This window comes from Micromonospora sp. R311, from assembly GCF_056780015.1.
In genome coordinates this window covers 1-53212 of the sequence record NZ_JBSWCE010000035.1, presented here as the reverse complement: position 1 = coordinate 53212, position 53212 = coordinate 1, and the positions used below count along the sequence as shown (strand labels likewise).

Here is a 53212-nt window from a genome sequence, read left to right as displayed (position 1 = left end):
GCAGCGCGCTCTGCGGCAGGTGCCCGTGCAGCTCCACCTCGCAGAGCTGACCGGCCGCGTCGCGGACCCGCACCGGCGTGACCAGGTATTCCGGGCCCTTGCGCAGCTCCTTGAAGCGCCGCCGGGCGCCGCCGGAGCCGACCGAGAGCAGCGCGCGGACCAGCGCCACCAGCAGACCGGCCACCCCGGCCGCGGCCAGCACGGCGACCAGCACCGGCTGGCCGACCTTCAGCTCCCGGGGGTAACCGTCCAGCAGGCGGACGACCCGCCCGGTGACGATCCGGTCCGTCGGGTGGACGATCCGCCGGATATGCAGGTCGCTGTCCATGCCCACCACCCAGAGTCCGGTTCTGTTCACTCATCGTATCGGCGCGTCGGGTTGAACGGCGTGAATGAAACCTGGTCACGTGCCGCTCCCGCGCCAGGTGACAACCGCAGCGGCGCGGGTAAGCGCAGGGCCGAGCTGGAAAGGGGTCGAGCATGCAGCTGTCCTTCCTGCGCCCGCTCTACGACCAACCCGGGCCGTGGTGCTCGGTCTACCTGGACGCCTCGGCCAACACCGAGGACGCCCACCCGGCGCTCGACCTGCGCTGGCGCGCGCTGCGCGACGCGCTCCAGCAGCAGCGCGCCGACCTGGCGAGCATCGAGGCCGTGGAACGGGTGGTCCGGGGGCACGATCCGATGGCCGGCGACTACGGGCTGGCCGTCTTCGCCACCCGGGGCCGGGTGGTGCTCTCCGAGTACCTGTCCGCCCCGCCGCTGCGGGACCTGGCCGCGTTCTCCGCGCTGCCGCACGTGATGCCGCTGCTCGCCCAGCGCGGCGAGCAGGTCGCCTGGGTGCGGGTGCTGGCCGACCGGACCGGCGCGGACGCCATGGCGATCAGCGCCGGCGGCGTGCCGCGCCGGGCGCACGTCAAGGGGCGGGAGAGCTATCAGCTGCGCCGGGTGAACCCGGGCGGCTGGTCGCAGTCCCGCTACCAGCGGGCGGCGATGGAGGCCTGGCACCACAACGCCGGCGACGTCACCGCGGCGGCCGTCCAGCTGGCGGAGAAGGTCGGCGCCGAGGTGGTGGTGGTGGCCGGCGACGTCCGGGCCACCGGCATGATCGCCGCGCAGATGCCGGACCGGTGGCAGGACGTGGTGGTGCGCACCGACGCCGGTTCCCGGGCCGGCGGGGCCGACCAGACGCTGCTGGACGACATCACCGTGCAGACCATCGCGGAGGTGGCCGACCAGCGGATCAGCGCGACCCTGGACCGGTTCGGCATGCAGGAGGACGTGGGCGCCGGGCTGGACGCCGTGGTCTCCGCCCTGCAGCGCAACCAGGTCGAGAACATGCTCATCGTCGACGACCCGTCGGCGAACGGGAAGCTGTGGATCGGCCCGGAGCCCACCGCGATCGCCAGCGACCCGCGCGAGCTGGCCGCCATGTCGGTCACCGATCCGGAGCAGGTCCGCGCCGACGCGGCGCTGGTGCGCGCGCTGGTCGGCACCGACGCCGAGCTGACCGTGCTGGGCCCGGACGAGGCCCCCGAGCTGGTCGACGGCGTGGGCGCGGTGCTGCGCTACGCCGACGCGAGCACCCCCGGGCGGGGCGATGGCTGAGCGCACCGTCGCCGACCTGGTGGTCGAGCGGCTGCGGGCGTGGCGGGTGCCGCGCGCCTTCGGCTACCCCGGGGAGGCGATCGCGCCGATCATCGAGGCGCTGGACGCCTCCGGCGGGGACCCCGCGTTCGTGCCGGCCCGGCACGAGGAGACCGCCTCCTTCATGGCCACCGGGCACGCCAAGTTCACCGGGGGCATCGGCGTCTGCCTGGCCACCCAGGGCCCGAGCGCGGTGCAACTGCTCAACGGGCTCTACGACGCGAAGCTGGACAACAAGCCGGTGGTGGCGATCGTCGGGGAGGACATCTCCGGCCCGCTCGGCGGCGCGCACCAGGAGATCGGTCTGAGCCGGCTCTTCGGCGACGTGTGCAACCAGTTCGTCCGGTACGCCCGCACGCCCGACCACGTGCCGGCCGTGCTGGACCAGGCGTTCCGCACCGCCGCGGCGACCCGCAGCCCGGTCTGTGTGGTGCTCGCCCGGCAGTTGCAGGAGGCCGTCGTGCCGGACCTGCAGCCGCACGCGGCCGGGGTGATCACCGCCACGCCGGGCGAGCCGCTGGCCCGGGTGCTGCCGCACGAGGTGGATCTGGACGCCGCCGCCCAACTGCTCGCCAGCGGGCAGCGCACCGCCATCCTGGTCGGCCAGGGCGGCCGCGGCGCGGCGGACGAGATCGTGGCACTCGCCGACCGGCTCGGTGCCGGGGTGGCCACCTCGCTGCTCGGCAAGCCGGTGCTCGACGAGCGGCTGCCCTTCCACACCGGTGTGCTCGGTGAGGTCGGCACCCGGGCCAGCGCCGAGCTGATGGGCGGCTGCGACACCCTGTTGCTGGTCGGCACCAACGACCCGTGGACCGGCTACTTCCCGATCGCCGGCCAGGTCCGCACGGTGCAGATCGACATCGACGGCCGCCGCATCGGCACCCGTTACCCGGTGGACGTGCCATTGGTGGGCGACGCCGCGGAGACCCTGCGCGCCGTGCTCGCCCGGGTGCCGAACAACCCCAACGAGGGGTGGCGGGCCACCGTCGAGAGTTCGGTCGACCGCTGGCGGGCCGAGGTGGCCGACCAGGCCGGCGCCCCGGCCGAACCGGTCAACCCCCGGCTGGTCCTGCAGGAACTCTCCACCCGGGTGCCGCGCTCCGGGGCGATCGCCGTCGACGTCGGCTCGGTCATCTACTGGTACGCCCGGCACCTGGAGCTGCCTCCCGGGGTCAACGCGCAGCTCTGCGGCACCCTCGGCTCGATGGGCTGCGCCCTGCCGTACGCGGTGGCCGCCAAGCTCGCCGCCCCCGACCAGCCGGTCGTCGCGCTGCTCGGCGACGGGGCCATGCAGCTCAACGGCCTGGCCGAGCTGATCACCGTGGCGCACCACTGGCCGGTGTGGCGGGATCCCCGGCTGGTGGTCCTCGTGCTCAACAACCGCGACCAGTCCGGCATGGGTGGCGGCCGGCAGGCCGACGTCGATCCGTCCCGGCGCCGGCCCGACGTGCCGTACGCCGGCTGGGCCCGGTTGCTCGGCCTGCACGGCGTCCGGGTCGACCGGCCGGAGCTGGTCGGCGCGGCCTGGGACGAGGCGCTCGCCGCCGACCGGCCGTGCGTGCTGGAGGCGGTGGTCGACCCGACGGTGCCGCTGGCCCCGCCCGAGCCGGCCTTCGCCGACCTGCGCGGCCTCTTCGCCTCCGGCGACGCCGCCCGCCGGGTGCGCGACCGGATGCTGGCGGCGGGGGTGACGGTCGAGGCGGAGGACCTCGTTTAGCGGCAGAGCCCCGGGGCAACTGAGATCGTCAGTCGACGCTGGAGGTCACGTTGTCCGAGTCCACCGATCGCCGGTACGGTCCCGCGCCCCTGCCGCACCCGCGCGGTCCCGTCTCGCGGGCGGTGCTCGACGCGCTGCGGCGACCGCCGCACGACCTGCCGGACTCTCTCACCGCGCTGCTCGACCCGGCCGACCCGCTCACCGACGAGGACCTCCAGCTCACCCTCTTCCTCTGTTACGAGACGCACTACCGGGGCTGGCGCGACGTCGCCGACGACTGGGAGTGGCAGCCGTCGCTGCTGGCCCTGCGGGCGTACGCCGAAGGCGTGTTCGAGGCGGCGGTGCGACGGCTGGTGGGCCCGCTGCCGGCGGTGCTGCCCGCCGGGGTGCCGGCGGCGCTGGCCGACGTGGTCGGTGCGGACGACGGGCCGTCGCTCGCCGCGCAGCTGCAGCGGCGGGCGACGCTCGCGCAGTTCCGCGAGTTCGTCACCCACCGCTCGATCTACCACCTGCGGGAGGCGGACCCGCACAGCTGGGCGCTGCCCCGCCTCGGCGGTCCCGCCAAGGCCGCCCTGGTGGAGATCCAGATGGACGAGTACGGCAACGGGCGGCTGGACCGGATGCACGCGGAGCTGTTCCGCACCACCATGGACCGGCTCGGCCTGGACACCGGGTACGGCGCCCACCTGGACGCGGTGCCGGCCGTCACCCTCGCCACCAACAACCTGATGTCGCTGTTCGGCCTGCACCGCCGGCTGCGCGGGGCGCTGCTCGGGCACCTGGCCGCCTACGAGATGACCTCGTCGCTGCCGAACCGCCGCTACGGCAACGGCCTGCGCCGGCTGGGCCTGGACGAGGTGGCCACCCGGTTCTACGACGAGCACGTCGAGGCGGACGCGGTGCACGAGCAGATCGCCGCGCACGACCTGTGCGGCGGGCTGGTCCGGGTCGAGCCCGCCCTCGCGCCCGACGTGGTCTTCGGCGCGGCCGCGGCGCTGGCGGTGGACCGGCGCTTCGCCGCGCACCTGCTGGACAGCTGGGCGGCGGGCCGCAGTTCGCTGCGGGCCCCGGTCACCGGGGCCGCTCCGACCCGCACGGTGCCGGCGGCGGGGCCTGCCCCGGCCGCGTCGCCCGCGCTGCCCGCCGTCGCCTGACCCCGGGCGGCCGGGCTCACCCCTCCCGGTCGGTGCCCGCCCGGAAGCCGACGGCCTTGTGCGTGCCGTCGCAGAAGGGCTTGAGCGCGGACTTGCCGCACCGGCACAGCGCCACCGTGCCGCGCCGCGCGTCGATGGTCCGCCCGTCCGGGGTGACCAGGGCGAAGTCGCCCCGCACCAGCAGCGGGCCGTCCTGGTACGGGGTGATGGTGGCCGCCGGGGCAGTGTCGTGGTCGTCGCGCATGGGGCGTCATGTGCCCCTCCCGGGCAGCGCGAAACCCGCGGGCCGGCCCACCACCGCGGACACCCCCGGCCGGCCGGGCCGGGACGGCACGCCCAGCGGGGACGGCCGGCCCAGCCGGGACGCGCGGGCAGGGACGGAGCCAACCGTCCGGGACGGCGATGGGCCGGAAGATCACCGGATTGCTCCCGCCCGGTGGGGGATGCCCCGTTTGAACCGCATCGGGACGGGAAGCCGGGCCGCGTGGTGAGCGATCGAGGCAAGGTGGGGCCGGTGCACAAGGTGCACGAGGGGCTCACGGCCGAGGGCGCCGGTCTGGCCGGCGACCGGGTCGTGGCGGCCGGCAGTGCCGCGCGGATCCTGGTCGGCGCCACCGCCCGGGCACTGCGCGGGGTGGACTGCGCCGACCTGGGCCACGTCGGGCCGCTGTCCCGGTTCACCGGCGCTCCCGAGCCGGTCCGCCGGGCGGCGGTGAACCGGGCCGTCGGGCGGGTGGCACTGACCTGCGGGCAGACCGCGGAGGTCGACGCGGCCCGGGTGGCCCGCTGGTTCGTCGAGCAGTACCCCCGGCGCCGCTACCCGGGCGTGCTGATCGGCTCGCCGCACGGCGCGGCGGCACACCTGGCGGTCGCGCTGGGCGTGCCGTGGCTGCCCGCCGGCTTCGAGATGACCGTGCACTGGGCGCAGGGGGCGGTGGACCGGCCGCGGGCCGCGCTGGACCACGGCGCCGCGCTCGCCGCCCGGCTGCTCGCCGGCAACCCCGACCTGCACGTGCGCCAGGTGCACTGCCCGGCCAGCCGGGGTTCGCTGGCCGGTGCCACGGTGGCGCTGGCAGCCCGCTGGCAGGCCCTGCCGGCGGCGTACCGGGGGTTCCTGGCCGACCGGCTGGCGCCGGGCGCGCCGGTGCTGCTGCTACGCGACGCGCGCACCTGGCCGGTGCTCGACTCCGCCGCCGGGCACAGCTTCCAGGTCGGCTGCCCGGCCAGCGGCCTGGACCCGGTGGACTTCCACCCGGACAGCCACGCGCTGCGCCAGGTGCTCCGGTCGGCCGGGGGCGACGGCGCGCACTGGGAGCCGCCGGAGGTCACCTCCCCGACCGGCTACGCCGAACACGGCGTGGAGTCCGGTTTCGAGCTGAGCGCCCGGGAGTGGACCGGCCGGCACGGGCATCCGCTGCACCGGGTGCTCTATCCCCGGCCGGAGGCGCTCAGCGCGGCCACCGCCGACCTGTACCGTCGCTGGCTGCGCGCCGCCGGCAAGACCGGCGACCGGCTGGTGGTCGAGTGCGGCCGGCTGCTCGACCCGTGGCAGGTGCTCCGGGCCGGCCTGGTGCCGTACTGGTGCGAGAACGCCACCCGGCGCAGTGTCGAGGGGGCGGAGTGGTGGCTGGCCGGCAGCGAGCCGTTCAGCTCGGTGGACGTGCTGCCCGAGCCGCCCGGGGTGCGCTCGCCGGCGCTGGCCGGGCTGCCGCAGTGGCTCGCGGTCGCCGGCTTCGGCCTCCGCCGTCGGGCGCTGGACCGCCCGACCGCCCGCGGCTACCCGGTCACCGCGGTACCCACCCGCCGGGCCACCGAGGTGCTCCGGGCCCAGGCGTACGACCTGCCGACGCCGCCGCCGCTGGCCGTGCCGGAGGCGCTCGCCGCGCTCCGCGACAGCGGCACCCACCTGGGCCTACTGGTCTGTTGAGGCCGGCCCGGCGAAACATCCTCGCGAACCCTGGATCCCGTGATTGAGTACCTACGGAGCGGGAACACCGCTGGCTGCGACGGCCTGATCACGCCGCGCAGTGCGGCGCCCGCTGGCACCCCAGTCACGTAACCCACTTCCGGCCCGGTGCGTGGTGCGACCACGCGCACGACCGGTTTCCCAATCCGGGCGGGGGACCTTCCTGAGGGAGGCGCGGATGTTCGGACAGACCGGCACGACCACACCACCACCCACCGATCGGGGTCTGGAGGACCTCGACGCGGCGGCGCTGGCGTACGCGGCGCGGATCGAGGGACTGCCACCGGAGCGGCGGCAGGAGGCCCGCGACGACCTGGTCCGGTTCGCCCTGCCCTTCGCGGGCCGGCTGGCCCGCCGGTACCGGGGGCGGGGGGAGCCGCTGGAGGACCTGGAGCAGGTCGCCCGGCTGGGACTGGTCAACGCGGTCGACCGGTACGACCCGGAACGGGGCTCGTTCACCGCGTACGCGGCGATCACCATCGTCGGCGAGATCAAGCGGCACTTCCGGGACCGCACCTGGGGCGTGCACGTACCCCGGCGGCTGCGCGACCTCATCCTCGAGGTCGGGCAGGCCACCGCGGCGCTGACCAGCGAGCTGTCCCGGGCGCCCACGGTCGCGGAGCTGGCCGAGCGGCTGGAGACTCCGGAGGAGGAGATCCTCGCCGCGCTGGAGTCGGCGGCCGGCTACAGCCCGGCCTCGCTCAACGCGCCGGTCGGCGGGGAGAGCTCCGCCGAGTTCGGCGACCTGGTGGGGGAGTCGGACAACGCGCTGGAATCCGTCGACGACCGGGTGACGGTGAGCGGGTTGCTGCACCGCCTGCCCTGGCGGGAGCGGCGGATCCTGGCCATGCGCTTCTACGGCAACCAGACGCAGGCCGAGATCGCGGCCCGGTTCGGCATCTCGCAGATGCACGTGTCCCGACTGCTGTCCCGGGCGCTGACCTGGCTGCGCCAGGCGATGCTCGCCGACGCGCCGCCGCCGTGGCAGAACGGCGCCGCCGAGTCGGAGGCGGGGCGTACCCGGATCTCGGTGAAGCAGAACGGCGACCGGGTGGTGGTCGAGGTCGGCGGGGAGGTCGACCGCGACGGCGCCGACCAGCTGCGCCGGGCCATGCTGGAGGCGGTCACCGGCCAGCCCGCCGAGGTGGTGGTCGACCTGGTCGGCGCGGGCGGCTTCGACGCCGGCGGGATCGCCGCGCTGATGGCCGGCCGGGAGGCCGCCGCGCGGACCGGGGTGCCGCTGCGGCTGACCCGGGTGCAGCCCGCGGTGCGCCGCTCGCTGACCGCGGCCGGCCTGGCCCCGGGTCGCGACGGCTGACCGGGCGAACACGGCACGCCCGAGGGGCCGGCGCATCCGCGCCGGCCCCTCGGCTCTGCCCGCTCAGTCAGTTCTCCCGGCTGTCGCCGGGCCCGCGCGGGTGCCGCCACTCGTCGTTGGGCTGCGGCGCCCGTTGCGCGCCGAGGTGGGTCTCCTCCGGCTCGTCGGTCTGGTCGAAGCTGGGCCGGCGCACCCCGCCGGGCTCCGGCACGTCCACCGGCCGGGCGCCGGACTGCGGGGCCGGCTGGTAGTCGGCCGCCTCCCGCGCGCCGTGCGCGCCCTCGGCGGCCGGCGACTCGGGCAGGTGCTCCTCCCGGCGCAACTCCTCGCGGAACTCCTGCGGCGGCTTCGTGGCGCGCTGCGGCAGGTCCCGGCCGAGGTCGGCGACGAGCGGCCCGTACTTGGCGTCGAAGGCGGGGCGCTCGGAGCGGATCCGGGGCATCCGGTCGAAGTTGCGCAGCGGGGGCGGGCAGGTGGTGGCCCACTCCAGCGAGTTGCCGAAGCCCCACGGGTCGTCCACCGTCACCATCGCGCCGTACCGCCAGGACTTCCACGCGTTCCAGATGAAGAAGAGGGTGGAGGCGCCGAGCACGAACGCGGAGATGCTGGAGAAGGTGTTCAGCGCGGTGAACCCGTCGGTCGGCAGGTAGTCGGCGTACCGGCGGGGGAAACCCTCGTTGCCCAACCAGTGCTGCACCAGGAAGGTGCCGTGGAAGCCGAGGAACATGGTCCAGAAGTGCGCCTTGCCGAGCCGGTCGTCGAGCAGCCGGCCGGTCATCTTCGGCCACCAGAAGTAGAAGCCGCCGAAGAGCGCGAAGACCACGGTGCCGAAGAGGACATAGTGGAAGTGCCCCACCACGAAGTAGGTGTCGTGGGTGTGGAAGTCCGCCGGCGGGCTGGCCAGCAGCACTCCGGTGAGCCCGCCGAGCAGGAACGTCACCAGGAAGCCGATCGCGAACAGCATCGGCGTCTCGAAGGTGAGCTGCCCCTTCCACATGGTGCCGATCCAGTTGAAGAACTTCACCCCGGTCGGCACCGCGATCAGGTAGCTCAGGATGCTGAAGAACGGCAGCAGCACCTGCCCGGTGGCGAACATGTGGTGCGCCCACACGGTCATCGAGAGCACGGTGATCGCGATGGTGGCGAGCACCAGACCCGTGTAGCCGAAGATCGGCTTACGGGCGAAGACCGGGATGATCTCGGTGATGATGCCGAAGAACGGCAGCGCGATGATGTAGACCTCGGGGTGGCCGAAGAACCAGAACAGGTGCTGCCAGAGCATCGGCCCGCCGGTCGCCGGGTCGTAGACGTGGGCGTTGAGCAGCCGGTCCGCCGTCAGCGCCAGCAGCGCCGCGGCGAGCAGCGGGAACACCAGGATGACCAGCACGCTGGTGAAGAGCATGTTCCAGGTGAAGATCGGCATCCGGAACATCGTCATGCCGGGGGCGCGCAGGGTCAGGATCGTGGTGATCAGGTTGACCGCGCCGAGGATGGTGCCCAGCCCGGAGATCACCAGGCCCATCACCCACATGTTGGCGCCGACCCCGGGGGAGTGTTCGACGCTGCTCAGCGGCGTGTACGCGGTCCAGCCGAAGTCGGCGGAGCCGCCCGGGGTGAGGAAGCCACCGACCACCATCACCCCGCCGAAGAGGTAGAGCCAGTAGGCGAGGGCGTTGAGCCGGGGGAACGACACGTCGGGGGCGCCGATCTGGATCGGCACGATGTAGTTGGCGAACCCGAACGCCGCCGGGGTGGCGAAGAGCAGCAGCATGACCGCGCCGTGCGAGGTGAACAGCTGGTTGTACTGCTCGGAGGAGAGGAGCTGCAGGCCCGGTCGGGCCAGCTCGGCCCGCATCAGCATCGCCTGGAAGCCGGCTACGACGAAGAAGCCGAACGAGGTGAGCAGGTAGAGCAGGCCGATCTGCTTGTGGTCGGTGGTGGCCAGGAACCGGATCAGCTTGCCGCCCGGCAGCGGCGTGCGTAGCGGCCCGGGATAGCCGCCGAAGCGGGCCGGGGCCAGGATGGCCGGGCCCCGGTCGCGTCCGGGTTCCGTGGTGACCCGTCTGGGCATTGACTCTTCACCCCGCCATGACGACAAAAGGACGGGCGCGGCTACCCGCCCCTCCGCCCATGTAACCAGGCGAAGCCGGTAAATACGGTCAATTCGCGGGCAGGGTGGCCCAGACGACCTTGCCCTCGCCGGCCGGCACGCTGCCCCAGCGCTGCGTCAGCTCGCGCACCAGCAGCAGTCCCCGGCCGCCCTCCGCGCGCAGGTCCGGGGCGCCGGGCCGGGCCGCGTCCCGGCTGCCGTCGACCACGGCCAGGTGCAGCCAGGGCCGGCGCAGGGTGAGGGTGACCTGCATGGGGGTGCCGGCGTGCCGGACCACGTTGCCGACCAGTTCGCTGAGCACCACCGAGGCCGGGCTAAGCGCCTCCGGCAGGTTCCACCGCGCGCAGGCGTCGGCGACCAGTTCCCGGGCCCGCCGGCAGGCCTCCGCCGCCGGTTCCAACCGGGCCCGCAGCCGGGGGGCCGCGGCGGCGCCGGCGGCGCGGGCCGCCTCGGCGCGGTCTCGGCGCACCGGCACCACCCGGCAGGTGGTCGACTCCGCCAGCCAGGCGGCGGCCTCGGGCGGCGGTGCGCAGAGCACCAGCGGCACGGCCGGCCAGTCGGCGGCCTGCCGGGCCGCGGCGGCGAAGACGGACAGCGCGAGCCGGTCGTGGACCGTGACGTCGGCGAGGTCGACCACCAGCGCGTCGGGCTGGGTGGCCAGGCAGCGGTCCAGCACCGTGTGCACCGGGCGCATGGTGGCCAGGTCGAGGTCGCCGGCGAGCCGGACGACGGTCGGCGACCCGTCGCGCACCTCGCAGCTGATCCGGCTCGACATCTTCGCCCTCGCTCCAGTCTCGTCCGCAGGACTGCGAACTACCCGGGCAGGGGCGGAGTCAAACGGGACCGGCCGCCGGCGCGACGACCGTCACCGGCGGACCCGGTGGAGGCGCCGTCACCGGGGACGACCACCGCCGGCGGCCGGCCCGCTGACGAGCGTCAGCGGCGGGCGAGGCCAGGGGCGTCAGCGGCGGGCGCGGCCGCGGGTGGTCAGCAGCCCCAGCGCGATCATGCCGACGCCGAGGAAGAGGTGCAGCCAGTCGCCCGCGTCGTTGACCGGGATGAAGTTCGCTCCGCTGTCGTGGTCGACCACCAGGCCGTAGAGCCAGAGCACCAGGTAGATCGCGCCGCCGCCGATCAGGTAGGCCCGGGCGCCGGTGATGGTACGGGCCAGGGCCAGCCCGACCAGCCCGGACAGCAGGTGCACGAGGTTGTGCAGCACCGAGACCTGGAACACGCCGAGCAGCTTCGCCTCCGACTGGTGGCCGGCGAACCCCAGGTCGCCGTAGTTGGCGGTGATGCCCGGGACGAACCCGAGCAGGCCGACGAGGACGAGGACCCATGACACGCTGGTGGCGGCCCGGCGTACCGCGGCCTTGCCGTCGGCCGGGTTGTGGCGGGCGCGCGCGTGCGCCATCGGACCGGTCACCGCGGTCTCTCTCCTGATCGACGATGCTGAGCCCTGCCCGGCTACCCGGCCGCGGTGCCGGCAAACGCACCGGCCGGGCCCCGCGGCGCGGGACCCGGCCGGTCGTACGCCGGTCAGACGGGTTGCAGGCGGCGGGCCGCGGTGAGCTGGCGGACCTGGTCGTAGAGGCGCACGTACGCCTGCGCCATCACCGCCGGGGTGAACCGGGTCGCCGCCTCGCGCCGGCACTCGCCCGGTTCGAGCAGGCTGGCCGCCAGCAGCAGCTCACCCAGCTCCTCCTCGTCGGTGGTGAGCAGCCCGGTGCGGCCGTGCTCGACCAGCTCCGGCAGGCAGCCCCGGGCGGTCGCCACCACCGGGGTGCCGAGCGCGAGCGACTCGACCACCGCCGTGCCGCCGGGCTCCTCCCAGCGCAGCGGGAACAGCGTGGCCCGGGCGCCGGCCAGCAGGTCGTCCCGGGCCTGCCCGGCCACCGTGCCGACCCAGCGGACCAGGTCGCCGTCCACGTGCGGGGCCACCTCGTCCAGGAAGAACCGGACGTCCGGGTTCTGCCGGGCCTCGTCGCCGGCCGCGGCCAGGTCCTCCGGCCGGTGGTACGGGCCGACCGGGCCGGCCAGCACCAGCGGCACGCCGACCCGGCGGGCGAGCCGGGCGCCCAGGTCCTGCCCCTTGCCCGGGTTGATCCGGCCGAGGATGAGCGCGTAGTCGCCCTTCTCCGGCGCGGGCCGGCGGTCGGCGTCGACGGCCAGCGGGGTGGCCAGGTGCACGTGCCCGACCGCGTGCGCCCGCAACGCCTCGGGCGCCCGGGCCAGCTGGGAGGCGGAGACGCCGTTGACCCGGACCCGGTCGCCGCCGTCGAGATTGCCGTAGAGCGCCGGGTGCTTGGCCAGGTCCCAGTGCAGCGTGTGCAGCGCCGGCGGGGCGTCCGGGCCCATCGCGGCGAGCGTGGCGAGCCCGACCGCCTCCACGTGGTCGTGCACCAGGTCGATGTCGTCGCGCGAGCGCAGCGCCTGGACCACCCCGCCCAGGTGCGCCTGGGCGACGCCGCAGACCTGGTTGTACGGCCGTTGCAGCTGCGAGAACTGCCCGTCGGGGAAGACCGAGATCAACTCGTTGACCGGCAGGGTGCTGGTCTCGACCGAGGCGAGCACCACCCGGACGCCCAGCCGGCGCAGCTCCGGGACCAGGGTCGCGATCACGTTCTCGATCCCGCCGTAGCCGGGGGGCGGCACGGACAGCCACGGCCCGGCGTTCATCAGCACGGTGAGACTCATCGGGCCGGCCCCCGTCCCGTGTCCGGGCCGGCGGTCGCCGTCGCCGCCGGGCCGGCCGGTCGGGGCGTCACGCCGCCGCCACCCGTCGACGGGGCACCCGGTGCCGCAGCTGGGCCAGCGGCGGGCGCTCCTCGATGGAGACGTCGCTGACCACGATCTCCCGCTCCAGGTTCGGCAGCGCCTCCGAGCCGCCCCGGCGGAACTGGGTCAGCAGGGCGGCGGGCATCGCGCCGGGAACGGCCCAGCCGCGCCGCTGCAGCCGCGACCACGCGGTCAGCAGGATCTGGGCCGACATCCGCCCCAGCGCCGCGGTGTCCTGGTGGCGGTGCTTGCGCTCGCCGAGGTCGACCTGGGCCAGCGCGTCCAGCCCGACCAGCTCCAGCAGGTCGATGAGCATCGCCGTCTCGACCCCGTAGCCGGAGACGAACGGCACCTGCTCCAGCACCTCCCGCCGGCCGGCGTACTCGCCGGCGAGCGGCTGCACGAAGCCGGCCAGCTCGGGCCAGAACAGGTTCAGCACCGGCCGGGCCAGCAGCTCGGTCACCCGCCCGCCGCCGTCGGCCTCCACGCCGGCCGTGCCGACCAGCGGGCGATGGTAGAACCCCTTGACGAACTCCACCGACGGGTCGGTCAGCAGCGGGCCGATCAGCCCGCTCACGAAGTGCGGACGGAACTCCCGCAGGTCGGCGTCGATGAACGCCACCACGTCCCCCTCGGCGGCGGCGAGCCCGGCCCAGAGCGCGTCGCCCTTGCCGGTCAGCCGGGGCAGTCCCCGGGTCATCTCGTCCTGGCTGACCACCTCGGCGCCGGCGGCCCGGGCCACCTGGGCGGTGCGGTCGGTCGACCGGGAATCGACCACGATCAGCTCGTCGACCAGCGGCACCCGGTGCACCAGGTGCTCCCGGATGGTCGAGACGATCGCGCCGACGGTGGCCTCCTCGTTGTGGGCCGGCAGCACCACGCTGACCCGGGTGTCACCCTTCGCGCGCAGCAGCAGCCGCGCCGGCCAGTCGGCCGCCGACGTAGTCCGGTAGGTGGCCCACGCCTCCACCACCGGCGATACCGCCGATTCCGTTTTCCGCACAGGCACCCCCTGATTGAGGCGGAAAAATCCAACCTTGGTTTTCCCACTTCCCACCACGCGCTAACCGGATCATCCCTGACAGCCTGATCACGAAGGCGACACCGACGGGTTCCCGGGCGGTGAACGTTTGATTGCGCCCACCCGGGGGGAGTGCTGTGGACGGAACGTGAACCGCGGGGCGGGAGGGGCTTGGATGCGCACGTGCCGGGTGGGACTGGTGGGAGCCGGCGGGGTGGCCCAACGCCACGCCCGGGTGCTGAGCGGATTCACCGACGTCGAGCTGCTCGGGGTGACCGACGTGGCGCCGTCGGCCGCGGCGGAACTGGCCGCCGGATACGACGCGGGGAGCTTCGCCGACGTCGAGGAGCTGCTCGCCGCCGGGCCGGACGCGGTCTACGTCTGCGTCCCGCCGTTCGCGCACGGCCCGGCGGAGGAGGCGGTGATCGCCGCCGGGGTGCCGATGTTCGTCGAGAAGCCGGTCGCGGTCGACCTGGCCACCGCCGAGCGGATCGCCGGGCTGGTCGCCCGGCGCGGCCTGCTCACCGCGGTCGGGCACCACTGGCGTTACCTCCCGGTGGTGGAGCAGGCCCGCCAGCTGCTGGCCGACCGGCCGGTGCGGATGGTGGCCGGGGCGTGGCTGGACAAGGTCCCGCCGGTCGCCTGGTGGTCGCAGCGGGACCGCTCCGGCGGACCGGTGGTCGAGCAGGCCGCGCACGTGCTGGACCTGATCCGGGTGCTGGCCGGCGAGGTGAGCGAGGTGACCGCGTACGCCGACGGGACGCCGCCCCCGGTGGACGGGGCGGACATCGACTCGGTCACCACCGCCGCGCTGCGCTTCGCCAGCGGCGCGGTCGGCACGCTCACCGCCGCCTGCGTCCTCGGCTGGAAGCACCGGGCCGGGCTGGAGATCCTCGCCGACGGGCTGGCCCTGGCGCTGACCGAGGACGGCCTGGTCGTCCGGGACGGCGACGGGGAGCGGCGGATCCCGGCCGAACCGGACGCCGCGCGGGTCGCCGTCGACCGGGCCTTCGTCGACGCGGTGCGCGGCGTCGGCGACGACGTCCGGGTCCCGTACGCCGAGGCGCTCGGCACCCAGCGGCTGGCCCTCGCGGTGGCCGACTCCGCCCGCACCGGAGCGCCGGTGCGGCTGGCCACGCCGGCCATCCCGGCGACCCTGACCACGGGGGTGACGGTCGATGCGTGACAGGGTCGTGGTGGTGCCCGGTCCCGGCCGGGTGGAGCTGGTCGAGCAGGACGCCGCCGAACTGCGCCCGGGTACCTTCCGGGTCCGGACGCGCTACAGCGGGGTCTCCGCCGGCACCGAGCTGAGCTACGTCAAGGGCACCAACCCGTACCTCAACGTCACCTGGAACGCCGACCTCGGGCTGTTCCAGCCGGGCGCGGCGAGCACGCCGTACCCGGTCACCCGGCTGGGCTACATGCAGGTGGCCGAGGTGGTGGAGAGCGCCACCCCGGCGGTCCGGGTGGGCGCCGTCGGCGCGATGACCTACGGCCACCGCACCGGGCACGTCGCCGACCCGCTCGCCGAGCGGTTCGTCCCGATCCCCGACGACCTGGACCCGGTGCTCGGCGTCTACGTCGCGCACATGGGACCGATCTGCGCCAACGGGCTGCTGCACGCCGCCGCCGACCTGCACGGCACCGACGTGCGCGGGCTCGGCGACGGGGTCCGCGGGCGCCGGGTGGCGGTGGTCGGCAGCGGGGTGGTCGCCCTGCTCACCGCCCTGTTCGCCCGCCGGCACGGCGCCGCGTCGGTGGTGGTGCTCGACCCGACCCCGCAGCGCCGGGAGGTCGCCGCGGCGCTCGGGCTGGAGACCCTCGACCCGGAGGCCGACGACCCGGCGGTGGTGCTCAAGACCCGCTGGGCGCACACGGCCGGCGACCGGGGCGCCGACGTGGTGTTCCAGTGCCGGGGCCAGGCCTGGGCGCTGCACCTGGCGCTGCGCCTGCTCCGCCCGCAGGGCACCGTGATCGACCTGGCCTTCTACCAGGCCGGCGCGGACGAGGTGCGGCTCGGCGAGGAGTTCCACCACAACGGGCTGTCGCTGCGCTGTGCGCAGATCGGCCGGGTGCCCCGCGGGCTCGCCCCCACCTGGGACCGGGAGCGGCTCTCCGCCGAGACGATCGACCTGCTGCGCGCGTACGGGGATCTGATCCGCAAGCACCTGGTCTCGGCGGTGGTGCCGTTCGAGGAGGCGCCCGCGCTGCTCACCGCCCTCGCCGAGCGCCGCCGCCAGGAACTCCAGGTGGTGCTGGCCGGCTGACCGTCGACCGCTCCCCACCGCGATCTTGCAGTTTTCGGCCCTCGTTGTGCGGCATTTGTGGCATTCGCCGGGGCGTCGAGTGCAAGATCGCGGGAATCGGGCGGCGCGCCCCGCGGCCGGGCGGGCCGCCCAAGGTCGGCCGGGTCGCGTACCGTTGCCGCTCATGGGTGTGTCGCAACGGTTGAAGACCAGGTTCCGCCGGTTCCTCCAGCGCCCGGGGACGACGGTTGACCTGGGGCCGCTGGAGAAGCTGCTGCCGGCCATCGAGGCCCGCGAGGAGGAGCTGTCGGCGCTCGACGACGTCGAGCTGACCGAGGCCGCCGGCAAGGCGGAGGGCTACGAGGAGATCTGCGCGATCGGCCGCGAGGCCGCCCGCCGCGGCCTCGACCAGCGGCCGTACGACGTCCAGCTGCTCGGCGCGATGGCGCTGCTCTCCGGCAAGGTCGCCGAGATGGCCACCGGTGAGGGCAAGACGCTCACCGCGGCGATCGCCGCGTACGGGCACGTCCGGGTGGGCAACGGCCCGGTGCACGTGCTCACCGTCAACGACTACCTGGCCCGCCGCGACGCCCAGTGGATGGAGCCGGTCTACACCCTGCTCGGGCTGAGCGTGGGCTGGGTCAACGAGGCGTCCACCCCGCAGGAGCGCCGCGACGCGTACGCCTGCGACGTCACCTACATCTCGGTCAGCGAGGCCGGCTTCGACTACCTGCGCGACCAGTTGGTCACCGACCTGGCCGACCGGGTGCAGCCGGCGCTGCGCACCGCGATCGTCGACGAGGCCGACTCGATCCTGATCGACGAGGCCCGGGTGCCGATGGTCCTCGCCGGCGCGGTGCCCGGCGAGCAGGATCCGGTGCACACCGCCGCTGCCCTGGTGCGCGGCCTGCGCAAGGGCAAGCACTACACGGTGGCCGAGGACGGCCGCAGCGTCGCCTTCACCTCGGCCGGCCTGGCCGCCGTCGAGGCCAAGCTCGGCATCGACCTGTACGACGAGGAGCACGTCGAGCAGCTCTCCGCGGTCAACGTGGCGCTGCACGCGCACGCCCTGCTGCACCGCGACGTGGACTACATCGTCCGGGACGGCTCGGTCGAGCTGATCGACGAGATGCGCGGCCGGGTGGCCCAGCGTCGCCGCTGGCCGGACGGGCTCCAGGCGGCGGTGGAGGCCAAGGAGGGCCTGGACGCCACCGCCGAGGGCGAGGTGCTGGGCACCATCGCCGTGCAGGCGTACATCGCGCTCTACCCGAAGGTGTGCGGCATGACCGCGACCGCGGTGCTGGTCGGCGACCAGCTGCGCGAGTTCTTCGGCCTGGAGGTCGCGGTGATCCCGCCGAACACCCCCTGCATCCGCGAGGACGAGCCCGACCGGATCTACGCCACCCGCGCCGAGAAGGAGGAGGCGCTGATCGACGAGATCAAGCGCAACCACGAGCGCGGCCGGCCGGTGCTGGTCGGCACCCTCGACGTCAAGGAGTCCGAGGGGCTGGCCGCCGGCCTCAACGCCGCCGGGGTGCCCTGCGTGGTGCTCAACGCCAAGAACGACGACGAGGAGGCGGCGATCATCGCCGAGGCCGGCGCGTACGCCGCGGTGACCGTCTCCACCCAGATGGCCGGCCGGGGCGTGGACATCCGGCTCGGCGGCAGCGACCAGGCCGACCGGGACCGGGTGGCCGAGCTCGACGGCCTCTACGTGATCGGCAGCGGCCGGCACGACAGCCGCCGGGTCGACGACCAGCTGCGCGGCCGGGCCGGCCGGCAGGGCGACCCGGGCGGCTCGGTCTTCTTCGTCAGCCTCGAGGACGACCTGGTGGTCCGGCACGCCGGCGACACCGTCCCGGCGTCGCCGCGGATGAACGCCGACGGCCTGGTCACCGACGAGCAGGTGGACTACGCCGTGGAGCACGCCCAGCGGGTCGCCGAGGGGGTCAACCACGAGATCCACCGCAACACCTGGCGCTACAGCGTGGTGATCGAGCAGCAGCGCAAGGCGCTCGCCGAACGGCGCGAGCGGCTGCTGACCACCGACGTGGCGGCGCTGATGCTGCTGGACAAGGTGCCGGAGAAGGCCGGCGAGATGGACGAGGATCTGCTCGCCCGGGTCGCCCGGTCGATCGCCCTCTACCACCTCGACCGGCTCTGGGCCGAGCACCTGGCCGAGCTCTCCGAGGTCCGCGAGGGCGTGCACCTGCGCGCGCTGGGTCGGCTCGACCCGCTGGACGAGTTCCACCGCGCGGCCGTGCCGGCGTTCAACGCGCTGGTCCCGGAGATCGAGGCGCGGACCATCGCCACCTTCACCGAGACCGAGTTCGACGAGGACTGGGAGCCGGACGCGTCGAAGCTGGTCCGGCCGAGCGCCACCTGGACGTACCTGGTGCACGACAACCCGTTCGGCTCCGAGCTCGACCGGTTGATCGCCTCGGTCGGCCGGCGGCTCAGCGCCGCCTCCCGCTGAGGAGAGGGGGCCTCGTCCGGCGCGTTCAGACGCCTCGCCAGAGGCCCCCATTTACGCCGTTTCGACCCGTGTTCGCCCGGGTAGTAGCCCGGGGCTGACGAGTCGGGAGATCAAGAGGATGACACGGGTGATGGCAGCACCGGCTGGGCACACGCGGACGGGGGCGGCAGGGGCTGTGAACCGGTGAACCTGGACACGCGGGCGCCGGCGGTCGAGACGCTGGGGGTGCTGGAGACCGCCGCGCTGCTGCGGGAACTGACCGCCGGGCTGATCGCCGTGGACGACTTCGACGAGGCCCTCGCGGCCCTGGTCCGGATCGCCCGGGACGCGGTGGCCGGGGTCACCTGGTGTGGCTTCACCACGCTGCGGGCCGGCGAGCCGGCCGGGGTGGCGGCCTCCGACGCCCGGCTGGCCGGCCTGGACGACCTGCGGCACGGCCCGGACACCCCGGCGATGGAAGCCATCCGGCGCCGGGAAATGATCCGCTCCGAGCACCTGGGCCGCGAGCGGCGCTGGCCGACCTGGACGGCCCGGGCGCGTGACCTCGGGGTGCACGGGGTGATCTCCGCCCCGGTCGACGTCGACGAGCAGGTGATCGGCGCGATCAACCTCTACGCCGGGGCCTCGGACGCGCTCACCACCGGCCATCAGCTCACCGCGATGCTGCTGGCCGAGCACGCCGGCCTGCTGCTGGCCGCGGTCCGGGACCGGGCCCGGCAGGCGGCGCTGGCCGGCGAGCGGGACGCCTCGCTGCTGGGCGACGGGGTGGTCGGGCAGGCGATCGGGGTGATCATGACGCAGCGCGGCTGCCCGGCGCCGGAGGCGCTGCAGGTGCTGCGCACCGCCGCCTCGTCGCTCTCCATCCCGCTGCGCGAGGTGGCCGAGCGGCTGGTCAGCACGGTCTCCCGGCAACGGAGCGGCTGAGCGCGTCGTTTCACCCGGTTGGTGCCCGGGTAGCACCCTTGGTTCATGGATTGAGCCGACCAGGGGAGGACCGATGCAGAGCCGGCTGCGGGTGCAGGGACACCCGATCCAACCGATGCTGGTGACGTTCCCCTACGGGCTCTTCGTCAGCGCGACCGTCTTCGACCTCACCGACGTCGTCGGCGGCCCGGCCTTCCTCGGTGAGGTGGGCTACTGGTCGGCGGTCGCCGCACTGGTGGCCGCCGGTCTGACCGCGGTCGCCGGCATGATCGACCTGTGGGACGTGCCGGGTGACCGGACCCGCCGGACCGCGATCACCTTCCACCTGGTCAACACGGCGATGGCCGGGCTGTTCCTGATCGGCTGCCTGATCCGCGCGGACGCCCCGCAGCGGGGCGCCTCGGTGGTGCTGCTGGTGACCGAGGTGGTCGCGCTCGCCGTGGGCGGGATGGGGGTACGCCTCGGCGCCCGGCTGATGCGCCGGTTCGACGCCGGCCGGCGGGCCGAGGCGACCACGTTCGACGCGCTCGGTGGCGGGGTGCCCGGCTCCACCGCGGAGATCGTCCGCCCGCGCCCCTGACCCGGGCGCCGGCGGCGGCAATTGCGTTGCCGGCGGGCGGACCGGCCGGACAGGCTGGCCGGATGAGCACCGACCCGAGCTTCGACGAACTGCTCGCCGAGGGGACCGCCGCCCCGGTCGAGGGCTGGGCCTTCGACTGGCTGGCCGGCCGGGCCACCGAGGAACGCCCGCCGTGGGGGTACGCCCGCCTGGTGGCCGCCCGGATGGCGGCCGTGGACGCGGCCCTGGACGTGGACACCGGTGGCGGCGAGGTGCTGGCCGAGCTGCCTCAGCCACCCCGGCTGCTGGTGGCCACCGAAGGCTGGCCGCCGAACGTGCCGGTGGCCCGGCGCACGCTGCGCACGGTCGGCGCGACCGTCGTCGCGGTCACACCGGACGCCCCGCTGCCGTTCCGGGACGGCGCCTTCGACCTGGTGGTCAGCCGGCATCCGGTGCGCACCGACTGGGCCGAGACGGCCCGGGTGCTGCGCCCCGGCGGCACGTACCTGTCCCAGCAGATCGGGCCCGGCACGGTCCGCGAGCTCAGCGAGGCGGTCCTCGGGCCGCTGCCGCCGCCCGCCGCCCGCCACCCGGAGCGGGCGGTGGCCGCGGCCCGGGCGGCCGGCCTGACGGTGGTGGACCTGCGCCAGGCCACCCTGCGTACGGTCTTCCACGACGTCGCCGCGGTGGTCTGGTTCCTGCGCAAGGTGGTCTGGACCGTCCCGGGCTTCACCGTCGAGCGCTACCGACCCCAGCTGGCCCGCCTCCACCACCGCATCCGCGCCGAGGGCCCGTTCGTCGCGCACGCCCGCCGCTTCCTCATCGAAGCCCACAAACCCACCTCCTGACCCCGCGCCATGACCCAGTTGATCATGAGGTTGGCGGCACCGGCGGAGATCGACATCGCCGTCAACCTCATGATCAACCCGTTCGGGGGCGGGGCTGGGCGGGTGGGTCAGGGGGTGGGGTGGGAGTGGGTGTGGTGGGCGGCCAGGGCGTCGGTGCCGAAGTCGCTGGCCGGGCGGCGCAGCACGGTGTGCGCGTGGTTGCCGTCGTCGGTGGTGTTGTCGTACTCGATCAGCAGGTCGTCGCCCTGCACCCGGTAGTAGTGGCGCTGACCCGGTCGGGTGGGGCCGGCCCAGGCGAAGTGCAGCTGCCCGCCGGCGAGCCGGCGGGCCTCGCGGACGGCCAGCTCGGGCGGGAGCCGGTCCAGGTAGAGCGCGACCAGCTGGTCCAGCAGCGCCCGGGCGGTCGGCCCGAGCCGGTCGGCCGGTACGCCCAGCGGCACCAGCGGCGCGTCCACCCGGGGGCGGGTGGCGCTGATGATGTCCCCGGGCGCCTCGTCGGCGATGATCGCGGCGGCCCGCCCGGCCGGGTCGAGGGCGTCCAGCAGGGCCCGGGCGAGATCCTCCTCGACGCCGAGCGGCCGGGTCACCGGGCGGCCCGCGTACCGCACGGCCGCCGGATTGGCGCCGAGGAAGATCGGCGCGGGGGAGACCTGGTCGTCCACCACCGTCATGCTCACCGAGAGGTGGTGCCCCTCCACCCGCCACGCCCAGCGGTCGTCCCGGGCCGGGTCGCCGAAGACGGCCACCCAGTAGTCGTCGCGGTGCCGGCCGCGGCGCCAGCCCTCGGCCCGGTCCAGCACCTCCTCCAGCGCGACGATCGTCATCGCCTGCGCGTACGCGGTCGGGCTCAGCGCGGTGGCGAGCAGCCGGTGCGTGGCCTTGCGTCCGGCCGGGTCGAGGTCGGCGAGGCTGACCCCGGGCCGGGGGCGGGGCCGGTACTCCACCCAGCGCCGGGCGGCGTCGTCGTCGAACCGGTGGGTCGCGCGGGCGCAGGCCGGCTCGTCGAGCGCGGCGAGCAGCGCCGTGCCGGCGGCGCGCATCTGTTCGGGCAGGGGATCCTCCACCGCCTCTGTATACCGGCCCCGCGCCGGTCCCGCCGGGGCTCGGCCGCACCCGGCCGCCGGGGACGACCCCGGCTCCTGGCCCGGCCCTCGGGCGGGGCGTCAGGCCCCGGTCGGGCCGCCACCCGGGCGGAGCAGCGCGAGCATCGGGTGCAGGTCGAAGAAGCGGGCGGTGTCCACCGCGGACGGGTTGCCGTGGTCCGGGTCGGCGCCGGCGGCGAGCAGCGCGCGCACCGTCTCCGTACTGCTGCGGAAGACCGCCGCGGCGAGCGCGGTCTGGCCCCGGTCGTTGGTCCGGGAGTGGTCGGCGCCCCGGTTCAGCAGCGCGGCGACGGTCGCCGGGTGGGCGTGGTAGGCCGCGAGGATCAGCAGCGTGTCGCCCTTGTCGTTGGTCAGGTTGACCGGCAGGCCCGCGTCGACGTAGCCGGCCAGCTCCTCGGTGGCGCCGTCCCGGGCCAGGTCGAACATCCGGTGCGCGAACGCCAGCGTCTCGGCGTCGAGTTCCTCGCTCACCGGTCCAGGTTAGTCGGACCCCGCCTGGTAGGTTGCTCGCCCGGCGAGCGGGGAGGGGCATGGACGAGCAGGTGTACGTGGGCAACGCGGGCGTCGACGGCGCCACCAACGCCGGCTGGCTGCTCGGCCACTTCATGCCGCCGGGCGACGTGCGGCACAGCACCGACGTCGAGGTGAAGTGGGGCGTGCACCCGGCCGGTGAGGCCCGCTCCCGGTGGGCTACCGGGGAGCGGCGGACGGCGCTGCTGGTGCTGGTCAGTGGACGGTTCCGGGTGGAGCTGCCGGATCGGACGGTGGTGCTCGGCGAGCCCGGCGACTACGTGCTGTGGGGGCGCGGGGTGGACCATTCCTGGTACGCCGAGCGGGAGTCGGTCGTGCTGACCGTGCGCTGGCCCTCGGTCCCCGGCTACCGGGTGGCGCCACCGGTCCGCCGCTGAGCCCGGTCGGGTGCGGTTCCCGGTCCCGGCACGTGGGGCAACCTACTAGACCTGTAGCGGTCAGCATCCACGTGTACCGTCCCGCGCTACGCCGGATGACCCGCCACCGGCTCGCCGCCGGCCGCCTCGTGATCGCGGAGCTGGCCGAGGCGGGCGTCGCGGGGCGAGCCGCCCGCGGCCCGCGACCGCGATCCGCGCTCCGCACCGTCAGCAACCACCGGAGGGAACGACAATGCCGCAGACCGACCCGGCCGGGTGTGCCACGCCGCCACCCGGCTCCCGGGGCATCGACGAGATCCTGGCCGCCGCCCGGGCCCGGCTCGACCGGCTCGACCCCGAGCAGGCACACCTGGCCCACCGCGCCGGTGCGCTGCTGGTCGACATCCGCCCGGCCGCCCAGCGGGCCGCGTACGGCACCGTGCCGGGCGCGCTGGCCGTCGAGCGGAACGTGCTGGAGTGGCGGTTCGACCCGCGCTGCCCGGCCCGGTTGCCGGAGGCGACCGGCTACCACCTGCGGGTGCTGGTCCTCTGCCAGGAGGGCTACACCTCCTCGCTGGCCGCCGCCGCCCTGCAGGAGCTCGGGCTGCACCGCGCCACCGACGTGGTCGGGGGTTTCGCCGCCTGGCGGATCGCCGGTCTGCCGGTCCTCGGTCCCACGGCGCCGCCCCGCCCGTCCCCGCTCGCGCCCCCGGTGACCGCCGGGCCGGCGCCGTCCTGACCGGCACGCCGCGGCCGCCACCGGGTGTGCACCCTCCTGCGGTTGCCCGGCGCCGTGTGGGGCTACCGGCACGCGGTGGCCCGCACGGTCGACGCGCACGTGCGCCGGCGGCGCGCCAAGCCCGGCGCGCGTACGCCCGTGACCACGGTCTACGGCGGCGGCTACCGGCTCGCCGACGAGGCCCGCATGGAGGATCGACCACTCCCGCTGACCGGCATGTCCCACCGTCGGGACCGCCGCCGTCCATCTGGGAGCGCGCCCGACGACGTGAAGCCCGCTCGCTTGCCACGGTACGTGGCGACTCGCGGCGAATGTGAACCGGGCGGGCACCCCCCGTATCGGGTCAACTTGGCGACTCTGCTGTAATCATCAGGCTTCGTACGCAGAGCGAGCATCCGGCTCCGATGTGTTCGTCAATTGTCACATTCATGCAACGCAGCCGCCCCTTGACCCTCGCACGGGCGCCGGGAAGCATCGATGAAGCGGCGTCCCGGGCCGTGGGGAGATACCCGGACCAGCCAAGGAGGACCATGTCGGTCAGCCCCGCTTCGTCGCGCGCCGGATGGCATACGTCCCAGCCGGCTGTTCCCGGTCGACCCCCCGGCGGCCAGCGCCGCCCCGCCAACACCGCGGCGCCGATGCTCACCGTGACCTTGAACATCCCGCTGGCCTGTGAGGAGTCGCTGACCCCACCGGCCCGCCGGCTGCTCGAGGCGGCCCGGGAGATGCTCGAACGCGGGGAGGGCACGATCACCGCCGCCACCACCGTGGAGCGCCGCCCCGACCCGGTGCCGGCCGGCCGGTCGCCGGCCCGGCCGCTCGCCCCCACGATCCCCACCCTGCACATCCTCGCCTCCTCGCGGTCGGTGCTGCGCGACGGCGAGCCGCTGCCGCTGACCCGGCTCGAGTTCGACCTGCTGCTGCACCTGGTGGCCCACCCCCGGCGGGTGTTCACCCGGCTGCAACTGCTCAACGCGGTCTGGGGCTACGAGCACGCCGGAGTGCGTACGGTCGACGTGCACGTGCGCCGGCTGCGCGGCAAGGTCGGCGTGGACGTCCCGCTGGTCACCACGGTCTACGGGGTCGGCTACCGGCTCGCCGACGACGCCCGGGTCACCATCGACCGCAGCGGCTGACCGGCCGGGGCATGATGGGTCGGGTGCGCGTCCGTCCCATCTCACCCGAGCGACTCGTGACCGAGCTGGCCGACCTGCTCGCCGCCGGCGACCCGGCGGGCCGGCTGCGGGTGGCCGTCGACGGTGCCCCGGCGGCCGGCCCCGACGAGCTGGCCGCCGCGCTGGTCGACCCGCTGCGCGCGCTGGGCCGCCCGGTGCTGCACGTACGCGCCGCCGACTTCCTGCGCCCCGCCTCGGTGCGGCTGGAGCACGGCCGGACCAACCCGGACGCCTACTACGAGGGATGGGTCGACGAGGCGGGGCTGCGCCGCGAGGTGCTCGACCCGGCCGGCCCGGGCGGTTCCGGCCGGGTGCTGCCGTCGCTCTGGGACGCCCGCACCGACCGGGCCAGCCGGGCCGGGTACGTCGAGCTGCCGCCCGGCGGGGTGGTCCTGGTCAGCGGCGCGCTGCTGCTCGGCGGGGGGCTGCCGTTCGACCGCACCGTCCACCTGGAGCTCTCCCCGGCCGCGCTGTCCCGGCGCACCGACCCGGCGCGGCGGTGGACGCTGCCCGCCTTCACCCGGTACGCCGAGGAGGTCGCCCCGGCCAGCTTCGCCGACGTGGTGGTCCGGGTCGACGACCCGCGCCACCCGGCCCTGGTGGAACCGGCGCCGTCCGCCTGACCGGCCCGGAACGCCTGACCGGCCCGGAACGCCTGCCTCGGCGGCCCGGGCGCCCGCCCGAGCGGCCCGGCACGCCCCGCGACACCGGGAAAATCGGCGGTTTGGTCCATCGGGCGGGTGGGTATTCGCCCGGCTCACAGAGCACGGGTGATCGCCCGCGCGAGACGGACCGTTGCCGGGGCAGACCGCACCGGCGCCCCGACGGAACCACGAGGCCAGAAAGGCAGGCAGCGATGCTCGTCCACGACACGGTCGACACGGGCCGATCCCAGGCGGAGATCGACCAGATCCGGCGCTCCCTGCAGGCCCGCTATGACGAGCTGTCCGCGGAGTACGAGCAGGCGGTGCTGCAGAGCCAGGTGCTGCGGCTGGTGGAGGTCGGTGACACGGCCGGCGACGACCAGGCCGACAGCGGCACCAAGACGGCCGAGCGGGACACCGCGCAGTCCCTGCTGCGGACCATCCTCGACCGCCGCGCCCAGTACGAGCACGCGCTGGCCCGGCTTGAGGAGGGCACCTACGGCTTCTGCGAGGGGTGCTCCGCGGCGATCCCCGTCGAGCGGCTGGAGATCTTCCCGTCCGCCACCACCTGCGTGGCGTGCAAGCAGAACCGGGAGCGGCGGGCCGCCTGAGCATCCAGCGGTTGCCGGTCGGTCCGCGGCGCGGTGGACTCCACCCATGGGTGACATCAAGGTGGGCACCGCGTCCTGGACCGACCGGACGCTGTTGGATTCCGGCTGGTACCCGCAGACCGCCGACACGCCGGAGAAGCGGCTGGCCTACTACGCCCGGCAGTTTCCGCTGGTCGAGGTGGACGCCACCTACTACTCGCCGCCCGCCGAACGGACCGCGCGGCTGTGGGCGGAGCGCACCCCGGCCGGCTTCACCTTCAACGTCAAGGCGTTCAGCCTGCTCACCGGGCACCCGACGAAGGCGTCCGCGCTCTACAAGGACCTGCGTCCGGAGACCGACAAGCGCAACCTCTACCCGGACGACCTGCCGCCGCAGGCGTACGAGGAGGTCTGGACGCGGTTCCTCAGCGCGCTGGACCCGCTGGTCGAGGTGGGCAAGCTCGGCGCGCTGCTGTTCCAGTTCCCGCCCTGGTTCACCATCAAGCGGGACAACAAGCAGTACCTGCTCGAAGTGGAGCGCCGCTGCGCCCCGCTGCGGCCGGTCTTCGAGTTCCGGCACGCCTCCTGGTTCGACGGGGCCAACGCCGACGAGACCCTGGCCTTCCTGCGCCAGCACCGGCTGGCGTACGTCTGCGTGGACATGCCGCAGGGGCACCGCTCGTCGGTGCCCCCGGTGCTGGCCGCCACCGCGGACCTCGCGGTGGTGCGTTTCCACGGCCACAGCGACAAATGGACCAGCAAGGACATCCACGAGAAGTTCGGCTACCGCTACTCGGACCGGGAGCTGAAGGACTGGGCGCCGAAGCTCCGCGAGCTGGCCGACTCCACCGGGCAGACCCACGTGCTGATGAACAACTGCTACCGGGACTACGCCCAGACCAACGCGGCCACCCTGGTCGGGTTGCTCGGCACGGGCGTCTGACCCCCGGCTCATCCGGACCGGGTGACGTGCTCTCACCCCTTTCCCGAGCAGCATGGACGGTGCGTGCGGTCGACTCCCGGAGCCGGCCGCGGAACCGACACCACGGAGGTGCTCGAGATGACGGTTCGGGTGGTACCGGGTCGACGACGCGGCGCCGTGCTGCACGTCGTCGGGGCGTCCGGCGACGCCCGGCGGGTGCCGCCGGCCGGCCGGGTCAGCCCGACCCGACAGCCGCGCGGCCCGGTCGGGCCGCCGCGACGCGATGACGACCGACGGTGGGAGACCGACGTACGGGGGTGGAGAGATGGCTGAGCAGCTGCAGTCGGCAATCGATTCCTCGATGGAGAAGACCAATCTGATCCTCAAGGACATCGAGAAGGCCTACGGCTGGCCGAAGGAGCAACGCAACCAGTCCTACTGCGCGCTGCGTACGGTGCTGCACCTGCTGCGGGACCGGATGCCGGTGCAGGAGAGCGTGGAGTTCGCCGCGCAGTTGCCGGTGGTGGTGCGCGGGATCTACTTCGACGGCTGGAAGCCGATGGACGTGCCGGTCAAGCTGAACCGGGACGACTTCCTGCTGGAGGTCCGGCAACGCTTCCAGTACGACATCGAGGGCGGCATCGAGAACCTGGTGCAGGTGGTGCTGAACTCCCTGCGCCAGCACGTGACGACCCAGGGGCAGTGGGACGACGTGCGGGACCAGATGCCCAAGGACATGGCCCGGATGATTCCGTGACCGCTGCGATCGACGGCCCGCCCCACCACCGGTGGGAGCGGGCCTTCGTCGGGCCGGGTCAGCCTCCGGCCTCCGGCGGGCTTTCCGGGCCGCCCGCACCGTCCGCCGACGGAACGCGGCTCACCCGCCGGCTGGCCCGCCCGGCCAGCGCGGCGAACGCCACCGCGTCCTCGATCGCCGCCCCGCCGGGGTCGTTGTTGAAGTAGACGTACGCCGGTTCCCCGTCGGCGAAGGCGCCGGCCAACCGGCGTACCCAGGAGGCCAGTGCGGCGCGCCCGTAGCGGGGCCAGGGTCGGGCGCGCCCCTCGTGCAGCCGCAGGTAGCCGAAGTCGGTGGTGCGCCACAGCGGGGCGACCGGCCGGCCGCGCCGGTCGGCCCAGACCAGCGCCGCCCGCCGGCGCTCCAGCACGGCCCGGGTGGTGTCGGTCCACCACGACCGGTGGCGCGGCTCGACCGCCACCCGCACGTCGGCCGGGAAGAGCGCCAGCGTGGCGTCCAGGGCGGCCGGGTCGGCCGGCAGGTTCGGCGGCAGTTGCAGCAGCACCGGGCCGAGGCGGTCGCCGAGCGCGGTGGCCCGGGACAGGAACCTCGCCACCGGCTCGGCCGGCTCGCGCAGCCGCTTGATGTGGGTCAGGTAGCGGCTCATCTTCACCGCGACGCAGAAGTCGTCCGGGGTGCGGTCCCGCCAGGCGGCGAAGGTGTCCCGTTCCGGCAGCCGGTAGAAGGCGTTGTTGACCTCCACCGTGGCGAACCGGGCGGCGAAGTGCTCCAGCCAGAGCCGTTGGGGCAGGTCGGCCGGGTAGAACCGGCCCCGCCAGTCGCGGTACTGCCACCCGGAGGTGCCGAGCAGGATCATCGGCCGGTCTACCAGAGGTCGAAGCGGAACACCTCGAAGGCGACGCCGTAGCGCACCCCGAGCCGGGTGCCGGTCGGCCGGCCGAGCCCCTCCAGGAACTCCTCGGCGTCGAAGCTGCCGTCGCCCAGCCCGGTCAGGTACGCCTCGTGCGCCCGCAGCGAGGCCACGCCCTGCGCGAACGTCGCGGTCACGTCGACCCCGTGCGCGGCGCGGGGGGAGGCGGCGGCCCAGACCTGCCGCACCCCGGTCCACGGCTCGACGCCGTCGGCCAGTTGCTCCGGGAAGATCCACCGGTTGCCGGCGTCGCGTACCGCGTCCAGCACCGCCCGACCGGTGGCGATGTGGTCGGCCTGGTTCAGCGCGTACGTGCCGTCCCAGGTGTCGCGGAAGTTGGTGGTGATCACGATCTCGGGCCGGTGTCGGCGCACCACCTCGGCGATCGCCCGGCGCAGCGGAACGCCGTACTCCAGGACGCCGTCGGGCAGCCCGAGGAACTCCACCGTGTCCACCCCGACCAGCGCGGCCGAGGCGCGCTGCTCCTGCTCGCGCACCTGCCGGGCCCGCTCCGGCGGCATCCCGTCGATGCCCGCCTCGCCGCTGGTGACCAGGCAGTAGGCGATCTGCTTGCCCTGCCCGGTCCAGCGGGCGATCGCCGCCGCCGCGCCGAACTCCAGGTCGTCGGGGTGGGCCACCACCGCCAGCGCGCGCTGCCAGTCCTCGGTCACCGGTTCCAGCGGGGCCACCGCGGTCGGCTCGGTCATCGACACCTCCTGCTCGCGTCCGCCCGCCCCATCCTGCCACCGCGACCGGTGCCGCGCCGTCCGGCGCGACGGCGGCGCGGTTGACGGGAGGCGGCCGTGGGTGCCAGCATGTGGAAGCGCTCCCATCGACCGACGTCGTAACTTCGCCGCCCTCGGGCGGCCCGACGAAGGACAGGGACCGCATGCACCCGCACCGTCTCCGTACCCGGCCGGCCCTGCTGGCCGGGGCCCTCGCCCTCGCCACGGTGGTCGCCGTCGGCCTCGGCGTCCCCCGGCCCCAGGCCGCCGACGCGGCCACCAGCCTGAAGACCCTCGCCGACGCCAAGGGCCGGGACATCGGCGTCGCCATCGACCCGAACCGGCTGACCGAGGCCGCCTACCGGCAGATCGCCGACGCCGAGTTCAACCTGGTGGTCGCCGAGAACGCGATGAAGTGGGACGCCACCGAGCCCAACCGCGGGCAGTTCACCTTCACCCAGGGCGACGCGGTCGCCGGCTACGCCGCCGCCGGCGGCAAGCGGCTCTACGGCCACACCCTGGTCTGGCACTCCCAGCTGCCCGGCTGGGTCGGCGGCCTGTCCGCGACCGACCTGCTCGCCGCGATGCGCAACCACATCGCCGAGGTGGCCGGCCACTACCGCGGCAAGGTGGTCGCCTGGGACGTGGTCAACGAGGCGTTCGCCGACGGCGGCTCCGGCGGGCGCCGGGACAGCGTCTTCCAGCAGCGCCTCGGCGACGGCTGGATCGAGGAGGCGTTCCGGGCCGCCCGGGCCGCCGACCCGACGGCCAAGCTCTGCATCAACGACTACAGCACCGACGGCGTGAACGCGAAGAGCACCGCGATCTGGAACCTGGTCCGCGACTTCAAGGCCCGCGGCGTGCCGATCGACTGCGTCGGCTTCCAGGCGCACCTGATCGTCGGGCAGGTCCCCGGCGACCTGCAGAGCAACCTGCAGCGCTTCGCCGACCTCGGGGTGGACGTCCGGATCACCGAGCTGGACATCCGGATGCCCACCCCGCCGAGCGCGGCCAACCTCGCCACCCAGGCCGCCGACTACCGCAAGGTGGTCAGCGCCTGCCTCGCGGTGACCCGGTGCGCGGGCGTCACCACCTGGGGCATCACCGACCGCTACTCGTGGATCCCCGACGTCTTCCCCGGCCAGGGCGCCGCGCTGATCTGGGACGAGAACTACGCGCCGAAGCCGGCGTACCAGGCGGTGGCCGAGGCGCTCGGCGGCGGCGTCACGCCGACCCCGACCACGCCGACCCCGACGCCCACCACCCCACCCCCGGGCGGCTGCACGGTGAGCTACGTGCCGAACACCTGGAACACCGGCTTCACCGCCGAGGTGCGGGTACGCAACGACGCCGCCGCGGCCAGCGGCTGGACCGTCGGCTTCACCTTCGGCGCCGACCAGCGGATCACCAACGCCTGGAACGCCACCGTCACCCAGTCCGGCGCCCAGGTGACCGCGCGCAACGCCAGCTGGAACGGCACCGTCCCCATCGGCGGCACGGTCAGCTTCGGTTTCCAGGGCACCCACGGCGGGGCCAACCCGACGCCCACCGGTTTCACCTTCAACGGCTCCGCCTGCCGGACGGGCTGACCGCGAACCGCCCCTGCCGGCCGCGCCGGGCGTCTACCGTGTGGTTAGAGAAGATCCAGCGTGGGGTACCACCCGCTGCACGACGGACCCCGGCGCACGGCGGGGCGGCAGACCCGAGGGAGCACCCATGGCACTCAACGACGACGACATGCAGACCACCGGCGGTGGCGGCCTCGAGGGCCCGGCCGACGGCGGTGCGACCCCCGGCCAGCAGGACGGTGGCGCCGACGGTGGTGCCGACCGCGGCGCCGAGCGGGGCGCCGACCAGGGTGCCGACCAGGGCGCCGAGGGCCCGGCCGACGGCGGCGCCACCCCCGGCAAGCAGGACGGCGGCGCCGACGGCGGCGCGGAGGGTCCGGCCGACGGCGGGGCCACCCCGGGTCAGCAGGACGGCGGCGCCGACGGCAGCGCCGGGTGACGGAGCGCCCGTGACGACCCTCGACCCGCCGGGCGGCCACGGCCGTCCGGCGGTTCCGTCCGCGACCGCCGCCGCGGCGCTGGCCCGCTGCGTCTCGGTGGAGCCGGCCAAGTTCGCCGCCGCGCACTGGGGACACACTCCGCTGCTCTCCCGCGCCGACGAGCTGCCCAACCCGGCCGGTTTCACCGATCTGCTCAGCCCCGCCGACGCCGACGAGCTGCTCAGCCGGCGTGGCCTGCGTACGCCCTTCCTGCGGATCGCCAGGGACGGCCAGCTGGTGCCGGCGGCGCGGTTCACCGGCGGCGGCGGGGCCGGCGCCGAGATCGCCGACCAGGTCCTCGACGAGCGGGTGCTGGAGCTGTACGCCGGCGGCGCCACCCTCGTCCTGCAGGGCCTGCACCGCACCTGGCCGGCGCTGATCGACTTCACCCGCGAACTCGGCGCCGCCGTCGGGCAGCCGTTGCAGGTCAACGCCTACCTCACCCCCGCCGGGAGCCAGGGCTTCGCCACCCACTACGACACCCACGACGTCTTCGTGCTCCAGGTCGACGGCCGCAAGCACTGGCGGATCCACCCGCCGGTGCTGCCCGACCCGCTGGAGAAGCAGCCCTGGGGCGGCCGGGCCGACGAGGTCTCGGCCACCGCCGAGGGACCGCCCACACTGGACGTGGTGCTCGCCCCCGGCGACGCGCTCTACCTGCCGCGCGGCTGGCTGCACAGCGCACAGGCCCAGGAGTCCAGCTCGCTGCACCTGACCGTCGGGGTCCGGGCGCTGACCCGCTACGCGCTCGTCGAGGAGCTGCTCGCGCTCGCCGCCGAGGACCAGCGGCTACGCGCCACCCTGCCGTTCGGCGTCGACGTGGCCGACCCGGACGCCATCGAGCCGGAACTGACCGAGACGGTGGAGGCGTTGCGCGACTGGCTGCTGCGCGCCGACCCGGCCGCGGTGGCCGGTCGGCTGCGGCAGCGGGCCTGGCCCGCCGCCCGGCCCGCGCCGATCCGCCCGCTCGCCCAGGCGGCCGCGCTCGCCGCCCTGGACGCGGCGAGCCGGCTCGCCCCGCGGCCCGGGCTGCGCTGGCAGCTCGCCCCGCAGGGCGACACGGTCGCGTTGCGGCTGTTCGACCGGACCATCACCCTGCCCGGGCAGTGCGCGCCGGCGGTGCGCGCCCTGCTCACCGGCGCGGTCAGCCGGGTCGGTGAGCTGCCCGGCCTCGACGACGACGCCGACCGGCTGGTGCTGGCCCGCCGGCTGCTGCGCGAGGCGGTCCTCGTCCCCGCGTGACACCCGGCACCGGCGAGCCGCGCCGGTCAGCGGCCGGCGACCAGCAGCACGACGGTGGTCACCAGCCCGGCGGCGAGCACCACGGTCATCGGCCGCGGGCTGAGCACCGCGTGCCGGCGGTCGGCCAGCAGCTTCGCCGGCACCAGGCCGACCAGCGGCCCGAGCAGCGTCACCACCAGCGCCAGCACCGGCATCCCGACCGCGAGGTCGCCGCCGTTGCGCTCGCCCACCGTCCGGGCCGCCACCCCCAGCGCGTACGTCAGCGTCGCGCCGGCCACCCCGCAGAGCGCCAGCAGCGGGTTCACCGAGCCCGGCAGGTCACCCGGGCGGCGGGTGCGGTTGAGCAGCTCCCGCACCCCGTCGAGCAGCCGCGCCGGGTCGCCCGTCGCGCCGGACGTCGGGGCGGGTGGGCCGCCCAGCCGCCGCGCTCCGGGGCCGAGCCGGTCCCGCAACTGCTGCCACAGGTGGGCCGCCTCGGCGTCCACCCGCTCCTGCGCCTCGCGCGCGTCCACCAGCTCCCGTTCGGCCCGCCGCAGCTGCTCGGTGGCCTCGGCGACGGCCCGCTCGGCCGCCGCGCACTGCTGGTCGTACCAGGCGTGCGCCTCGGCCCGGTGGCCCTGCACCCGCGCGGTCAGCTCGGCCAGCCGCCGCACCTGCGCCGCGTACGTCTCACTGCTCACCGGCTGGTTCACCGCGACGGTCCGTAGGGGATGATCACCTGGCCGGTGCGGTGCACCGCCCGGTCGAAGAAGAGCCCGCGCCAGGGGCGGGGGTACCAGTCCGGCCCGCCGGTGCCCGGGTAGAGCGACGACCCCAGCTCGCCGCCGTGCGTGTCCAGCGCCACCCAGGCTCCGATCTGGTCGGTCCGTGCCGCCGGCCCGCCCAGGTCGGCGCGCATCCGGGCCACGCCCCGCCACCAGGCCAGCACGTGGGTGCGCCGCTCGGGGCCGTCGTGCAGGATCCGGCGCAGGTGCTCCAGCCCGGTCCGCCGGCCGACCCGCGCGCCCAACGAGCCGGCCGCCGCGTCGACGGCGAAGAGCAGCAGGTAGTGCGGGGTGCCGGTGGCGCCCGGCGCGCCCAGGCCGTCGGCCGTCTCGGCCATCAGCTCGGCCACCGTCTCCTCGTCGTACCAGGCCGCGTCGTCGGCCAGGTCCTCGTAGAGCGACCGGGCCGCCGGGTCGGCGTCCGGGTCCAGGCAGGCGATGGAGAACCGGGCACTGCCCGGCCGGTGCTGGCGGGCCAGCGACCGGGCGGCGGCGTCCAGCACGGCGCACGCCTCGTCCACCCGGGTGCCGAGCACGGCCAGGTTCCGTCCCGGCGCGCGGGGCAGCCGCAGCGCCGCCGAGCGGGCCTGCACGTCGATGATCTCGCCGAGCAGCGCCACCGGGTTGCGCAGCGTCCCGGTCTCGGGCGCCGTCAGGGCCCGGAAGTCCGGCGCGTCGGCCAGCCGGGGGATCGCGTCGCCGTCGAAGAGCCGGGCGGGTGCGGCGTCCTGCGGGCGCATCCGCCACAGCCGGTGCTGCAGCTCGCTCCAGGTCTCCCAGTCGCTGGCCGACGGGATCCGGGCCACCTGGTTGCCCTCGGCCATCCCCGACTCGGCGTTCACCACCGCGTGGTGGCGCGGCAGCGACTGCGCGGCGTCGTTGCGCTCGGCGAGGATCCGCAGCGCCTTGGGCAGCGCGATGCGGAGCGTGAACTGGGCGACCAGCGCCGGCCGCCCCCACAGCGCCTCGATGCCGCGCACGTCCTGCGAGGCGAGCACCAGGTGGATGCCCTGCGACCGGCCCCGGCGGGCCAGGTCCTCCAGCAGGTCGGCCGCCTCCCGGGCCACCACGTCCCGGCTGGCCAGCAGCATCTGGAACTCGTCCACCACCGCCACCATCCGCGGCCAGCGCCCGGTCGGGTCCACCGCGCGCAGCTCGGCCAGCTTGGTCACCTCGTGCTTCTTCGCCGCGTCCGCCCGCCGGCGCAGTTCCTCGGCGAGGAAGCGCAGCAGCGCCAGCCCGAACTCCCGGTCGGTGTTGACGTTGATCCCGACCAGCCGCATGTGCGGCAGCCAGCTCGGGTCCCGCCGGCCCTGCGCGAACCGGGCGAAGGACACCCCCTCCTTGAAGTCGAGCAGGTAGAACTCCAGCTCGGTGGGGGAGTAGCGGGCGGCCAGCGCGCCGATCCAGGCGAAGATCAGGTTGGTCTTGCCGGTTCCGGACGGCCCGCCGATCAGCGCGTGCGGCGGGTAGTCGCCCAGGGTCAGCAGCACCGACCGGCCGTCCGGGCCCTCGCCGATCGGTGCGGTCAACCCGCTTGCGGAGTCCTCCTGCCACATCCGCTCCGGCGGCGGCAGCAGGTCGGTGAACGGGGTCGGGGCCGGACCGGCGTTCACCCGCGCCGCCAGCTGCCGGCAGGTCTCGGTGACCAGCGTCGCCGGCGGCGGCGGGTCCAGCCGTACGGGCAGGCCGGGTGGGGCGCCGACCCGGGCGCCGTCCGGCTCGGCCAGCACCCGGGTCACCGTCGGGTCGTCCGGCAGCGACACGCCCCGGACCACCAGGTGCACCCCGCACGCCGCCCCGGTGCGGACCACCCGGTCGAGCTGACCGCGCTCGTGCCGGGACGGTTCGTCCCCGCCGAGCAGCACCGCCACCCGCCACGGCTCCGGGCGCCGGCCGGTCGCCGCGGCCAGTTCGCGCAGCGAGCCGTACTCGCCGGCCAGCACGGTCTCGTTGATCCGGCGGATCTGCTCCACCAGGTCGTCCAGCAGTCGGCCCAGCCCGCCCGGGCCGACGAAGGTGAGTAGCCCGGCGGTGCCGAGCGGGGCGAACCCGGCCAGCCCGCCGCCGAGGTGCTCCGGGTCGTAGCCGACCAGCCGGACGCTGCCCGGGTCGGCCCGGCCGACGGCGCGCAGCAGCAGCGCCGACACCACCGCCTCGCACCCGTCCCGGTCGGCACCGGTCAGTTCCACGTGCCCGGCGTCCAGCAGCGGCACCAGCGCGGGCACCGGTTCCGCGCCGGGGATGCGCAGCGTGCCGATCCGCAGCGCGCCCGGCGGCTCGGTCCGGCCGGGCGGGGTCGGCCGCCAGCCGGCCCAGTCGGCGGAGGCGGCGCCGGGCGACTCCCGCCCGGCGGCGGCCGCGGCCCGGCGGGCCAGTTCGGCGATCCGGGCGGCGTGCCGTTCGTCGATCTCGGCCAGCCGGCGGTCCCGTTCCGCGCCCACCCGCTGCGGCACGGCCGCCGCGGCCCGCTGGATCCGGGCCAGCCGCTCCCGGCCGGCGGTCAGGTCGGCCTGGGCGGCGGAGAGCCGGGTGCGGGTGGCGCCGAGCGCCTCGCCGAGCGTCTCCCGGACCCGGGTGACCAGTTGGGCGCGCCGGTCAGCCATCGGTGTCCCGGCGCCGGTCCCGGCCGGTCGCGGCGTCCGGGCCGCCCTGCCGCGGCACGTCCGGGGTGTACCGCGCGGCACCCGGGCCGGTGCGGTGCGGGGCATTCCCGGGCGGCGCGGCGGCGGCCGGCTCCCGCCCGGTCCCGGCCGGCAGGTCCCGGCCGAGCCGGGCCAGCAGCACCCCGGTCAGCACCCCCGCCGTGACCGCCGGGTCGGCGGCGTGCGGTTGGTCCCGCTCACCGCGCCTTGGCGGCGGCATCCGGCAGACCCGGGTCAGCAGGGTGTCCAGCACCGGCGCCGGCAGGCCGGGCAGCAGGTCCCGCACCCGCCCGTCCACCTCGCGCCGCAGCCGGCCCAGGTCGTCCGCGCGGGGCGGGTGTCCGAGCAGCTCGCCGGCCAGGTCACGGAGCAGCGGCGGGGCCACCGCCGCCAGGCCGAGACCGACGTCGGCGTGCGCCCGGCGCAGCTCGGCGTGCAGCCGGTCCCGGTCGCCGGCGCGGACCCCGCGCACCACCCGGCGCAGCAGTTCACGGGAGTCGCCGACCCGCTCGTCCGGCCCGTCCGGCGGCCCCTCCCGCCCCCCGGTCAGCTCCGCCACCCGCACCGCCCACCAGCGGCGCAGGGTCACCTCGCCGGCCGGCTCGGGGCCGGCGGCCACCGGCGGTGCCGCGCCGGGCGCGTCGTGCCGCGGGCGGCTGCGCGGCTCGTCCCGGGGTGGCGGCGCGCCATCGGCCAGCCCGATCGCGGCCAGGTACGCGGCGAGCTGCTCCTGGGCCACCCGCAGCGCGTAGTTGGCGGTCTCGGCGTGCTCGGTGGCGGCGGAGAGTTCCGGCACCCCCATCGGGTTGGCCGACTCCTGCCGCACCCAGCTCAGCCGCTCGGCGGCCAGGCCGAACTTCTCCAACGCCTGGCCCAGCAGGCCGAGCGGCAGCTCCTCGGCGGCGGCCCGGACCTGCGCGCCGACATCCTCCACGATGGACATCGCGGGCGCCTAGAGGGCCGCGACGTAGAGCTGTGCCTGCTCGACCGCGACGAGTGTGGCGGCGAGGCACTCCTCAAGCTCCTGGCTGGCCTGGGTGAGCGAGGCCTGGGCCGCCTCGACGGTCTCGTGCCCGCTGCCCTCCAGCGCCCCGGCCAGGGTCTGCTGCGCCTCGGCCAGCTTCTCGCCGGCGGCCTGCACGGCGCTCTGGCCGTCGCCGATCTGTTGCAAAGCGACATCGATGGCTGCCTTGAGCTCGGCGACGCTCGCCACGGCGGAACCTCCTGGGGGCGGGGAGGCCTCCATTAGAGCCTATCCCGTTGGGTGAGAGAACAACCGCCCTGTCAGTGTTCCTGCCTCCCTGACCGGTTGTCGACACCGAGCGCCGGGAGTCCGATTGGTGAGACCCGTGGCGGCCGGCGGCTCAGTCCCGCAGCCACCGCGGGCCGTACACCTCGGCCCCCAGCGCGGTGACCCGTTCCCGCAGCTCACGGTCGGCGGTGACGACCAGCCGGCGGCGTTGCGGGGCGGCCGCGGCGAGGTCGACGATCGCGTCGTCGCCGGACCGGTCGGCGGCGAGCACCCGCACCCCGGCCACGGACGGCACGTCCCGCGCCGCGCCCTCGACGACCAGCACCACCTCCACCGGCGGCGGCAGCCGGTCGGGCAGCCCGGCCGCGGCCACCGGGGCCAGCGCGTCCCGCAGCCGGGCGGTGGCGCCGGCCCGGTCCCGCCACCACCCGTCCGGGCGCGAGCCCACCACGTTGGCGGCGTCCACGATCAGCAGCGGCGTCGGGTCCATGCCGCCAGCGTGCCACCCGCCGCCGGGGCGCCGGCGCCGGCCCGCCGGGCCGGCAGGTGCCCCGCCGTGGCACCCGTGCGGCGTTTGTCGGGCCGGCCGCCGGGTAGCCCCTGGCGACCGTGCCGCGCGCCCGACTGCGGAGGACAGACATGATGGGACCCGGTGACTTCGGCTCCGACCCGTGGGACGAATTCCTGGCCCGCTACTTCGGCCGGGGTGAGGGTGGGCGCCGACCCGCGCACCGGGTCGACATCACCCGGCTGATGACCGCCGATGCCCGGGAGATGCTCGCCGACGCCGCGCGGCGCGCCGCCCAGCGGCACAGCACCGACCTGGACACCGACCACCTGCTCTGGGCGGCGTTGCAGCGCGAGCCGCTGCGCGACCTGGTCCGCCGGGCCGGCGCCGACCCGGACACCCTGCTCAACGCGCTCGGCGGGCGGGGGGACGGCGCGCCGCGCGGGGAGGTGCCGCCGAACCTGTCACTCACCCCGGCGGCCAAGCGGGCGCTGCTCGACGCCCACCAGCTCTCCCGGGCGATGGGCGCCAACTACATCGGCCCCGAGCACATCCTGATGGCGCTGCCGCTGAACCCGGAGTCGCCGGCCGGGCGGATGCTGGCAGCCGGCCGGATCCAGCCGGAGTCGCTGCAGGCCGCCAACGCCGAACGCGGCCCGATGGCCGGGCCCCGGCCGGACCGCGGCACGCCCACCCTCGACCAGTACGGCCAGGACCTCACCGACCTCGCCCGCAACGACCAGATCGACCCGGTGATCGGGCGGGCCGACGAGATCGAGCAGGCCGTGGAGATCCTGTCCCGGCGGACGAAGAACAACCCGGTGCTGATCGGCGAGGCCGGCGTCGGCAAGACCGCGATCGTCGAGGGCCTCGCCGAGCGGATCTGCGACGGCGACGTGCCGCAGACCCTGCTCGGCAAGCGGGTCGTCCAGCTCGACCTGGCCGGCCTGGTCGCCGGCACCCGCTACCGGGGCGACTTCGAGGAACGGCTGAAGAAGGTGATCGACGAGATCCGGGCGCACCGGGAGGAGCTGATCATCTTCCTGGACGAGATCCACACCCTGGTCGGCGCGGGCGGGGCGGGCAGCGAGGGCGGCATGGACGCGTCCAACATGCTCAAGCCGGCGCTGGCCCGCGGCGAGCTGCGGGTGATCGGGGCGACCACGCTGGACGAGTACCGCAAGAGCATCGAGAAGGACGCCGCGCTGGCCCGTCGCTTCCAGCCGGTGTTCGTGCCGGAGCCCAGCGTCGAGGACACCGTGGCCATCCTGCGCGGCCTGCGGGACCGCTACGAGGCGCACCACCAGGTGCGGTTCACCGACGAGGCGCTGGTCGCGGCCGCCGAGCTCTCCGACCGGTACGTCACCGACCGGTACCTGCCGGACAAGGCGATCGACCTGATCGACCAGGCCGGCGCGCGGGTCCGGCTGCGCACCCGCACCCCGGCCGCGGACGTGCGCGAGCTGGAGCAGCAGCTCGACGAGGTGCGCCGGGACAAGGAGCAGGCGGTCACCGACGAGCAGTACGAGCGGGCGTCCACGCTGCGCGACCGGATCTCCGAACTGGAGGACCAGATCCGGCGGGCCCGCGGGGACGAGGGCGCCTCGCAGGTGCCCTCGGTCGGGCCGCAGGAGATCGCCGAGGTGGTTTCCCGGGCCACCGGGATCCCCGTCGCCCAGCTCACCGAGGAGGAACGGGACCGGCTGCTGCGGCTGGAGGGGCAGCTGCACGAGAAGGTGGTCGGCCAGGACGACGCGGTGACCGCGGTGGCCGAGGCGGTCCGCCGCTCGCGGACCGGGCTGGCCGACCCGGACCGGCCGATGGGCAGCTTCCTCTTCCTCGGCCCGACCGGCGTGGGCAAGACCGAGCTGGCCCGGGCGCTGGCCGAGGCGCTCTTCGGCGAGTCCGACCGGATGGTCCGGGTGGACATGAGCGAGTTTCAGGAGCGGCACACGGTCAGCCGGCTGGTCGGCGCCCCGCCCGGCTACGTCGGGTACGAGGAGGCCGGCCAGCTCACCGAGGCGGTGCGCCGCCGCCCGTACGCGGTGGTGCTGCTCGACGAGATCGAGAAGGCCCACCCGGACGTGTTCAACATCCTGCTCCAGGTGCTCGACGACGGCCGGCTCACCGACAGCCAGGGCCGGACGGTCAACTTCAAGAACACCGTCCTGATCATGACGAGCAACCTCGGCTCCGAGCTGATCACCGGCACCGGGCGCGCGGTCGGCTTCGGCGCCGGCGCGGAGGGCGGTGACCAGGAGCGGGACGAGCTGCGCGAGCGGCTGATGCGCCGGCTCCAGGAGAACTTCCGGCCGGAGTTCCTGAACCGGATCGACGAGGTGATCATCTTCCGCCGCCTGGAGGCCGAGCAGCTGCGCCAGATCACCGGGCTGATGCTGGAGGAGACCCGGCGCCGGCTGCACGCCCAGGACATCCAGGTGGACTTCACCACCGCCGGCATCGACTGGCTCGCCGAGCACGGCTACCAGCCGGAGTTCGGCGCCCGCCCGCTGCGCCGGGTGATCCAGCGGGAGGTCGACAACCACCTGTCCCGGATGCTGCTGGAGTCGGCGATCTCGCCGGGCCAGAAGGTCACCGTGGACGCCCGCGACGGCCAGCTCGCCTTCGACGTGGCCGCCGGCGAGCGGGGCTACACCGCGGCGACGACCTCGCACCCGCGATGACCGAAGGGCGGACCATGACCGAACCGGAGGAGAGCCGGGACGAGAGCGAACGCACCGATCCGATCGTGGCGCCGCCGACGGCGAACCCCGCCCGGGTGCGGGTGCCGCCGGAAGGGCTGGGTCGACGGACCGAGGACGACGAGGAGGGGGACCCGGGTACGTCCGGGCCGCCGCCCGGAGAGGAGGGCTGATGGTACGAGAGCAGCGGCTCGATCCCGAGGTGGAGGTGCTCTGGGACGACTTCCACGCCCAGGTGAACGTCCCGTCCGAGCAGCTCCGGCAGTGGCTGCTGACCCGCGGCTCCGGGGAGGAGTCGTTCGGGCCGGACCCGGACCTCGACCTGCCCGAGCCGGGCCGGCAGATCCTCCGGGTGCTGAGCAAGCGCAAGGTCGACCTGACGCCGGACGACATCAAGGTGATGCAGGACGCGATCGACGAGATCCAGAACCTGCTGGAGGCCAAGCCACCGCGCGGCAACGCCGACGACGAGTGGCGGCACGCCCTGCTCGACCTCGGCCACGACGTCCTCGTCGAACGCTGAGACACCGCACGACGTCGTCGTCACCCCGACCGGGTGACGACGACGTGTCGTGGTCGGGCCCGGTCAGGTGCCCTGGTCGGATTCGAGGCTGCCGATGGTGAGACCCGCGGCGTCGGCGGCGGCCTCGCGGTCGGCGCGCTGGCGCTGCTCGCGGGTGAGCAGGTTGGCGTACTCGGTGATGTCCGACGCGGTGGGCACGTCCGGCAGGCGGCGCAGGAAGGACTCCACGTCCTGGGCGGCGGCGGTGTGCGCGGCGGCGGCCCGGAGCATCGGCTCACGGTCGCCGGCGGCGGGGTCGAGGTCGGTCATGCCGGGCAGATACCCGCCGTCAGGCGGTTCGCACCCCGCGCGCCCCGGCGACCGGCCGGGCCGCCGCCGGACCGCGCACCCCGAAGTCCGGATTGCGCAGCAGCCAGGCCAGGTACGCCGGGTGCGGCGCCAGCGCGTCGGTGTACGCGGCCAGCGCCGTCTCCAGCACCAGCTCGGCGCCGAGCGCGGCGGGGGAGTCCGGGTGCCAGCCCAGCATCAGCCGCCAGCGCAGCGGAGTCCCGGCCAGCCGCCGGGTCACCAGGCCGGCCACCGGGCGGAAGGTGGCCTGGCACAGCGCCACCGCCTCGCCGGCGTCCACCAGGTCCACACAGCCGCGCACGTCGGCCTCGTACACCTTGCGCGGGGTGAAGCCGGCGCGGGCGCAGGCGGCGGCGAAGCAGTCGCCGAAGCAGCCGTCGCCCGGCGCGGCCACCCACTGCTCGTGGCGCAGGTCCACCAGGCGCACCTCGTCCCGGTCGGCCAGCGGGTGGGTCTCCGGCAGCAGCACCAGCACCGGGTCCACCGCCACCTCCCGCCAGCTCAGCCCGAACTCCGCCGACGGCGTGGAGTCGCCGCACACCCCGCTCAGCGCGTAGTCGAGGCGGCCGCCCGCCACCAGCTGGGCCAGCTCGTCGACCGACCAGGAGGCGTACGTGCTGATCTGCGCCTGCGGTTGCTCGGCGGCGAGCCGGTGCACCAGCCGGCCGAGGATCGGGCTGTTCACCCCGCCGAAACGGTACCGCCGGGGCGCGTCGCCGGCCCCGGCCAGCCGGGCCGCCTCGTCCTGGAGGCCCTTCATCGCCGGCAGCAGGACCCGGGCCCGGGCGAGCACCAGCTCGCCGAGCGCGGTGGGTCGGGCGCCGCGGCGGTCCCGCTCGAACAGCGGCCCGCCCAGGGTCCGCTCGATGCGCTGGAGCTGGGCGGTGAGCGCCGGCTGGGCCAGGCCGAGCGTCGAGGCCGCCTTGGTCACGCTCCCTGTCTCCGCGATCGCGCAGACCACCCTCAGGTGTCGCAGCTCCAGATTCATGAAGTGACGGTAGGTCCACCGGGCAGCCTGCGGGAAGGGCCCGTACGGATCAACGCTTTCCGATATGTGCGGGCCCGGCCGGACGGTGCGGCCGACGGCCGGTCATCCCTCGGGCGGCCCGGGCAGGTCGGCCAGGTAGGTGGGCCGGCCGGAGACCACGTCGCGCACCTTGTCCACCACACCCACCGCCGGCTCGACGATCCGGTTCCACGGCGGTGTCGCCGGGGTGGCCGGGTGCGGCCGGGTCGGCGCGGCCTCCTCGGCGATCTCCAGCCGGTTGCCGAGCCGGATCAGCTCCTCGGTGGTGGCCACCTCGCGCAGCTCCGCGACCAGCGCGTCGACCCCGGCCACGTGCCGACGGACCCGCTCGGCCACCTCGGCCAGGCCGGCCGCCTCCCTGAGCGCGGTGAGCAGCCCGGCGTCGGCCTCGATCTCCCGGTCCACCCGCGCCGCGGCGTCCGGCCGGGCGGCCCGCACGGCGGGCAGCAGGTACTGCTCCTCGGCGGACAGGTGCCGGGACAGCGCGGCGGTGAGCACCTGCACCCCGTCCGCCGGCGGGTCCTGCGCTCCGGTGAGCCGGTCCACCAGCTCCAGCAACTGGCGATGCTCGCCGGAGACGATGTCGGCGATGCTGCGCCCACCCGGCCGGTAGCTCTCCTCGGGCGCGGGCGGCAGCGGCGGCAGCGAAACGGTCATGGTGCCCTCCTCGGGTGGCGGGCGGCGGTGGGGGTGCGGTCGCGTCCGGCGGTACCCGGCGGCGTCCGCGCCGAAACCGCAGCCGGCTGGTATGAAGATGCGATGACGAGCGACGCCGCCTCCGCCCGACCCGATCCCGCCACCGAGGTCGTCGACCTCTGCCGCGACCTGCTGCGGATCGACACCACCAACACCGGGGACAACGACACCAGCGTGGGTGAACGCCGCGCCGCCGAGTACGTGGCGGAGAAGCTGGCCGAGGTGGGCGTCGAGCCGGTGATCCACGAGTCCGCGCCGGGCCGGGCCAACCTGGTCGCCCGCATCCACGGCGCCGACCCGGGGCGCGGGGCGCTGCTGGTGCACGGCCACCTCGACGTGGTGCCCGCCGACGCCGACGAGTGGTCGGTGCACCCGTTCTCGGGCGAGTTGCGCGACGGCTACCTGTGGGGCCGGGGCGCGATCGACATGAAGGACTTCGACGCCATGGTGCTGGCGGTGGTGCGGGACTGGCAGCGCACCGGGGTCCGCCCGCCGCGCGACATCGTGCTGGCCTACACCGCCGACGAGGAGGCGGGCAGCGACTACGGCGCGCACTTCCTGGTCCAGCGGCACCGCGACCTCTTCGACGGCTGCACCGAGGCGATCGGCGAGGTCGGCGGCTTCTCGTACTCGATCAACGACACCCAGCGGCTCTACCTCATCGAGACCGCCCAGAAGGGCATCGACTGGCTGCGCCTGCACGCCACGGGCCGGCCGGGGCACGGCTCGATGATGCACGACGACAACGCGGTCACCGCGCTCGCCGAGGCGGTCGCCCGGATCGGCCGGCACCGCTTCCCGGTGGTGGTCACCGACACCGTGCGGGCGTTCCTGGAGGAGGTCTCCGACCTGCTCGGCATCGAGCTGGACCCGGACGACCCGGAGACCGCCATCGCCAAGCTCGGCCCGATCGCCAACATCATCGGCGCGACCATCCGCAACACCGCCAACCCGACCCGGCTGGCCGCCGGCTACAAGGACAACGTCATCCCCGGCCGGGCCACCGCGACCATCGACTGCCGTAGCCTGCCCGGCCAGTCCGAGCTGCTGGAGCGGCAGCTGCGCGAGCTGATCGGCCCGGACATCGCGATCGAGTACATCCAGCGCCAGCCGGCGCTGGAGACCACCTTCGACGGTGACCTGGTCGAGGCGATGTCCGCGGCGCTGCGCGCCGAGGACCCGGGCGCCCGCCCGGTGCCGTACATGCTCTCCGGCGGCACCGACGCCAAGGCCTTCTCCCAGCTCGGCATCCGCTGCTTCGGCTTCGCGCCGCTGCGGCTGCCGGCCGACCTGAACTTCTCCGCGCTGTTCCACGGCATCGACGAGCGGGTCCCGGTGGACGGACTACAGTTCGGCGTGCGGGTTCTCGACCGGTTCCTCCGCACCTGCTAGCCGTGCCCGGTGCACACCCGGCCGGGCACGGGCCTCCCCATCGTGAAGGGACTGCACTCACATGACCGACCAGCACGGTGAGCTGGACGCCGCCCTCGAGCGCGTGATCGAAGCGGCCCGCCACCACCTGGCCGCCGTCCGCGCCGCGCAGGGCCGCATCGACGACGACGACGTCTGGCAGGCGTACGTGGCGTTGAACAACGCGTCCTACGCGTACGACGAGCAACTCCTGGACGCCTTCGGCGAGGTCACCCCCTGGGACGTCGAGTCGATCGACCCGGACGAGGCCGATCAGCGCTTCGGCGGCGGCGCGGAGGGCGTGGAGGCCACCGACCCGCACCCACGGGTGATCTCGGTGCGCCAGCGGCGGGACTACCGGGTGCCGAGCGTCTCGGCGCTGGTCCGGGTGGCCGAGGTGGCCCGCCGGGAGGGCACCCCCGAGGAGGACGAGCCCGCCCCGGTGGAGGGCGTCGGCGAGGCGGTGCTGGAGCTGCTGCAGAGCGGCGACGGCTCGCTCGGCGCGCTGGACATCCCGGAGCTGGAACCGCTCGACGGGGTGGTCATGGTCAGCGAGGTCGGCACCCCGGTCGACCTGGAGTCGTTCGACGACGACGACCCGGTCGGCCCGTTCCAGCCGGGCGCCGACGACCGGCTGGTCGGTCGGCTCGACGAGCACCCGTTCCTGGAGCTCGACGACGAGCACGACCACGCCCACTAGGCAGGGCGGGACACCCCGGGGCCCGGCACGGGCTCCGGGGCGCCGCCGACGCGGGACCTCCGCCCCGCGCCCGGGCCGTCAGTACGACAGGCCGGGCTGCGGCTGGTTGATCCGCCGGCGACGCAGCCACACCTGCCGCGTACCGTCCCGGAACAGCCGCACCCGGGCCAACTCCCATCCGGAGAACTCCGCCTGGATCGCCAGCTGCGCCGCGGCGGTCAACCGGTCGACGTTCGGCGGCAACCGCAGCGGCGCGTATTCGTAGTCCATGGGCACTATGCTGCCCAGCCCGGCGGCCGTTCGCCACCCCCCTCGCGGTGACTCGCGCCGCTGCCCACGCCCGGTTTCCGCCGCCCCGCGCCGGCCGTCCGGCGCCGCCGCCCGGGTCGGCTCCGTCCGCCCGGCCGGGACGGGTCAGCCGGCCGGGGCGTTCGCCGCGAGCAGGGCGGCCAGGGCCGGCGCGGCCAGGGCGACGGTGCGGGGGGTGCCCGGGTCGGCCACCAGGCCCCAGGACCGGTCCGGCCAGTCGGCGAACAGCTCGGCGCAGGGCAGCGCGACGAACGGCACCCCCTCGCCGGCGAAGGCCGCCAACGCGTCCGGCGAGGTGAAGACCGGCAGCAGCGGCGCGCCGGCCGGGTCGGTGACCACCGTCCACGGGAAGTCGGCGTCCGGGGTCGGCTCCGCCGCCAGCGGCACGCACACCGTGGCGGCGGCCAGCACCCCCAGGTAGCCGGGAAGGTCACGCCGGCCGGCGGCCTCGGCGAGGAGTTCCGCCACGGGCCGCTCCGGGGCGCCCGCGGCGTCCGGGCCTCCGGGCGCCGCGTCGGCCACCGCCGTCCGTTCGCCGAGCGCCCGGCCCGGCGGGCCGGCCGCCGGCTGGCCGGGTGCCGCGCCCGGGTGACCGGTGGCGGGTTCCGGCGGCAGGGCCCGGCAGGAGAGCGCGGCCGGGTCGTCGGTGAGCACCTCGGCCGCGGTCCGCGCGACGAACGCCGCGAGCCGGTCGAGGCGCTCCGGGGTACGCGACGTCTCGTACCACCATCCGCCGCCGTCGCTGGGCCGCTGCCAGCCGAGCGCGGTCAGGCGTGCCTCGTCGTAGCCGGGGCAGACCAGCCGGACCGTCTCCCGGCGCACCAGCAGGTGCAGCCGGCGGGGGCCGGCGGCCAGCTCCAGATCGGTGTCCCGGTCGCAGCGGGCGAGCGTGTCGCGCAACCGGGTGACGATCTCCGGCCAGCTCGGCGAGGTCATGCCGGCGAGCCGGGCAGGCGGCCGTCGAGCCGTCCCAGCCGGCCGATGGTCTCCTCCAGGCGGCCCATCGCCGAGAAGTCGCCCGGCGTGCCGAACAGCTCGGTCAGCCCGGCGCCGAGCTTCGCGTCGAGGCCCTCGGTGCGCTCGTCGAACTGCTCGGCGGCGGCCGCCTTGGCCCGCCGGTACGCCTCGAGCACCATCTCCGCCAGCGCCTCGGTGCCGACCCGCAGCGCGGTCGGCGCGAGGTTCAGGTCGGTGAGCGCCCCGGTGGCGTCGACGGTCGCGGTGACCAGGCCGCTCTCGTCGGTCGCGGTGCCGGAGAGTTCGGCCAGGTCGTCGCGGAGCCCGGCGAAGCGGCGTTCGATGTCGGCGATCCGTCCGGCGAGCGCGTCGAACGCGGACAACGGGTCAGCCATGAGATTCCTCCCCCGTGGACGGTGGCACCGGGGTGGTGCCCGCGGCCGGCTGATCGTATCTTCGTTGCGCCGGGACATACGGGGGAGGAACGGCCATGCCGCCAGACATCGAGGTCGACGTGCACGCGGTGCGCCGACTGGAGACCGCCGCGAAGCAGGTCGCCAGCTCGCTCGCCGCGCTGGAGAGCCGGATCGCCTCGGCCGGCGACGTGCCGTCGGACGCCTTCGGCCACCTGCCGTTCGCCAGCGACATGCTGCGGGAGAAGTACGCCGAGCAGGTCGAGGGCGGGATGGAGCTGTTCCGCTCGGCCCAGGACGCGTTCGGCCGGGTCGGCGACGCGCTGGCCGGCACGGCGGAGGCGTACGAGCGCAACGAGCAGGACATCGACGCCGGTTTCAAGGCCATCCAGTCCGGGATGCCGCGATGAGCGGGCCGGCCGACAGCGCCGTCCAGCTGTGGAACGGCATCGACAACGCGCTCTCCGGCGTGCACGAGGCGGTCGACAGCGTCTGCCGCACCCTGGCCTGGCCGCTCATCCAGCTCGTCGACATGGTCGACGGTGAGCCGGCGGCGCTGCGCGCCAAGGCCACCGAGTGGGACGGGCTGGCCGCGCAGGTGCGGGAGCTGGCGCAGCATCACCGCGGCGCCCGCGAGGCCGCGCAGGCCGGGTGGCGCTCACCGTCCGGTGAGGCGTACGGGCGCCGACTGGCCGAGGTGGAGCAGCAGCTGCTCGACCTCGGCGAGCAGTTCGCCGCCACCGCCGAATACCTCCGCGGCGTCGCCGACGGCCTGCAGACCGTGCACGACGTGCTGGTGGACCTCTGCGTCGAGTTCGTGAACTGGCTGCTGGTCACGCTGGTCACCGCGCTGTTGATGGCGCCGTTCACCGCCGGGGCGTCCTGGGCGGCCGGCATGGCGCTGGCGGTGACCCGGGGCCTGATCGCGGTCACCCGGGCCCTCAAGGTCATCCGGCCGCTCGCCGCGCACCTGCAGAAGGTCATCCGGCTGCTCCAGCGGGTGCTCTTCCACCTGCGCAAGCTGCGCAACCACCTGGACAAGCTGGTCGACAAGCAGAAGGCGCTGCGCACCGGCCAGAAGTACGCCGACAAGCGGCGGGCCGCCGGGGAGGCGGACAAGTGGTACCACAAGTTCATGGACCCGACGAAGGGCACCTTCAAGCTCGGCAAGTCCGGGTCGCCGTTCGACATGAGCACCTTCGAGCGGATGGGTGTGCTGCGCAGCCACGGCATGGCCGACGGGGCCCGGATGATCGGCCGGGACTGGGCCACCAACCTGCCGTGGAACGTGCCGAACACGGTCGTGCACGGGGTCACCTGGGGCACCGTCGCGGTCGCCAGCGGCCTCTCCGTGCCCGGCGCCGACCAGATCGACGACCAGGTCGACCGGGCGGTGCAGAGCGGCGCCGACTGGATCGACCAGAATGTCTTCGGTCAGCCACCCGCGGAGCAGCCGGCGGGCCGGTGACGGTCGATCGAGGAGGTACGCCGTGAGCGCGAGGAGTGAGCCGGTTCTGCGAGCCCCGCAGTCGCGAACTGAGGTGGCGGCGTGACCGGAGCTGCGCGGGGTCGGCTCGGGCGGCTCACCGATGCGGTGCTCGGCGGGGCGCGGGCCGCCCGGGACAAGGCCCGCGAGCTGCGCGACGAGTTCCGCACCAGCGACGAGCCCGAGCGCGCCCTGGTCGCGCCGTTGGTGCCCGGGCAGCAGGTCCGTTACGTCGGGCTGGCCCCGGTCCGGGCGCCCGAGCTGCACCGCGCGGGCAGTCAGCTCACCGACCGGGTGGCCGGCGAGGTGGCCGAGGCGCTCGACCCCCGGGCGCTGTTCGGCCTGCTCAACATCGTCAACCCGGTGGTCTGGGTGGAGGCGGTGATGACCCCGGTGCGGCTGGCCGCGGGCGTACTCCTGCTCCCCGGCAAGGCCGCCGCGGTCGCGGCCGGCCTGCCCGGGGAGGAGGCGCCGGAAACCGCGCCGCCCCAGCCGGCCCCGGCCCGGGAGCCGCTGCCGCTGACCGAGGAGCAGGAGGCGTTCCGGGCCCTGTTCCGGCTCAGCCGCTACCGCCCGCTGGCCGACCAGCTCGCCGAGATCGCCTACCGGCGGCGGTACGTCTTCAGCGGCGACCTGGCCACCCTCGCCGGCAGCCTGCTGCTCTTCCTGGAGCGCTACACCGGCACCCCGCTCGCCGTCACGGACACCCACCTGCACCTGCTGCGGATGGGTCGCCGCCCGGACGAGGGCCGGCCGGACAACCGCCAACCCCGGCTGCTGTGGAGCGTGGAACGCGGCCGGGTGGCCCGGATCGACTCCGAGGGCGGGGCGCGGCTGATGCAGTTCCCGTCGACCATCGTGTTCGACGACGGGTCCTGGATCCGCGTCGTCAACCCGGCCACCCGGGACGACCAGTCCCGGTTCCTCGCCGCCGTCCAGGGCATCCCCGGCCAGCGCCCGTCGACCTGACCCGCCGGTCAGCCGTCCCGTTCCGGGTAACCCACCGGGACCGCCGACACGTCGTCCAGGGCGGTGGTGATCTCCTCCGGCAACGTCATCCGCTCCACCTGCAGCGCGCCGAGCAACTGGCCGACGGTCCGGGCGCCGAGGATCGGCGCCACCACCCCCGGGCGGTCCCGGATCCAGGCCAGCGCCACCTCCAGCGGGGAGACCCCGAGCCCGCCGGCCGCGGTGGCCACCGCCTCCACGATGCTCGAGCAGCGCGGCTCCAGGTAGGTGGCGACGAACCGCTCGAAGTGCGGCGACGCCGCCCGGGAGTCGGCCGGCCGGCCGTGCCGGTACTTGCCGGTGAGCACCCCGCGGCCCAGCGGCGACCAGGGCAGCACGCCCAGCCCGAGCGCCTCGCAGGCCGGCAGCACCTCCCGCTCCACGCCCCGCTCCAGCAGCGAGTACTCCACCTGCGCGGCCACCACCGGGGCCCGCCCCGGCCAGGCGGCCTGCCAGGTGGCGGCCCGGGCGGTCTGCCAGCCGGAGAAGTTCGACACCCCGACGTAGCGGACCCGGCCGCTGGCCACCGCGTGGTCCAACGCCGCGAGGGTCTCCTCCAGCGGGGTGTCCGGGTCGTAGCCGTGCACCTGGAACAGGTCGACGTGGTCGGTGCCCAGCCGGCGCAGCGAGGCGTCGAGCGTACGCAGCAGGTGCCCGCGCGAGCCGTCGCGCCGGCGGCCGCTGCCCGGCCGCAACCCCGCCTTGGTGGCGATCAGCAGCTCGTCGCGGGGGACCAGGGTGCCCAGCAGCGAACCGATCACCGACTCGGCGTCGCCGTCGCCGTAGACGTCGGCGGTGTCGACGAGGTTGCCGCCGGCGTCGAGGTAACTCTTCAGCTGGGCGGCCGCATCGTCGGCGTCGGTGTCCCGGCCCCAGGTCATGGTGCCGAGAGCGAGCCGCGAAACCGCCAGCCCGCTTCGGCCGAGCGGTCGCTGTTGCATGGGTGAACCTTATTTCGAACCGGGCCCGACGGATATCCTCGCCGCCGTCGAGTCTGCCGGCCCGGCCGGGTGTCCGCTCGGCCCGGTCCCGACTGGTCCGCCCGGCCGCCCGCACCCGCCCGTCCGCCCGACCCGCCGGCGCCGGGGACGCCGAGGTCGGGGCCAAACCGGTGAGCCGGTGATCGGCCCCGCGTCCGGCATTGCGTAACCTGGTGCGACCTGTGGTGCGGATGGGGGAGGACCAGTGCGACTCGGGCTCAGCCTCGGATACCAGACGGCGTGGAGCACGCCAGCCGACCACCTGGCCCTGGCCCAGGAGGCGGACCGGCTCGGCTACTCGGTGGTGTGGGCGGCGGAGGCCTACGGCTCCGACTCGCCGAGCATGCTCGCCTGGATGGCCGGCCAGACCGAGCGGATCGACGTGGGCGCCGCGGTGATGCAGATCCCCGCCCGCACCCCGGCGATGACCGCGATGACCGCGGCGACCATCGACGCCCTCTCCGGCGGCCGGTTCCGGCTCGGCCTGGGCGTCTCCGGCCCGCAGGTCTCCGAGGGCTGGCACGGCGTCCGGTTCGCCAAGCCGCTGGCCCGCACCCGCGAGTACGTGGACATCGTGAAGCTGGCCGTGGCGCGCAAGGAGGTCGCCTACGACGGCGAGTTCTACACGCTGCCGCTGCCCGACGGTCCGGGCAAGGCGCTGCGGCTCGGTTTCCACCCGCCGCGCGAGCACATCCCGATCTACCTGGCCGCGGTCGGCCCGAAGAACCTGGAGCTGGCCGGGGAGATCGCGGACGGCTGGCTGGCCGTCTTCTACGCGCCGGAGTTCGCCGAGGAGCAGCTGGCCTCGGTCCGGGCCGGGCGGGCCAAGGTCGGCAAGGAGTTGGCCGGCTTCGACGTGGTGCCCTCCGTTCCGGTGGTCGTCGGCGACGACATCGCCACCTGCGCCGAGCTGGTCCGCTGGTATGCCGCCCTCTACGTGGGCGGCATGGGTAGCCGGCAGCAGAACTTCTACAACCAGCTGGCCACCCGGATGGGGTACGGTGACGCCGCCCGCGAGGTGCAGGACCTCTACCTGGCCAAGCGGCAGCGCGACGCCGCCGCCGCGGTGCCGATGGAGTTCATCGACCGCACCTCGCTGCTCGGACCGAAGGAGCGCATCGCCGAGCGGATGCGGGAGTACGCCGCCGCCGGCGTCACCACCCTGTCGGTGAGCCTGTTCGCCGCCGACCGGGACAGCGGGGTGCAGACCCTGCGTACCGTCGCCGAGGCGTTCGACCTCGCCGGAGTCGGCGAGTGACCTGGGTCGAAGCCATCGTCCTGGGCATCGTCCAGGGACTGACGGAGTTCCTCCCGGTCAGCTCGTCGGGGCATCTGCGGATCACCTCCGCGATCTTCTTCGACCGGGACGCCGGCGCGTCGTTCACCGCGGTGACCCAGCTGGGCACCGAGGCGGCGGTGCTCATCTACTTCGCCAAGGACATCTGGCGGATCACCCGCACCTGGCTGCTCGGTCTCCGGGACAGGTCCGTCCGCTCCAGCCTCGACTACCGGATGGGCTGGTACGTCATCGTCGGCTCGATTCCGATCGGGCTGTTCGGCTTCCTGTTCAAGGACCAGATCCGTACCGCCGGCCGGAACCTCTGGCTGGTGTCCACCACCCTGATCGTCTTCGCGTTCGTGCTCGCCTTCGCCGAGTACTGGGGCCGGCAGACCCGCACCCTGGAGAACTTCCGGATGCGTGACGGCGTGGTGATGGGCTTCGCCCAGGCGATGGCGCTGATCCCCGGGGTGTCCCGCTCCGGCGGCACGCTCACCGCCGGACTGCTGCTCAACCTGACCCGGGAGGCGGCGGCCCGGTACTCGTTCCTGCTGGCCATCCCGGCCGTGGTGATGTCCGGGATCTTCAGCGTCGGCGACGTCTTCGAACCGGCCGCCCCCGGCACGTCGGTGCCGAGCGTCGCCCAGATGATCGTCGCCACGATCATCGCGTTCGCCATCGGGTACGCGGCCATCGCCTGGCTGCTGCGCTACGTCGCCCACCACACCCTGTACGTCTTCGTGCTCTACCGGGTCGCGCTGGGCACCCTGGTCCTGGCCCTGCTGATGACCGGCACCATCAGCGCCACCTGAGCCCGCACGGCACACCACGGCCCCCGGCAGCACCGGGAGGTGACCGGGGGCCGTCGCCGTCCTGCCCGTGCCTCCACCCGGCCCTGGCGCGCGGCCCGGCTCGGTGGCGCCCCCGGTGTAGACAGCGCCGCCCCCGGGCCAGGTGGGCTCCGGGGGCGGTGCTGGGGTGTCGGTGTGCAGGTCGCCTCTCGGCGAGTGGCGCGACGCGGCTCCAGCCGGACGGTATTCCGCGAAGGCGGTAGTGGTGAGGCCCGGGGACACTGGTCACACCGACACCCCTGTCAACCGGTGGGTGGGTCTGGTTGTTCCCGCGGTGGGGCCCGCCCGATTGCTGGGAAGACGCCGCTGGCCGGCACCCGTGTCGGGTGCCGGCCAGCAGTCCCCCTGTCAGGAATGTCTGTCGGTCAACTGCTCCAGGCTGGTCAGCTGTTCCAGTGCGTGGCGACCAGGTCGGCGGCCTGCTGCTCCCACTGGGCGTAGTGGAACGGGTAGGCCGACACCTGCACGGTCTGGGCGGCCTTGGTCAGCGGCATGTCCTGCCACCCGTCGACCTGCTTCAGACCCTTCAGGAACGCCGTGGTCGAGTACTCCGGGTCGGTGATCTGCTCGACCGTGCCCCAACCCGAGGACGGGCGCTGCTGGAACAGGCCCTGCGAGTCGTGGTCGTTGCGCTCACCCAGGTGACCCAGGTTCTCCAGCTTCGACTCCTGCAGCGCGGTGGCGATGGCCACCACGGCGGCGCGCTCGTCCATGTCGGACTTCTTGGTCGCCGCGATGATCGCCTTCACATTCGCGATCTGCTCGTCGTTGAGCTTGATGTGCGACTGCTTGCCCTGCACGCCGTGCGGGATGAGCGTGGCGGTGTCGGGCTTGTCGGCCTGGATCATGGCG

At 74.9% G+C, this 53212-nt stretch carries 55 protein-coding genes and 1 pseudogene (1 of these 56 cut by a window edge); 32 read left to right on the top strand and 24 right to left on the bottom strand.

Going from position 1 to position 53212, the window contains the following annotated elements:
* Positions 1-337: the 5' portion of a hypothetical protein gene (locus tag AC1WTP_RS26370; RefSeq protein WP_481651985.1), read on the bottom strand. It extends 212 nt beyond the left edge of the window; 337 of the gene's 549 nt are visible here — the first part of the coding sequence; it begins with the start codon at positions 335-337; its stop codon lies beyond the left edge, outside the window.
* A gap of 143 nt (positions 338-480) precedes the next feature.
* Here AC1WTP_RS26370 and AC1WTP_RS26365 point away from each other — a divergent pair, with 143 nt between their 5' ends.
* The 3 genes from AC1WTP_RS26365 to AC1WTP_RS26355 are packed head-to-tail and all read left to right on the top strand — an operon-like array spanning position 481 to position 4515.
* Positions 481-1605: a baeRF2 domain-containing protein gene (locus tag AC1WTP_RS26365; RefSeq protein ID WP_481651956.1), complete on the top strand. Its 1125-nt coding sequence runs from the start codon at positions 481-483 to the stop codon at positions 1603-1605.
* Positions 1598-3361 (top strand): thiamine pyrophosphate-binding protein, encoded by a 1764-nt coding sequence (locus AC1WTP_RS26360; RefSeq protein WP_481651955.1) that lies wholly within the window; start codon positions 1598-1600, stop codon positions 3359-3361. The genes AC1WTP_RS26365 and AC1WTP_RS26360 overlap by 8 nt, the downstream gene beginning before the upstream one ends.
* Before the next feature lie 50 nt (positions 3362-3411).
* Positions 3412-4515, top strand: coding sequence for an iron-containing redox enzyme family protein (locus tag AC1WTP_RS26355; protein WP_481651954.1), 1104 nt, complete (start codon positions 3412-3414; stop codon positions 4513-4515).
* A gap of 16 nt (positions 4516-4531) precedes the next feature.
* Here AC1WTP_RS26355 and AC1WTP_RS26350 read toward each other — a convergent pair whose 3' ends face one another.
* A complete protein-coding gene (locus AC1WTP_RS26350) occupies positions 4532-4759 on the bottom strand; it encodes a CDGSH iron-sulfur domain-containing protein (protein ID WP_481651953.1) in 228 nt (75 codons plus the stop codon).
* A 279-nt stretch (positions 4760-5038) separates the two neighbouring features.
* On the opposite strand from AC1WTP_RS26350, the gene AC1WTP_RS26345 reads away from it, so the two are divergent.
* Together AC1WTP_RS26345 and AC1WTP_RS26340 are read left to right on the top strand one after the other, a co-directional pair.
* The gene (locus AC1WTP_RS26345) at positions 5039-6442 is read left to right on the top strand and encodes a hypothetical protein (RefSeq protein WP_481651984.1); all 1404 of its coding nucleotides are present in this window, start codon (positions 5039-5041) and stop codon (positions 6440-6442) included.
* A gap of 217 nt (positions 6443-6659) precedes the next feature.
* Positions 6660-7799, top strand: a complete 1140-nt coding sequence (locus AC1WTP_RS26340) for a SigB/SigF/SigG family RNA polymerase sigma factor (protein WP_481651952.1) — start codon at positions 6660-6662, stop codon at positions 7797-7799.
* 67 nt (positions 7800-7866) lie between these two features.
* Here the strand turns inward: AC1WTP_RS26340 and ctaD are convergent, their stop codons facing one another.
* The 5 genes from ctaD to AC1WTP_RS26315 all read right to left on the bottom strand — a co-directional run bounded on the left by ctaD (position 7867) and on the right by AC1WTP_RS26315 (position 13657).
* Positions 7867-9870 (bottom strand): aa3-type cytochrome oxidase subunit I, encoded by a 2004-nt coding sequence (gene ctaD / locus AC1WTP_RS26335; protein WP_481651951.1) that lies wholly within the window; start codon positions 9868-9870, stop codon positions 7867-7869.
* A gap of 88 nt (positions 9871-9958) precedes the next feature.
* Complete coding sequence (locus AC1WTP_RS26330) at positions 9959-10684, bottom strand: ATP-binding protein (protein ID WP_481651950.1); 726 nt, start codon at positions 10682-10684, stop codon at positions 9959-9961.
* A gap of 186 nt (positions 10685-10870) precedes the next feature.
* Positions 10871-11335 carry a DUF4383 domain-containing protein gene (locus AC1WTP_RS26325; protein ID WP_481651949.1) on the bottom strand — a complete coding sequence of 155 codons (465 nt, stop codon included), beginning with the start codon at positions 11333-11335 and terminating at the stop codon, positions 10871-10873.
* Positions 11336-11448: 113 nt separating this feature from the next.
* Positions 11449-12606: a glycosyltransferase gene (locus AC1WTP_RS26320; RefSeq protein ID WP_481651948.1), complete on the bottom strand. Its 1158-nt coding sequence runs from the start codon at positions 12604-12606 to the stop codon at positions 11449-11451.
* Between the two features lie 67 nt (positions 12607-12673).
* Positions 12674-13657 (bottom strand): glucosyl-3-phosphoglycerate synthase, encoded by a 984-nt coding sequence (locus AC1WTP_RS26315; RefSeq protein WP_481651983.1) that lies wholly within the window; start codon positions 13655-13657, stop codon positions 12674-12676.
* 226 nt (positions 13658-13883) lie between these two features.
* Here AC1WTP_RS26315 and AC1WTP_RS26310 point away from each other — a divergent pair, with 226 nt between their 5' ends.
* The 6 genes from AC1WTP_RS26310 to AC1WTP_RS26285 all read left to right on the top strand — a co-directional run bounded on the left by AC1WTP_RS26310 (position 13884) and on the right by AC1WTP_RS26285 (position 20761).
* Positions 13884-14894, top strand: a complete 1011-nt coding sequence (locus AC1WTP_RS26310) for a Gfo/Idh/MocA family protein (protein ID WP_481651947.1) — start codon at positions 13884-13886, stop codon at positions 14892-14894.
* Positions 14887-15975 carry a zinc-dependent alcohol dehydrogenase gene (locus tag AC1WTP_RS26305; protein ID WP_481651946.1) on the top strand — a complete coding sequence of 363 codons (1089 nt, stop codon included), beginning with the start codon at positions 14887-14889 and terminating at the stop codon, positions 15973-15975. The genes AC1WTP_RS26310 and AC1WTP_RS26305 overlap by 8 nt, the downstream gene beginning before the upstream one ends.
* Positions 15976-16138: 163 nt before the next feature.
* A complete protein-coding gene (gene secA2 / locus AC1WTP_RS26300) occupies positions 16139-18430 on the top strand; it encodes an accessory Sec system translocase SecA2 (RefSeq protein WP_481651945.1) in 2292 nt (763 codons plus the stop codon).
* Between the two features lie 183 nt (positions 18431-18613).
* On the top strand, positions 18614-19354 hold the full coding sequence (locus tag AC1WTP_RS26295) for a GAF and ANTAR domain-containing protein (protein ID WP_481651944.1): 741 nt from the start codon (positions 18614-18616) through the stop codon (positions 19352-19354).
* Between the two features lie 73 nt (positions 19355-19427).
* The gene (locus AC1WTP_RS26290) at positions 19428-19934 is read left to right on the top strand and encodes a DUF2231 domain-containing protein (RefSeq protein ID WP_481651943.1); all 507 of its coding nucleotides are present in this window, start codon (positions 19428-19430) and stop codon (positions 19932-19934) included.
* A 62-nt stretch (positions 19935-19996) separates the two neighbouring features.
* A complete protein-coding gene (locus tag AC1WTP_RS26285; RefSeq protein ID WP_481651942.1) occupies positions 19997-20761 on the top strand; it encodes a class I SAM-dependent methyltransferase in 765 nt (254 codons plus the stop codon).
* A gap of 107 nt (positions 20762-20868) precedes the next feature.
* Here the strand turns inward: AC1WTP_RS26285 and AC1WTP_RS26280 are convergent, their stop codons facing one another.
* Both AC1WTP_RS26280 and AC1WTP_RS26275 read right to left on the bottom strand, forming a co-directional pair.
* The gene (locus AC1WTP_RS26280; RefSeq protein ID WP_481651941.1) at positions 20869-21825 is read right to left on the bottom strand and encodes a DUF3500 domain-containing protein; all 957 of its coding nucleotides are present in this window, start codon (positions 21823-21825) and stop codon (positions 20869-20871) included.
* Between the two features lie 99 nt (positions 21826-21924).
* Positions 21925-22290, bottom strand: a complete 366-nt coding sequence (locus AC1WTP_RS26275) for an ankyrin repeat domain-containing protein (RefSeq protein WP_481651982.1) — start codon at positions 22288-22290, stop codon at positions 21925-21927.
* 104 nt (positions 22291-22394) lie between these two features.
* Between AC1WTP_RS26275 and AC1WTP_RS26270 the strand changes: the two genes are divergently transcribed.
* The 8 genes and pseudogenes from AC1WTP_RS26270 to AC1WTP_RS26235 all read left to right on the top strand — a co-directional run bounded on the left by AC1WTP_RS26270 (position 22395) and on the right by AC1WTP_RS26235 (position 27578).
* Positions 22395-22772: a cupin domain-containing protein gene (locus AC1WTP_RS26270; protein ID WP_481651940.1), complete on the top strand. Its 378-nt coding sequence runs from the start codon at positions 22395-22397 to the stop codon at positions 22770-22772.
* Positions 22773-23004: 232 nt separating this feature from the next.
* Positions 23005-23490 carry a rhodanese-like domain-containing protein gene (locus AC1WTP_RS26265; RefSeq protein WP_481651939.1) on the top strand — a complete coding sequence of 162 codons (486 nt, stop codon included), beginning with the start codon at positions 23005-23007 and terminating at the stop codon, positions 23488-23490.
* A 21-nt stretch (positions 23491-23511) separates the two neighbouring features.
* Positions 23512-23679, top strand: a pseudogene (locus tag AC1WTP_RS26260) (winged helix-turn-helix domain-containing protein); the annotation flags it as partial.
* 341 nt (positions 23680-24020) lie between these two features.
* Entirely contained in the window at positions 24021-24626 is a 606-nt protein-coding gene (locus AC1WTP_RS26255; RefSeq protein ID WP_481651938.1) for a winged helix-turn-helix domain-containing protein, read from the top strand.
* 23 nt (positions 24627-24649) lie between these two features.
* Complete coding sequence (locus AC1WTP_RS26250; RefSeq protein WP_481651937.1) at positions 24650-25288, top strand: nucleoside/nucleotide kinase family protein; 639 nt, start codon at positions 24650-24652, stop codon at positions 25286-25288.
* Between the two features lie 233 nt (positions 25289-25521).
* Entirely contained in the window at positions 25522-25920 is a 399-nt protein-coding gene (locus AC1WTP_RS26245) for a TraR/DksA family transcriptional regulator (RefSeq protein WP_481651936.1), read from the top strand.
* 46 nt (positions 25921-25966) lie between these two features.
* Complete coding sequence (locus tag AC1WTP_RS26240; protein ID WP_481651935.1) at positions 25967-26842, top strand: DUF72 domain-containing protein; 876 nt, start codon at positions 25967-25969, stop codon at positions 26840-26842.
* 304 nt (positions 26843-27146) lie between these two features.
* Positions 27147-27578 (top strand): DUF2267 domain-containing protein, encoded by a 432-nt coding sequence (locus AC1WTP_RS26235; RefSeq protein ID WP_481651934.1) that lies wholly within the window; start codon positions 27147-27149, stop codon positions 27576-27578.
* Between the two features lie 58 nt (positions 27579-27636).
* Here AC1WTP_RS26235 and AC1WTP_RS26230 read toward each other — a convergent pair whose 3' ends face one another.
* Together AC1WTP_RS26230 and AC1WTP_RS26225 are read right to left on the bottom strand one after the other, a co-directional pair.
* Entirely contained in the window at positions 27637-28434 is a 798-nt protein-coding gene (locus AC1WTP_RS26230) for a DUF72 domain-containing protein (protein ID WP_481651933.1), read from the bottom strand.
* A gap of 8 nt (positions 28435-28442) precedes the next feature.
* Entirely contained in the window at positions 28443-29195 is a 753-nt protein-coding gene (locus tag AC1WTP_RS26225; protein ID WP_481651932.1) for a PIG-L deacetylase family protein, read from the bottom strand.
* Between the two features lie 182 nt (positions 29196-29377).
* Between AC1WTP_RS26225 and AC1WTP_RS26220 the strand changes: the two genes are divergently transcribed.
* The 3 genes from AC1WTP_RS26220 (at position 29378) to AC1WTP_RS26210 (ending at position 32502) form a co-directional block, all read left to right on the top strand.
* Complete coding sequence (locus tag AC1WTP_RS26220; RefSeq protein ID WP_481651931.1) at positions 29378-30802, top strand: glycoside hydrolase family 10 protein; 1425 nt, start codon at positions 29378-29380, stop codon at positions 30800-30802.
* 127 nt (positions 30803-30929) lie between these two features.
* Positions 30930-31220: a hypothetical protein gene (locus AC1WTP_RS26215; protein ID WP_481651930.1), complete on the top strand. Its 291-nt coding sequence runs from the start codon at positions 30930-30932 to the stop codon at positions 31218-31220.
* Between the two features lie 10 nt (positions 31221-31230).
* Positions 31231-32502 carry a cupin domain-containing protein gene (locus AC1WTP_RS26210; protein WP_481651929.1) on the top strand — a complete coding sequence of 424 codons (1272 nt, stop codon included), beginning with the start codon at positions 31231-31233 and terminating at the stop codon, positions 32500-32502.
* Between the two features lie 26 nt (positions 32503-32528).
* On the opposite strand, the gene AC1WTP_RS26205 is transcribed toward AC1WTP_RS26210, so the two are convergent.
* From AC1WTP_RS26205 to AC1WTP_RS26185, 5 genes are all read right to left on the bottom strand, one after another.
* The gene (locus tag AC1WTP_RS26205) at positions 32529-33194 is read right to left on the bottom strand and encodes a hypothetical protein (protein WP_481651928.1); all 666 of its coding nucleotides are present in this window, start codon (positions 33192-33194) and stop codon (positions 32529-32531) included.
* On the bottom strand, positions 33191-35872 hold the full coding sequence (locus tag AC1WTP_RS26200) for an FtsK/SpoIIIE domain-containing protein (protein WP_481651927.1): 2682 nt from the start codon (positions 35870-35872) through the stop codon (positions 33191-33193). Before AC1WTP_RS26200 ends, AC1WTP_RS26205 begins: the two co-directional genes overlap by 4 nt.
* On the bottom strand, positions 35865-36854 hold the full coding sequence (locus AC1WTP_RS26195) for a hypothetical protein (protein ID WP_481651926.1): 990 nt from the start codon (positions 36852-36854) through the stop codon (positions 35865-35867). The genes AC1WTP_RS26200 and AC1WTP_RS26195 overlap by 8 nt, the downstream gene beginning before the upstream one ends.
* Positions 36855-36863: 9 nt before the next feature.
* Entirely contained in the window at positions 36864-37124 is a 261-nt protein-coding gene (locus tag AC1WTP_RS26190) for a hypothetical protein (protein ID WP_088993708.1), read from the bottom strand.
* Between the two features lie 151 nt (positions 37125-37275).
* The gene (locus tag AC1WTP_RS26185) at positions 37276-37653 is read right to left on the bottom strand and encodes a hypothetical protein (protein ID WP_481651925.1); all 378 of its coding nucleotides are present in this window, start codon (positions 37651-37653) and stop codon (positions 37276-37278) included.
* A gap of 149 nt (positions 37654-37802) precedes the next feature.
* Between AC1WTP_RS26185 and AC1WTP_RS26180 the strand changes: the two genes are divergently transcribed.
* The 3 genes from AC1WTP_RS26180 to AC1WTP_RS26170 are packed head-to-tail and all read left to right on the top strand — an operon-like array spanning position 37803 to position 40896.
* Positions 37803-40355, top strand: a complete 2553-nt coding sequence (locus tag AC1WTP_RS26180; protein ID WP_481651924.1) for an ATP-dependent Clp protease ATP-binding subunit — start codon at positions 37803-37805, stop codon at positions 40353-40355.
* 14 nt (positions 40356-40369) lie between these two features.
* Entirely contained in the window at positions 40370-40546 is a 177-nt protein-coding gene (locus tag AC1WTP_RS26175) for a hypothetical protein (protein ID WP_481651923.1), read from the top strand.
* Positions 40546-40896 (top strand): DUF3140 domain-containing protein, encoded by a 351-nt coding sequence (locus tag AC1WTP_RS26170; RefSeq protein ID WP_481651922.1) that lies wholly within the window; start codon positions 40546-40548, stop codon positions 40894-40896. The genes AC1WTP_RS26175 and AC1WTP_RS26170 overlap by 1 nt, the downstream gene beginning before the upstream one ends.
* A 63-nt stretch (positions 40897-40959) precedes the next feature.
* Here the strand turns inward: AC1WTP_RS26170 and AC1WTP_RS26165 are convergent, their stop codons facing one another.
* From AC1WTP_RS26165 to AC1WTP_RS26155, 3 genes are all read right to left on the bottom strand, one after another.
* Positions 40960-41205 (bottom strand): hypothetical protein, encoded by a 246-nt coding sequence (locus AC1WTP_RS26165; protein ID WP_481651921.1) that lies wholly within the window; start codon positions 41203-41205, stop codon positions 40960-40962.
* Between the two features lie 19 nt (positions 41206-41224).
* Positions 41225-42232, bottom strand: coding sequence for a LysR family transcriptional regulator (locus AC1WTP_RS26160; RefSeq protein WP_481651920.1), 1008 nt, complete (start codon positions 42230-42232; stop codon positions 41225-41227).
* A 102-nt stretch (positions 42233-42334) separates the two neighbouring features.
* The gene (locus AC1WTP_RS26155; protein WP_481651919.1) at positions 42335-42928 is read right to left on the bottom strand and encodes a hemerythrin domain-containing protein; all 594 of its coding nucleotides are present in this window, start codon (positions 42926-42928) and stop codon (positions 42335-42337) included.
* Positions 42929-43030: 102 nt separating this feature from the next.
* On the opposite strand from AC1WTP_RS26155, the gene AC1WTP_RS26150 reads away from it, so the two are divergent.
* Positions 43031-44359, top strand: coding sequence for a M20/M25/M40 family metallo-hydrolase (locus tag AC1WTP_RS26150; RefSeq protein ID WP_481651918.1), 1329 nt, complete (start codon positions 43031-43033; stop codon positions 44357-44359).
* A 61-nt stretch (positions 44360-44420) separates the two neighbouring features.
* A complete protein-coding gene (locus tag AC1WTP_RS26145) occupies positions 44421-45077 on the top strand; it encodes a hypothetical protein (protein ID WP_481651917.1) in 657 nt (218 codons plus the stop codon).
* A 78-nt stretch (positions 45078-45155) separates the two neighbouring features.
* On the opposite strand, the gene AC1WTP_RS26140 is transcribed toward AC1WTP_RS26145, so the two are convergent.
* The 3 genes from AC1WTP_RS26140 to AC1WTP_RS26130 all read right to left on the bottom strand — a co-directional run bounded on the left by AC1WTP_RS26140 (position 45156) and on the right by AC1WTP_RS26130 (position 46738).
* Positions 45156-45347: a DUF5703 family protein gene (locus tag AC1WTP_RS26140; protein WP_447138332.1), complete on the bottom strand. Its 192-nt coding sequence runs from the start codon at positions 45345-45347 to the stop codon at positions 45156-45158.
* Positions 45348-45491: 144 nt separating this feature from the next.
* Positions 45492-46322: an SseB family protein gene (locus tag AC1WTP_RS26135; RefSeq protein WP_481651916.1), complete on the bottom strand. Its 831-nt coding sequence runs from the start codon at positions 46320-46322 to the stop codon at positions 45492-45494.
* Positions 46319-46738, bottom strand: coding sequence for a YbaB/EbfC family nucleoid-associated protein (locus tag AC1WTP_RS26130; protein ID WP_447138334.1), 420 nt, complete (start codon positions 46736-46738; stop codon positions 46319-46321). The genes AC1WTP_RS26135 and AC1WTP_RS26130 overlap by 4 nt, the downstream gene beginning before the upstream one ends.
* 95 nt (positions 46739-46833) lie before the next feature.
* Between AC1WTP_RS26130 and AC1WTP_RS26125 the strand changes: the two genes are divergently transcribed.
* From AC1WTP_RS26125 to AC1WTP_RS26115, 3 genes are all read left to right on the top strand, one after another.
* Positions 46834-47166 (top strand): hypothetical protein, encoded by a 333-nt coding sequence (locus AC1WTP_RS26125; protein WP_481651915.1) that lies wholly within the window; start codon positions 46834-46836, stop codon positions 47164-47166.
* Positions 47163-48224: a WXG100 family type VII secretion target gene (locus tag AC1WTP_RS26120; RefSeq protein ID WP_481651914.1), complete on the top strand. Its 1062-nt coding sequence runs from the start codon at positions 47163-47165 to the stop codon at positions 48222-48224. Before AC1WTP_RS26125 ends, AC1WTP_RS26120 begins: the two co-directional genes overlap by 4 nt.
* A gap of 81 nt (positions 48225-48305) precedes the next feature.
* On the top strand, positions 48306-49211 hold the full coding sequence (locus tag AC1WTP_RS26115; RefSeq protein ID WP_481651913.1) for a hypothetical protein: 906 nt from the start codon (positions 48306-48308) through the stop codon (positions 49209-49211).
* An 8-nt stretch (positions 49212-49219) separates the two neighbouring features.
* Here the strand turns inward: AC1WTP_RS26115 and AC1WTP_RS26110 are convergent, their stop codons facing one another.
* Positions 49220-50191, bottom strand: a complete 972-nt coding sequence (locus AC1WTP_RS26110; RefSeq protein WP_481651912.1) for an aldo/keto reductase — start codon at positions 50189-50191, stop codon at positions 49220-49222.
* Between the two features lie 244 nt (positions 50192-50435).
* Here AC1WTP_RS26110 and AC1WTP_RS26105 point away from each other — a divergent pair, with 244 nt between their 5' ends.
* Entirely contained in the window at positions 50436-51488 is a 1053-nt protein-coding gene (locus AC1WTP_RS26105) for an LLM class F420-dependent oxidoreductase (protein WP_447138339.1), read from the top strand.
* Entirely contained in the window at positions 51485-52321 is an 837-nt protein-coding gene (locus AC1WTP_RS26100; protein ID WP_481651911.1) for an undecaprenyl-diphosphate phosphatase, read from the top strand. Before AC1WTP_RS26105 ends, AC1WTP_RS26100 begins: the two co-directional genes overlap by 4 nt.
* A gap of 422 nt (positions 52322-52743) precedes the next feature.
* Here AC1WTP_RS26100 and AC1WTP_RS26095 read toward each other — a convergent pair.
* Positions 52744-53212: hypothetical protein (locus AC1WTP_RS26095; protein ID WP_481651910.1), on the bottom strand; the 469-nt coding region annotated here is incomplete at its 5' end.

What these genes read in the sequence shown, in the direction of transcription:
- AC1WTP_RS26365 (WP_481651956.1), top strand. Translation starts at nt 481, where the DNA reads ATGCAGCTGTCCTTCCTGCGCCCGCTCTACGACCAACCCGGGCCGTGG.
- AC1WTP_RS26360 (WP_481651955.1), top strand. Translation starts at nt 1,598, where the DNA reads ATGGCTGAGCGCACCGTCGCCGACCTGGTGGTCGAGCGGCTGCGGGCG.
- AC1WTP_RS26350 (WP_481651953.1), bottom strand. Translation starts at nt 4,759, where the DNA reads ATGCGCGACGACCACGACACTGCCCCGGCGGCCACCATCACCCCGTAC.
- AC1WTP_RS26340 (WP_481651952.1), top strand. Translation starts at nt 6,660, where the DNA reads ATGTTCGGACAGACCGGCACGACCACACCACCACCCACCGATCGGGGT.
- ctaD (WP_481651951.1), bottom strand. Translation starts at nt 9,870, where the DNA reads ATGCCCAGACGGGTCACCACGGAACCCGGACGCGACCGGGGCCCGGCC.
- AC1WTP_RS26330 (WP_481651950.1), bottom strand. Translation starts at nt 10,684, where the DNA reads ATGTCGAGCCGGATCAGCTGCGAGGTGCGCGACGGGTCGCCGACCGTC.
- AC1WTP_RS26320 (WP_481651948.1), bottom strand. Translation starts at nt 12,606, where the DNA reads ATGAGTCTCACCGTGCTGATGAACGCCGGGCCGTGGCTGTCCGTGCCG.
- AC1WTP_RS26310 (WP_481651947.1), top strand. Translation starts at nt 13,884, where the DNA reads ATGCGCACGTGCCGGGTGGGACTGGTGGGAGCCGGCGGGGTGGCCCAA.
- AC1WTP_RS26305 (WP_481651946.1), top strand. Translation starts at nt 14,887, where the DNA reads ATGCGTGACAGGGTCGTGGTGGTGCCCGGTCCCGGCCGGGTGGAGCTG.
- secA2 (WP_481651945.1), top strand. Translation starts at nt 16,139, where the DNA reads ATGGGTGTGTCGCAACGGTTGAAGACCAGGTTCCGCCGGTTCCTCCAG.
- AC1WTP_RS26290 (WP_481651943.1), top strand. Translation starts at nt 19,428, where the DNA reads ATGCAGAGCCGGCTGCGGGTGCAGGGACACCCGATCCAACCGATGCTG.
- AC1WTP_RS26285 (WP_481651942.1), top strand. Translation starts at nt 19,997, where the DNA reads ATGAGCACCGACCCGAGCTTCGACGAACTGCTCGCCGAGGGGACCGCC.
- AC1WTP_RS26275 (WP_481651982.1), bottom strand. Translation starts at nt 22,290, where the DNA reads ATGTTCGACCTGGCCCGGGACGGCGCCACCGAGGAGCTGGCCGGCTAC.
- AC1WTP_RS26270 (WP_481651940.1), top strand. Translation starts at nt 22,395, where the DNA reads ATGGACGAGCAGGTGTACGTGGGCAACGCGGGCGTCGACGGCGCCACC.
- AC1WTP_RS26265 (WP_481651939.1), top strand. Translation starts at nt 23,005, where the DNA reads ATGCCGCAGACCGACCCGGCCGGGTGTGCCACGCCGCCACCCGGCTCC.
- AC1WTP_RS26255 (WP_481651938.1), top strand. Translation starts at nt 24,021, where the DNA reads ATGTCGGTCAGCCCCGCTTCGTCGCGCGCCGGATGGCATACGTCCCAG.
- AC1WTP_RS26245 (WP_481651936.1), top strand. Translation starts at nt 25,522, where the DNA reads ATGCTCGTCCACGACACGGTCGACACGGGCCGATCCCAGGCGGAGATC.
- AC1WTP_RS26240 (WP_481651935.1), top strand. Translation starts at nt 25,967, where the DNA reads ATGGGTGACATCAAGGTGGGCACCGCGTCCTGGACCGACCGGACGCTG.
- AC1WTP_RS26235 (WP_481651934.1), top strand. Translation starts at nt 27,147, where the DNA reads ATGGCTGAGCAGCTGCAGTCGGCAATCGATTCCTCGATGGAGAAGACC.
- AC1WTP_RS26230 (WP_481651933.1), bottom strand. Translation starts at nt 28,434, where the DNA reads ATGATCCTGCTCGGCACCTCCGGGTGGCAGTACCGCGACTGGCGGGGC.
- AC1WTP_RS26225 (WP_481651932.1), bottom strand. Translation starts at nt 29,195, where the DNA reads ATGACCGAGCCGACCGCGGTGGCCCCGCTGGAACCGGTGACCGAGGAC.
- AC1WTP_RS26220 (WP_481651931.1), top strand. Translation starts at nt 29,378, where the DNA reads ATGCACCCGCACCGTCTCCGTACCCGGCCGGCCCTGCTGGCCGGGGCC.
- AC1WTP_RS26215 (WP_481651930.1), top strand. Translation starts at nt 30,930, where the DNA reads ATGGCACTCAACGACGACGACATGCAGACCACCGGCGGTGGCGGCCTC.
- AC1WTP_RS26200 (WP_481651927.1), bottom strand. Translation starts at nt 35,872, where the DNA reads ATGGCTGACCGGCGCGCCCAACTGGTCACCCGGGTCCGGGAGACGCTC.
- AC1WTP_RS26195 (WP_481651926.1), bottom strand. Translation starts at nt 36,854, where the DNA reads ATGTCCATCGTGGAGGATGTCGGCGCGCAGGTCCGGGCCGCCGCCGAG.
- AC1WTP_RS26185 (WP_481651925.1), bottom strand. Translation starts at nt 37,653, where the DNA reads ATGGACCCGACGCCGCTGCTGATCGTGGACGCCGCCAACGTGGTGGGC.
- AC1WTP_RS26180 (WP_481651924.1), top strand. Translation starts at nt 37,803, where the DNA reads ATGATGGGACCCGGTGACTTCGGCTCCGACCCGTGGGACGAATTCCTG.
- AC1WTP_RS26175 (WP_481651923.1), top strand. Translation starts at nt 40,370, where the DNA reads ATGACCGAACCGGAGGAGAGCCGGGACGAGAGCGAACGCACCGATCCG.
- AC1WTP_RS26170 (WP_481651922.1), top strand. Translation starts at nt 40,546, where the DNA reads ATGGTACGAGAGCAGCGGCTCGATCCCGAGGTGGAGGTGCTCTGGGAC.
- AC1WTP_RS26165 (WP_481651921.1), bottom strand. Translation starts at nt 41,205, where the DNA reads ATGACCGACCTCGACCCCGCCGCCGGCGACCGTGAGCCGATGCTCCGG.
- AC1WTP_RS26160 (WP_481651920.1), bottom strand. Translation starts at nt 42,232, where the DNA reads ATGAATCTGGAGCTGCGACACCTGAGGGTGGTCTGCGCGATCGCGGAG.
- AC1WTP_RS26155 (WP_481651919.1), bottom strand. Translation starts at nt 42,928, where the DNA reads ATGACCGTTTCGCTGCCGCCGCTGCCGCCCGCGCCCGAGGAGAGCTAC.
- AC1WTP_RS26150 (WP_481651918.1), top strand. Translation starts at nt 43,031, where the DNA reads ATGACGAGCGACGCCGCCTCCGCCCGACCCGATCCCGCCACCGAGGTC.
- AC1WTP_RS26145 (WP_481651917.1), top strand. Translation starts at nt 44,421, where the DNA reads ATGACCGACCAGCACGGTGAGCTGGACGCCGCCCTCGAGCGCGTGATC.
- AC1WTP_RS26140 (WP_447138332.1), bottom strand. Translation starts at nt 45,347, where the DNA reads ATGGACTACGAATACGCGCCGCTGCGGTTGCCGCCGAACGTCGACCGG.
- AC1WTP_RS26135 (WP_481651916.1), bottom strand. Translation starts at nt 46,322, where the DNA reads ATGACCTCGCCGAGCTGGCCGGAGATCGTCACCCGGTTGCGCGACACG.
- AC1WTP_RS26130 (WP_447138334.1), bottom strand. Translation starts at nt 46,738, where the DNA reads ATGGCTGACCCGTTGTCCGCGTTCGACGCGCTCGCCGGACGGATCGCC.
- AC1WTP_RS26125 (WP_481651915.1), top strand. Translation starts at nt 46,834, where the DNA reads ATGCCGCCAGACATCGAGGTCGACGTGCACGCGGTGCGCCGACTGGAG.
- AC1WTP_RS26120 (WP_481651914.1), top strand. Translation starts at nt 47,163, where the DNA reads ATGAGCGGGCCGGCCGACAGCGCCGTCCAGCTGTGGAACGGCATCGAC.
- AC1WTP_RS26110 (WP_481651912.1), bottom strand. Translation starts at nt 50,191, where the DNA reads ATGCAACAGCGACCGCTCGGCCGAAGCGGGCTGGCGGTTTCGCGGCTC.